The 53981-nt window shown below is 62.6% G+C and carries 58 protein-coding genes (2 of these 58 only partly in view); 25 read left to right on the top strand and 33 right to left on the bottom strand.

What is annotated here, in order from left to right:
- Nucleotides 1–176, top strand: partial view of an NnrU family protein gene (locus HMPREF9695_RS07560; RefSeq protein WP_006020241.1) — the 3' portion only. It extends 409 nt beyond the left edge of the window; 176 of the gene's 585 nt are visible here — the last part of the coding sequence; its start codon lies off the left edge, out of view; the stop codon is at nucleotides 174–176.
- A 1-nt stretch (nucleotide 177) separates the two neighbouring features.
- Complete coding sequence (gene panB / locus HMPREF9695_RS07565) at nucleotides 178–1026, top strand: 3-methyl-2-oxobutanoate hydroxymethyltransferase (RefSeq protein WP_006020242.1); 849 nt, start codon at nucleotides 178–180, stop codon at nucleotides 1024–1026.
- A 112-nt stretch (nucleotides 1027–1138) separates the two neighbouring features.
- Here panB and HMPREF9695_RS07570 read toward each other — a convergent pair whose 3' ends face one another.
- Nucleotides 1139–1831 (bottom strand): outer membrane protein, encoded by a 693-nt coding sequence (locus HMPREF9695_RS07570; protein ID WP_245258726.1) that lies wholly within the window; start codon nucleotides 1829–1831, stop codon nucleotides 1139–1141.
- Here HMPREF9695_RS07570 and HMPREF9695_RS26595 point away from each other — a divergent pair.
- Nucleotides 1830–2189 carry a hypothetical protein gene (locus tag HMPREF9695_RS26595; RefSeq protein ID WP_167540035.1) on the top strand — a complete coding sequence of 120 codons (360 nt, stop codon included), beginning with the start codon at nucleotides 1830–1832 and terminating at the stop codon, nucleotides 2187–2189. The two genes, HMPREF9695_RS07570 and HMPREF9695_RS26595, sit on opposite strands and share 2 nt — an antisense overlap.
- 58 nt (nucleotides 2190–2247) lie before the next feature.
- Here the strand turns inward: HMPREF9695_RS26595 and HMPREF9695_RS07580 are convergent, their stop codons facing one another.
- On the bottom strand, nucleotides 2248–3000 hold the full coding sequence (locus HMPREF9695_RS07580) for an outer membrane protein (protein WP_006020244.1): 753 nt from the start codon (nucleotides 2998–3000) through the stop codon (nucleotides 2248–2250).
- 249 nt (nucleotides 3001–3249) lie between these two features.
- Here HMPREF9695_RS07580 and HMPREF9695_RS07585 point away from each other — a divergent pair, with 249 nt between their 5' ends.
- Nucleotides 3250–3633: a helix-turn-helix transcriptional regulator gene (locus HMPREF9695_RS07585; RefSeq protein ID WP_006020245.1), complete on the top strand. Its 384-nt coding sequence runs from the start codon at nucleotides 3250–3252 to the stop codon at nucleotides 3631–3633.
- A 19-nt stretch (nucleotides 3634–3652) separates the two neighbouring features.
- Here the strand turns inward: HMPREF9695_RS07585 and HMPREF9695_RS07590 are convergent, their stop codons facing one another.
- The gene (locus HMPREF9695_RS07590) at nucleotides 3653–3859 is read right to left on the bottom strand and encodes a hypothetical protein (protein ID WP_006020246.1); all 207 of its coding nucleotides are present in this window, start codon (nucleotides 3857–3859) and stop codon (nucleotides 3653–3655) included.
- Nucleotides 3860–4081: 222 nt separating this feature from the next.
- On the opposite strand from HMPREF9695_RS07590, the gene HMPREF9695_RS07595 reads away from it, so the two are divergent.
- The 3 genes from HMPREF9695_RS07595 to der all read left to right on the top strand — a co-directional run bounded on the left by HMPREF9695_RS07595 (nucleotide 4082) and on the right by der (nucleotide 6724).
- The gene (locus HMPREF9695_RS07595; RefSeq protein WP_006020247.1) at nucleotides 4082–4735 is read left to right on the top strand and encodes a tetratricopeptide repeat protein; all 654 of its coding nucleotides are present in this window, start codon (nucleotides 4082–4084) and stop codon (nucleotides 4733–4735) included.
- An 11-nt stretch (nucleotides 4736–4746) separates the two neighbouring features.
- Nucleotides 4747–5265, top strand: coding sequence for a hypothetical protein (locus HMPREF9695_RS07600; RefSeq protein WP_006020248.1), 519 nt, complete (start codon nucleotides 4747–4749; stop codon nucleotides 5263–5265).
- A 61-nt stretch (nucleotides 5266–5326) separates the two neighbouring features.
- Complete coding sequence (gene der, locus HMPREF9695_RS07605) at nucleotides 5327–6724, top strand: ribosome biogenesis GTPase Der (protein WP_006020249.1); 1398 nt, start codon at nucleotides 5327–5329, stop codon at nucleotides 6722–6724.
- A 90-nt stretch (nucleotides 6725–6814) separates the two neighbouring features.
- Here der and HMPREF9695_RS26915 read toward each other — a convergent pair whose 3' ends face one another.
- On the bottom strand, nucleotides 6815–7081 hold the full coding sequence (locus HMPREF9695_RS26915; RefSeq protein WP_157223917.1) for a hypothetical protein: 267 nt from the start codon (nucleotides 7079–7081) through the stop codon (nucleotides 6815–6817).
- 261 nt (nucleotides 7082–7342) lie between these two features.
- On the opposite strand from HMPREF9695_RS26915, the gene HMPREF9695_RS07610 reads away from it, so the two are divergent.
- Nucleotides 7343–8464: a Spy/CpxP family protein refolding chaperone gene (locus HMPREF9695_RS07610; RefSeq protein WP_245258727.1), complete on the top strand. Its 1122-nt coding sequence runs from the start codon at nucleotides 7343–7345 to the stop codon at nucleotides 8462–8464.
- Nucleotides 8465–8489: 25 nt separating this feature from the next.
- Here the strand turns inward: HMPREF9695_RS07610 and HMPREF9695_RS07615 are convergent, their stop codons facing one another.
- The 3 genes from HMPREF9695_RS07615 to HMPREF9695_RS07625 form a co-directional block, all read right to left on the bottom strand.
- Nucleotides 8490–9314: a class I SAM-dependent methyltransferase gene (locus HMPREF9695_RS07615; RefSeq protein WP_006020251.1), complete on the bottom strand. Its 825-nt coding sequence runs from the start codon at nucleotides 9312–9314 to the stop codon at nucleotides 8490–8492.
- A gap of 44 nt (nucleotides 9315–9358) precedes the next feature.
- Nucleotides 9359–9736 carry a DUF2147 domain-containing protein gene (locus tag HMPREF9695_RS07620; RefSeq protein ID WP_006020252.1) on the bottom strand — a complete coding sequence of 126 codons (378 nt, stop codon included), beginning with the start codon at nucleotides 9734–9736 and terminating at the stop codon, nucleotides 9359–9361.
- Nucleotides 9737–9836: 100 nt separating this feature from the next.
- Nucleotides 9837–10580 (bottom strand): SDR family NAD(P)-dependent oxidoreductase, encoded by a 744-nt coding sequence (locus tag HMPREF9695_RS07625; protein WP_006020253.1) that lies wholly within the window; start codon nucleotides 10578–10580, stop codon nucleotides 9837–9839.
- A 266-nt stretch (nucleotides 10581–10846) separates the two neighbouring features.
- On the opposite strand from HMPREF9695_RS07625, the gene HMPREF9695_RS27140 reads away from it, so the two are divergent.
- A complete protein-coding gene (locus tag HMPREF9695_RS27140) occupies nucleotides 10847–11938 on the top strand; it encodes a GNAT family N-acetyltransferase (RefSeq protein WP_041711490.1) in 1092 nt (363 codons plus the stop codon).
- Nucleotides 11939–11966: 28 nt separating this feature from the next.
- Here HMPREF9695_RS27140 and purF read toward each other — a convergent pair whose 3' ends face one another.
- From purF to HMPREF9695_RS27085, 4 genes are all read right to left on the bottom strand, one after another.
- The gene (purF, locus tag HMPREF9695_RS07635) at nucleotides 11967–13484 is read right to left on the bottom strand and encodes an amidophosphoribosyltransferase (protein ID WP_006020255.1); all 1518 of its coding nucleotides are present in this window, start codon (nucleotides 13482–13484) and stop codon (nucleotides 11967–11969) included.
- Between the two features lie 43 nt (nucleotides 13485–13527).
- Nucleotides 13528–14175: a CvpA family protein gene (locus HMPREF9695_RS07640; protein WP_006020256.1), complete on the bottom strand. Its 648-nt coding sequence runs from the start codon at nucleotides 14173–14175 to the stop codon at nucleotides 13528–13530.
- Between the two features lie 266 nt (nucleotides 14176–14441).
- Nucleotides 14442–15860 (bottom strand): DNA repair protein RadA, encoded by a 1419-nt coding sequence (gene radA / locus HMPREF9695_RS07645; protein ID WP_006020257.1) that lies wholly within the window; start codon nucleotides 15858–15860, stop codon nucleotides 14442–14444.
- Between the two features lie 71 nt (nucleotides 15861–15931).
- Entirely contained in the window at nucleotides 15932–16054 is a 123-nt protein-coding gene (locus HMPREF9695_RS27085) for a hypothetical protein (RefSeq protein ID WP_283804973.1), read from the bottom strand.
- Between HMPREF9695_RS27085 and HMPREF9695_RS07650 the strand changes: the two genes are divergently transcribed.
- The gene (locus HMPREF9695_RS07650) at nucleotides 16053–17159 is read left to right on the top strand and encodes an NHL repeat-containing protein (RefSeq protein ID WP_006020258.1); all 1107 of its coding nucleotides are present in this window, start codon (nucleotides 16053–16055) and stop codon (nucleotides 17157–17159) included. The genes HMPREF9695_RS27085 and HMPREF9695_RS07650 overlap by 2 nt on opposite strands.
- Nucleotides 17160–17287: 128 nt before the next feature.
- Here the strand turns inward: HMPREF9695_RS07650 and cnbZ are convergent, their stop codons facing one another.
- The 5 genes from cnbZ to HMPREF9695_RS26135 all read right to left on the bottom strand — a co-directional run bounded on the left by cnbZ (nucleotide 17288) and on the right by HMPREF9695_RS26135 (nucleotide 22773).
- A complete protein-coding gene (cnbZ, locus tag HMPREF9695_RS07655) occupies nucleotides 17288–18070 on the bottom strand; it encodes a 2-amino-5-chloromuconate deaminase CnbZ (RefSeq protein WP_245258728.1) in 783 nt (260 codons plus the stop codon).
- Nucleotides 18071–18092: 22 nt separating this feature from the next.
- A complete protein-coding gene (alr, locus tag HMPREF9695_RS07660) occupies nucleotides 18093–19268 on the bottom strand; it encodes an alanine racemase (protein ID WP_041711492.1) in 1176 nt (391 codons plus the stop codon).
- Between the two features lie 81 nt (nucleotides 19269–19349).
- On the bottom strand, nucleotides 19350–20849 hold the full coding sequence (locus tag HMPREF9695_RS07665; protein ID WP_024920044.1) for a replicative DNA helicase: 1500 nt from the start codon (nucleotides 20847–20849) through the stop codon (nucleotides 19350–19352).
- 174 nt (nucleotides 20850–21023) lie between these two features.
- A complete protein-coding gene (locus HMPREF9695_RS07670) occupies nucleotides 21024–22283 on the bottom strand; it encodes a cyclopropane fatty acid synthase (protein WP_024920043.1) in 1260 nt (419 codons plus the stop codon).
- Between the two features lie 169 nt (nucleotides 22284–22452).
- Nucleotides 22453–22773: a hypothetical protein gene (locus HMPREF9695_RS26135; RefSeq protein WP_041711497.1), complete on the bottom strand. Its 321-nt coding sequence runs from the start codon at nucleotides 22771–22773 to the stop codon at nucleotides 22453–22455.
- 425 nt (nucleotides 22774–23198) lie between these two features.
- On the opposite strand from HMPREF9695_RS26135, the gene HMPREF9695_RS07685 reads away from it, so the two are divergent.
- From HMPREF9695_RS07685 to HMPREF9695_RS07695, 3 genes are all read left to right on the top strand, one after another.
- Nucleotides 23199–24059 carry a hypothetical protein gene (locus HMPREF9695_RS07685; RefSeq protein ID WP_006020263.1) on the top strand — a complete coding sequence of 287 codons (861 nt, stop codon included), beginning with the start codon at nucleotides 23199–23201 and terminating at the stop codon, nucleotides 24057–24059.
- A 98-nt stretch (nucleotides 24060–24157) separates the two neighbouring features.
- The gene (locus HMPREF9695_RS07690; protein WP_006020264.1) at nucleotides 24158–24742 is read left to right on the top strand and encodes a TetR/AcrR family transcriptional regulator; all 585 of its coding nucleotides are present in this window, start codon (nucleotides 24158–24160) and stop codon (nucleotides 24740–24742) included.
- Nucleotides 24742–25197 (top strand): PaaI family thioesterase, encoded by a 456-nt coding sequence (locus tag HMPREF9695_RS07695; protein ID WP_006020265.1) that lies wholly within the window; start codon nucleotides 24742–24744, stop codon nucleotides 25195–25197. The genes HMPREF9695_RS07690 and HMPREF9695_RS07695 overlap by 1 nt, the downstream gene beginning before the upstream one ends.
- Before the next feature lie 66 nt (nucleotides 25198–25263).
- Here the strand turns inward: HMPREF9695_RS07695 and rplI are convergent, their stop codons facing one another.
- The 6 genes from rplI to HMPREF9695_RS07725 all read right to left on the bottom strand — a co-directional run bounded on the left by rplI (nucleotide 25264) and on the right by HMPREF9695_RS07725 (nucleotide 28460).
- The gene (gene rplI / locus HMPREF9695_RS07700; RefSeq protein ID WP_006020266.1) at nucleotides 25264–25866 is read right to left on the bottom strand and encodes a 50S ribosomal protein L9; all 603 of its coding nucleotides are present in this window, start codon (nucleotides 25864–25866) and stop codon (nucleotides 25264–25266) included.
- A 57-nt stretch (nucleotides 25867–25923) separates the two neighbouring features.
- Nucleotides 25924–26889 (bottom strand): DUF2232 domain-containing protein, encoded by a 966-nt coding sequence (locus HMPREF9695_RS07705; protein WP_024920036.1) that lies wholly within the window; start codon nucleotides 26887–26889, stop codon nucleotides 25924–25926.
- A 138-nt stretch (nucleotides 26890–27027) separates the two neighbouring features.
- Nucleotides 27028–27267 (bottom strand): 30S ribosomal protein S18, encoded by a 240-nt coding sequence (gene rpsR, locus HMPREF9695_RS07710; protein ID WP_002711478.1) that lies wholly within the window; start codon nucleotides 27265–27267, stop codon nucleotides 27028–27030.
- Nucleotides 27268–27272: 5 nt separating this feature from the next.
- Nucleotides 27273–27749, bottom strand: coding sequence for a 30S ribosomal protein S6 (gene rpsF / locus HMPREF9695_RS07715; protein ID WP_006020268.1), 477 nt, complete (start codon nucleotides 27747–27749; stop codon nucleotides 27273–27275).
- Nucleotides 27750–28050: 301 nt separating this feature from the next.
- Nucleotides 28051–28266 (bottom strand): hypothetical protein, encoded by a 216-nt coding sequence (locus HMPREF9695_RS07720; RefSeq protein ID WP_006020269.1) that lies wholly within the window; start codon nucleotides 28264–28266, stop codon nucleotides 28051–28053.
- Nucleotides 28263–28460 (bottom strand): hypothetical protein, encoded by a 198-nt coding sequence (locus HMPREF9695_RS07725; protein WP_006020270.1) that lies wholly within the window; start codon nucleotides 28458–28460, stop codon nucleotides 28263–28265. Before HMPREF9695_RS07725 ends, HMPREF9695_RS07720 begins: the two co-directional genes overlap by 4 nt.
- Before the next feature lie 206 nt (nucleotides 28461–28666).
- Between HMPREF9695_RS07725 and fabD the strand changes: the two genes are divergently transcribed.
- On the top strand, nucleotides 28667–29620 hold the full coding sequence (fabD, locus tag HMPREF9695_RS07730; protein ID WP_006020271.1) for an ACP S-malonyltransferase: 954 nt from the start codon (nucleotides 28667–28669) through the stop codon (nucleotides 29618–29620).
- Nucleotides 29621–29873: 253 nt separating this feature from the next.
- Here fabD and HMPREF9695_RS07735 read toward each other — a convergent pair whose 3' ends face one another.
- Entirely contained in the window at nucleotides 29874–30725 is an 852-nt protein-coding gene (locus HMPREF9695_RS07735) for a hypothetical protein (RefSeq protein ID WP_006020272.1), read from the bottom strand.
- Between the two features lie 211 nt (nucleotides 30726–30936).
- Here HMPREF9695_RS07735 and HMPREF9695_RS07740 point away from each other — a divergent pair, with 211 nt between their 5' ends.
- Nucleotides 30937–31449 (top strand): YciE/YciF ferroxidase family protein, encoded by a 513-nt coding sequence (locus HMPREF9695_RS07740; protein ID WP_006020273.1) that lies wholly within the window; start codon nucleotides 30937–30939, stop codon nucleotides 31447–31449.
- Nucleotides 31450–31525: 76 nt separating this feature from the next.
- Here the strand turns inward: HMPREF9695_RS07740 and eutC are convergent, their stop codons facing one another.
- Nucleotides 31526–32317, bottom strand: a complete 792-nt coding sequence (gene eutC, locus HMPREF9695_RS07745; protein ID WP_006020274.1) for an ethanolamine ammonia-lyase subunit EutC — start codon at nucleotides 32315–32317, stop codon at nucleotides 31526–31528.
- On the bottom strand, nucleotides 32314–33708 hold the full coding sequence (locus tag HMPREF9695_RS07750) for an ethanolamine ammonia-lyase subunit EutB (RefSeq protein ID WP_006020275.1): 1395 nt from the start codon (nucleotides 33706–33708) through the stop codon (nucleotides 32314–32316). The genes eutC and HMPREF9695_RS07750 overlap by 4 nt, the downstream gene beginning before the upstream one ends.
- A 266-nt stretch (nucleotides 33709–33974) precedes the next feature.
- Between HMPREF9695_RS07750 and fabG the strand changes: the two genes are divergently transcribed.
- The 6 genes from fabG to gmk all read left to right on the top strand — a co-directional run bounded on the left by fabG (nucleotide 33975) and on the right by gmk (nucleotide 39797).
- A complete protein-coding gene (gene fabG, locus HMPREF9695_RS07755) occupies nucleotides 33975–34712 on the top strand; it encodes a 3-oxoacyl-[acyl-carrier-protein] reductase (RefSeq protein ID WP_006020276.1) in 738 nt (245 codons plus the stop codon).
- A 301-nt stretch (nucleotides 34713–35013) separates the two neighbouring features.
- On the top strand, nucleotides 35014–35253 hold the full coding sequence (locus HMPREF9695_RS07760; protein WP_006020277.1) for an acyl carrier protein: 240 nt from the start codon (nucleotides 35014–35016) through the stop codon (nucleotides 35251–35253).
- Nucleotides 35254–35364: 111 nt separating this feature from the next.
- Complete coding sequence (gene fabF / locus HMPREF9695_RS07765; protein ID WP_006020278.1) at nucleotides 35365–36630, top strand: beta-ketoacyl-ACP synthase II; 1266 nt, start codon at nucleotides 35365–35367, stop codon at nucleotides 36628–36630.
- A 141-nt stretch (nucleotides 36631–36771) separates the two neighbouring features.
- Nucleotides 36772–38136, top strand: a complete 1365-nt coding sequence (gene mltG, locus HMPREF9695_RS07770) for an endolytic transglycosylase MltG (protein ID WP_006020279.1) — start codon at nucleotides 36772–36774, stop codon at nucleotides 38134–38136.
- A 111-nt stretch (nucleotides 38137–38247) separates the two neighbouring features.
- The gene (locus tag HMPREF9695_RS07775) at nucleotides 38248–39135 is read left to right on the top strand and encodes a YicC/YloC family endoribonuclease (protein WP_006020280.1); all 888 of its coding nucleotides are present in this window, start codon (nucleotides 38248–38250) and stop codon (nucleotides 39133–39135) included.
- 5 nt (nucleotides 39136–39140) lie between these two features.
- Nucleotides 39141–39797, top strand: a complete 657-nt coding sequence (gene gmk / locus HMPREF9695_RS07780) for a guanylate kinase (RefSeq protein ID WP_006020281.1) — start codon at nucleotides 39141–39143, stop codon at nucleotides 39795–39797.
- A gap of 35 nt (nucleotides 39798–39832) precedes the next feature.
- Here gmk and HMPREF9695_RS07785 read toward each other — a convergent pair whose 3' ends face one another.
- Nucleotides 39833–40849 carry a hypothetical protein gene (locus HMPREF9695_RS07785; RefSeq protein WP_041711508.1) on the bottom strand — a complete coding sequence of 339 codons (1017 nt, stop codon included), beginning with the start codon at nucleotides 40847–40849 and terminating at the stop codon, nucleotides 39833–39835.
- 212 nt (nucleotides 40850–41061) lie between these two features.
- Between HMPREF9695_RS07785 and HMPREF9695_RS07790 the strand changes: the two genes are divergently transcribed.
- Entirely contained in the window at nucleotides 41062–41739 is a 678-nt protein-coding gene (locus HMPREF9695_RS07790; RefSeq protein WP_006020283.1) for a spermine/spermidine synthase domain-containing protein, read from the top strand.
- A gap of 8 nt (nucleotides 41740–41747) precedes the next feature.
- Here the strand turns inward: HMPREF9695_RS07790 and HMPREF9695_RS07795 are convergent, their stop codons facing one another.
- The 6 genes from HMPREF9695_RS07795 to lptG all read right to left on the bottom strand — a co-directional run bounded on the left by HMPREF9695_RS07795 (nucleotide 41748) and on the right by lptG (nucleotide 49379).
- A complete protein-coding gene (locus HMPREF9695_RS07795; RefSeq protein ID WP_006020284.1) occupies nucleotides 41748–42806 on the bottom strand; it encodes an alcohol dehydrogenase in 1059 nt (352 codons plus the stop codon).
- 13 nt (nucleotides 42807–42819) lie between these two features.
- A complete protein-coding gene (gene rsmA, locus HMPREF9695_RS07800; protein WP_006020285.1) occupies nucleotides 42820–43686 on the bottom strand; it encodes a 16S rRNA (adenine(1518)-N(6)/adenine(1519)-N(6))-dimethyltransferase RsmA in 867 nt (288 codons plus the stop codon).
- Complete coding sequence (gene pdxA, locus HMPREF9695_RS07805; RefSeq protein WP_006020286.1) at nucleotides 43683–44690, bottom strand: 4-hydroxythreonine-4-phosphate dehydrogenase PdxA; 1008 nt, start codon at nucleotides 44688–44690, stop codon at nucleotides 43683–43685. Before pdxA ends, rsmA begins: the two co-directional genes overlap by 4 nt.
- Before the next feature lie 19 nt (nucleotides 44691–44709).
- Complete coding sequence (locus tag HMPREF9695_RS07810; RefSeq protein ID WP_024920020.1) at nucleotides 44710–45636, bottom strand: peptidylprolyl isomerase; 927 nt, start codon at nucleotides 45634–45636, stop codon at nucleotides 44710–44712.
- Between the two features lie 180 nt (nucleotides 45637–45816).
- The gene (locus HMPREF9695_RS07815) at nucleotides 45817–48291 is read right to left on the bottom strand and encodes an LPS-assembly protein LptD (RefSeq protein WP_006020288.1); all 2475 of its coding nucleotides are present in this window, start codon (nucleotides 48289–48291) and stop codon (nucleotides 45817–45819) included.
- Complete coding sequence (gene lptG / locus HMPREF9695_RS07820) at nucleotides 48291–49379, bottom strand: LPS export ABC transporter permease LptG (protein WP_006020289.1); 1089 nt, start codon at nucleotides 49377–49379, stop codon at nucleotides 48291–48293. The genes HMPREF9695_RS07815 and lptG overlap by 1 nt, the downstream gene beginning before the upstream one ends.
- Before the next feature lie 602 nt (nucleotides 49380–49981).
- Here lptG and HMPREF9695_RS07825 point away from each other — a divergent pair.
- The 3 genes from HMPREF9695_RS07825 (at nucleotide 49982) to HMPREF9695_RS07835 (ending at nucleotide 52811) form a co-directional block, all read left to right on the top strand.
- A complete protein-coding gene (locus tag HMPREF9695_RS07825) occupies nucleotides 49982–51484 on the top strand; it encodes a leucyl aminopeptidase (RefSeq protein ID WP_006020290.1) in 1503 nt (500 codons plus the stop codon).
- Nucleotides 51485–51542: 58 nt separating this feature from the next.
- Nucleotides 51543–51995 (top strand): DNA polymerase III subunit chi, encoded by a 453-nt coding sequence (locus tag HMPREF9695_RS07830; protein WP_006020291.1) that lies wholly within the window; start codon nucleotides 51543–51545, stop codon nucleotides 51993–51995.
- 309 nt (nucleotides 51996–52304) lie between these two features.
- Nucleotides 52305–52811, top strand: a complete 507-nt coding sequence (locus tag HMPREF9695_RS07835; protein WP_041711513.1) for a hypothetical protein — start codon at nucleotides 52305–52307, stop codon at nucleotides 52809–52811.
- 4 nt (nucleotides 52812–52815) lie between these two features.
- Here the strand turns inward: HMPREF9695_RS07835 and HMPREF9695_RS07840 are convergent, their stop codons facing one another.
- Nucleotides 52816–53981, bottom strand: the 3' portion of a protein-coding gene (locus HMPREF9695_RS07840) for an ABC-F family ATP-binding cassette domain-containing protein (RefSeq protein WP_006020293.1). Its footprint extends 703 nt past the window's final position; 1166 of the gene's 1869 nt are visible here — the last part of the coding sequence; the start codon falls outside the window, past its right edge; its stop codon occupies nucleotides 52816–52818.

The following is a 53981-nucleotide window of genomic DNA, read 5'->3' on the forward strand; positions in this document are numbered from 1 at the left end:
GGGCAGTCTATGACCGCATTTCGCTCAAGCGCCGCGAAGATTCCGGCGCACCACCGATTCCTGTCGGCGGCGTGGCCAACGATCTGATCGCGGTCGCGGTTGGTGTCGTGGTCTATGCCGCGCTCGCCTTCGCATTCCATCCTCTCGTAATCGGCGTCCCAGTGATTGGAGCTTAACATGTCCGTGCAGACAGCGGTGAAGCGCAAGACCGCGCCCGATATTCTCAAGCGCAAGGGCGGCGATCCGATCGTGATGCTGACGTCGTATCACGCGCATACTGCGGCGCTTGTCGACCGCTATTGCGACGTCATTCTTGTCGGCGACTCGCTCGGCAACGTGATGCACGGATTCGAGACGACGGTGCCAGTCACGCTCGACATGATGATCCTTCAAGGCCGTGCGGTGATGCGCGGCTCGAAAGAGGCTCTCGTCGTGGTGGACATGCCTTTCGGATCGTATGAGGCCTCGAAGGAACAGGCGTTTCATTCCGCGGCGCGTGTTCTGAAGGAAACCCATTGCGGCGCCGTGAAGATGGAAGGCGGTGTGCGCATGGCCGAGACCATCGAGTTTCTCACCACGCGCGGCATCCCGGTGATGGGCCATATCGGCCTCACGCCGCAGTCGATCAACACGCTTGGCAGCTTCAAGTCGCAAGGCAAGGACGAGGCGATCAAGATTGCGGCAGGCGAAAACGGCAGCGGTCCGTTTCAGGATGACGCACGCGCGGTGGCGCAGGCCGGTGCATTCTCGATGGTCGTGGAAGCCGTGGCCGAGCCGCTCGCACGCCGCATCACCGAGATCGTTTCGATTCCGACCATCGGCATCGGCGCGAGCAATGCTTGCGACGGTCAGGTGCTGGTGCTTGAAGACATGCTCGGCCTGTCGCCGTGGGTGCCGAAGTTCGTCAAGCGTTACGGTAATCTTGGACCCGGCATTGAGGCCGCGATTCAGGATTACGCAAAGGACGTGCGTTCACGCGCGTTTCCGGGGCCGGAGCACGTCTACGGCATCAAGCCGAAGGCCTGACACACGCGAAATAGTTGTTCGACAAGAAGCCCGGCGGATTGCGCCGGGCTTGAGTTTTTGAACTGGAGAAAACAGCTCGGTGGCGCGGCCCTGAGGCCGCGCCACTCACCGTTCAGAACTTGTAGTTCACCGCTGCGCGAACGACATGGAATCTGTTCTCGTATGTGGTCACGAGATTGGAACCTGGAGTCGACGTCGGGTTGATAACCGTCTCGTTTCCGAGATCGTAGTAGAGATATTCAGCTCTCACCGTCCAGTTGTTGGCAACCGCGTATTCCACGCCGCCACCTGCAACCCATCCAGACAGGGTCCTGCTTGTTGTGAGAGGGTTGTTCACTGCGAAGCCGGTGTAGTCAGTGCGATAGTCCACGCCGCCAAAGGCGCCGCCGCCGGTGCCGTAGATCAGCCAGCGATCCCACACCCAGCCGAGTCGGCCACGGATGCTGGCTAGCCAGTTGACGTTCTGATCCGCAACATGGTTGAAGCCGAAGGGTCCGATCGGAGCGCCGCCCGTGGTGATTGGACGGGTATTGTTGTTGCGGATCCCGGTGCCCGAAATATCGCCTTCGATGCCAAGCAGCCAGTTGGGCGCGAACTGCCAGTTATATCCAACCTGACCACCGCCCACGACACCGGCCTGGTTGCCGTTGCCGAATGAGGCCGTATCAAATCCCGGGAAGAGGTCGTTTCTCTGAGTGATGGATGAGTCACTCCAGCCGCCGCCAGCATGAAGACCGGCATAGAAGCCGGTCCAGCTCCAGACAGGAGCAATGATTGGAGGCGGAGCCTTGTACCGCGGAGCCATGTCCGCGGCAGATGCGCTCCCTATTGTGAAGAAAGATGTACTGCTGATTGTGCAGGCCATGACGGCCGCCGTCGCAAGAAATTTCCGCATGATGCACTCCCCAAAAAAATGTCTGAGTTTGGCAGTCGAGCCGGAAATGCCCTTGAGAAAATACCATCACAAAAAGCAGCCGATGACTGTCACCTGCAAGTCACGTTCCGACAGCAATTTGAAGAGGTTAGGTCAGTGGTACTGGCGTAAGTGCCTTATTTTGAAATGCGTTTTCGCGCAGTTCGCGCGTCTTGATTCAGGGCTTGCGCGCGATAGCGCGTGCATCGCGAACGAAATGAAAAAGCCCGGCGCAGTGCACCGGGCCTGAGTTTCGAAACTGGAGAAGAGAATTGATGGCGCAACCGTGAGGCCGCGCCACCAAGGACTCAGAACTTGTAGTTCACGCCTGCGCGGACGACATTCACCTTTGTGCTGAAAGTGGTGTTGTACGCGAGAGGTGGGGCCACAACCGACACGTTCGACACCGCCTCCGAGCCGAAATCGTAATAGAGATATTCGAGCCGCGCGGTCCAGTTGTTGGCAAATGCATATTCAGCGCCGCCGCCGACAGTCCAACCCGATTTGGTCGTGTTGAAGTTGCCGGAATTGAAAAGTCCGAACCCGGTGAGGTTGGTGCGGTAGTTGATATCAGCCCAGGCCGCGCCGCCTGTTACATACACAAGCCAGCGATCCGCGGCATAGCCGAACCGGCCGCGTACGCTTGCCATCCAGTCAATGTTGCGATCAGCCTCGTGCGTAAACGCTGCGCCTATCGGCCCTCCGCCGAGCGTGATGGGTGCTGAGCTGGACTTGCGAATCCCCGTTCCGGAAATGTCGCCTTCGATGCCGAGCACCCAGTTCGGCGCGAATTGCCAGTTGTAGCCGATCTGGCCGCCGCCAACGACGCCACTGCCGTTGCCGCCCAGTCTGGCGGTGTCAAAGGGACCAAATCCCGAGACAGTCGCGGTCGCGTCGCCATCGCTCCAGCCGCCGCCGACATGACCGCCGATATAGAAGCCGGTCCAGCTCCACACCGGCGCCATGACCGGCGCCTTGGTGTAACGCGGTCCGAGATCGGCCGCCGATGCCGATGCCGACGTCACTGCAATCAACGCTGCGGCCGCAAAAAGCTTTCTCATAAATTTCTCCGTATGATCTGAATGAATTCATCTGCCCAGCCGTCCGGGGCTGCGTTCATTGTCAGCGAACAGTCCCGGTTCGACGGCGCAAATCATCGTGGCGCGAAGCTAGGAGCGCGGAGAACGCGAGTCTTGGACTGCGCGGCACATCCTTGGACCAAACGCTACCCGCACCCCGATTTGAACCGGCTGTGTCTATCCAGCGACACACCCTTGGGCGGGCATTCGCCCCAAGGGTGGATGGATTTCATGGATGGCTATTCTTTTGCGATGCGCAGTTCGCGGTTGAGCGCGATCAAGGCTTACATCGTTTCACAGATTGATAATCCCGCGCTGTGTCTGGCGGACATCGCTGCGCATCAGGGCATTTCGTCGAGCTATGTCAGGAAGCTGTTCGCAGCCGAAGGAACGAGGTTTACGGCCTTCGTTCTCGAAACCCGACTCGAATATGTTTCGCGGATGCTGCTCGATCCCGACAACCGCGCGCAGTCCATCAGCGCCATCGCGCTGAAATGCGGCTTCAACGATATTTCCTACTTCAACCGTGTCTTCCGCCGGCGCTACGGCTGCACGCCGTCCGATCTAAGGCGAGGGCGCAGCGAAGCTGATCCGGTGGAAAGCGCGACGGCGTAGCGCCGCCGCGTGGAGGCGCTCACTGCGACCGGCTGAGCTGCTCTTCGGTCACGATCCGCTCGATGTTTTCGGTCTTGCTCCGGATGCGGTATCGCACGCGGCCATCTGCCTCGATCGGCATGCAGCCAATGATCGTGTAGACGTTCGACCGGATTTTCTCGGCGCGGCCCTGGGGCCCCTGACTCTGATGATGGACGTCGTCGTTGATCGAAAAGCTGTGGGTCATGGTTTCTCCTGCTGCGGCGGGTTGTAGCAGCCGGTCGGGGTAAAGCAACGATACCGGCGGTCTGGGGCTTTGAGACAGGTTAACGCTTTGATCCGGCTCACTTTGCCTTGCGGTCGCCATACCGGTACTGTATCGCCGCCATCACATCGGGGGAGCCGCGCGGGCTGCGTGGCCGATGGCGGGATCGCATCTCTTTCATATCATGCCGGGCGGGACAATTAAGTGTCTGAAATATTTAATGAAATCGACGAGGACTTGCGCCGGGAGCAGATCAAGAAGCTCTGGGAGCGGTACTCGATCTTCGTCATTGCGGCAGCGATTCTGATTGTCGCCGGTGTTGGCGGCTGGCGCGGCTACCAGTATCTCGAGGCCAAGAAGGCCGCTGAGGCCGGGGCCGCTTTCGAAGCTGCGATTGCGCTGTCCGAGCAGGGCAAGAAGAGCGAGGCCGAGGCCGCCTTCGCCAAGATCGCGTCCGACGGCTCCAAGGGTTATCGCGTGCTGGCGCGGCTGCGTGCCGCCGCGGACGCCGCAGCCGCCAACCCGCAGGCCGCTGCCAAGCTTTACGACGCCATCGCCGCCGACCCGAGCGTCTCCGCCTCGGAACAGGATCTTGCGCGCATTCGCGCTGCCGGGCTGCTGATGGAAACCGAACCCTATGCGGCCATGCGCCAGCGCCTTGAACCCGCGACCGGCGAGGGCCGGACCTATCGGCACACCGCCCGCGAGTTGCTGGCCCTTTCCGCCTATCGCACCAAAGATGCCGTTGCTGCCCGCCAGTGGCTCGATATGATCGGCAACGATGCGCGCACGCCAGCCAGTATGCGCAGCCGCGCAGAGGCCCTGCAGGCCCTGCTGCCGCCCGCCGCGAAAAGCTGAACGAGACATCGATGCACCGCTCGCAACGCCTGATTGCCGCCACTGTCCTTGCTGCGATGTCGCTTGCCCTAGCCGGCTGTTCCAGCGGCAATTTCGACCCGACCGATCTGATGGATATGTTCGACACCAAGAAGAAGCTGCCCGGCGAGCGCCGGCCGGTTTTCCCTGAGGGTGTGCCGGGCGTCGAGCAGGGCGTGCCTCGGGATATGTACAAGGGCGCTGCCCGCCAGGATGCGCCGCCGGTTGCCGAGACACCGCCGCCTGCGCCGGAGCCGAAGGCCAAATCGAGCAAGTCCGCAGCCCGCGAGGCCGAGCCGTTCCCGACGCCGGTCGACGATGCCAGCGCGCCCGCACCGAAGATGAAGAAGCCCAAGCGGACCCGCATCACGGCGCCGGAGCCGGATGCTGAGCCCGCCGCGCCTGCGCCGCAACGGCAACAGCAGGCCGCACCGCCGCAGCAGGCCGCGCCCCAGCAGCAAGCCCCATCCTCTTTCCCCGCGCCGCTGCCAAGCGGGGGCTTTGCGCGCTGATTTAGGCTTTCAACGCGCCCCTTTATTGACACGAGGTCCGTAAAGGGCGAACGGATCACCCATGTCTTTTGCCATCGCCATTATCGGCCGCCCCAATGTCGGCAAGTCGACCCTGTTCAACCGGCTGGTTGGACAGAAGCTCGCGCTTGTCGACGACCAGCCGGGCGTGACGCGCGACCGCCGCGAGGGCGACGGACGCCTCGGCGATCTCGAATTCACCCTGATCGATACCGCCGGCCTCGATGAAGGCCCGAAGGGCTCGCTGACCGCGCGCATGCAGGAGCAGACCGAGGCGGCAATCGCCGCCGCCGACGCGCTGATGTTCGTGATCGACGCGCGCGCGGGACTGACCCCGACCGACCGCGCCTTCGCGGACTTCGCGCGCCGCGCCAACAAGCCGGTGGTGCTGGTTGCCAACAAGAGCGAGGGCAAGCACGGCGAGGCGGGCGCGATGGAATCCTACGCGCTCGGGCTCGGCGATCCGATTCCGATTTCCGCTGAACATGGCGAAGGTCTCAGCGACCTCTACGACGCGCTGCGCGTGCTGATGCCTGAGCCGGTCGAGAGAGACGATGAAGAGGACGATCCGGAGTCGTTCGAGAATGTCGATGGCGAAGATGAAAATCTGTCGACGCGCCCGATCCGTGTCGCAGTGCTTGGCCGCCCCAACGCCGGCAAATCCACGCTGATCAACCGACTGCTCGGCGAGGAACGGCTGCTGACCAGCCCCGAAGCCGGAACGACGCGCGATTCCATCGCTGTCGACGTGATGTGGAAGGGCCGCGAGTTTCGCGTGTTCGACACCGCAGGCCTGCGGCGGCGCTCGCGTATCGAGGACAAGCTGGAAAAGCTCTCCGTCTCGGACGCGCTGCGCGCGGTGCGTTTCGCGGAAGTCGTCGTGCTGATGATGGACGCGCAGAACAAGTTCGAGGAGCAGGATCTGCGGCTCGCCGATCTGATCGAGCGTGAAGGCCGCGCCATCGTGATCGCGGTCAACAAATGGGACCTGATGGAGCGCGCGCCGAGCCAGATCGCCAGGCTGCGGGAAGATGCCGATCACCTTCTGCCGCAGGTGAAGGGCATGCCGGTGGTCGCGGTGTCCGGCATGATGGGCGAGGGCATCGACCGGCTGATGAGCGCCATCGAGGACGCCTATGGTGTCTGGAACCGACGCATCTCGACCGCATCGCTCAATCGCTGGTTCGAGCAGGCGGTTCAGAACAATCCGCCGCCAGCGGTGTCGGGCAGGCGGCTCAAGCTCAATTACATTACGCAGGCCAAGGCGCGCCCGCCGAGCTTCGTGGTGTTCTGTTCGCGCGCGGACGCAATCCCGGAATCCTATCTGCGCTACTTGGTGAACAGCATGCGCGGCGCCTTCGATCTGCCCGGCACGCCGATCCGCATCACGCTGCGCGAGAAGGACAACCCGTTCGCACATAAAGCCAAGCGGAAGTCTTGACGCCCGGGCAACCGGAACAATTTGTCACTCAATGAATTGATTCAGGCTTTGCCCCGGTGGGACCCGCGCGTGCGGCTCCTGCGGTCCGTTTTAGCGGAGGGTGCCATGTCGATCGGCAGGCCTAAGTTCATTTCGCTCCTTGCGCTGGTTTTCGGCGCGCTGTTCTTTATCGCGGCTTATGACGCCGCCTCGGCAAGAGGCGGAGGGCACGGCGGCGGAGGCGGCGGCTTCCATGGCGGTGGAGGCGGTTTTCGAGGCGGCGGGTTCCATGGCGGAGGTTTTCGCGGTGGTGGCGCCGCGTTTCGCGGGGGCGGATTCCGGATGGGTGGAGGGCACGCTTTCTACGGCCGGCCGCATGTCTCCCGCTCATTCTCAAGGCCGAGTTACCGGGGCGGACGGTCCTACGCCATTCATAATCGGCAATTCAATCGCAGCGCGCGGTTCAACTCGTCTCGCGGCTCCGTTGCTCGCAACGCAATGGGGACCTCGAGCACAAGAGCCCTGAACGTTCGTAACACACGCAATGCAAACGCGGTGCGGAATGCATTCCACGCCCGTCCGGTCAACCGGGCCCTGCGCAATGCGAACGCTCTGCGCAACCCGGCGACCCGCGCGCTCGTGACAACGCGCCTCGCGACGGCAGGCTGGCATAACCACAACGGCTGGTGGCGTCATCGCCACGGCGGATTCGGATGGGTCGGACCGGTGTTCTGGCCGTTCGCCTTCTACGACATCTACGGTTACTCGCTGTGGGGCTACGACTACGACGCAGCATTCTGGGACTATGGATATCCCGACCTTTATGCGGGCATCTTCGCGCCTTACGGCTACGACGATCTGATCGGCTATTCCGGTTATCTGCCGGGCTATGCTGCCCGGAGCGGGAGAGGCCGGGAGTCGTTTGCGTCGGCCGATCCGAACGATCGCGTGAGTCTGACGCAAATGTGCGGCGAGGACAGCCGCGACATCGCCGGACTGCCCATCGACGCGATCCAGAAGGCGCTTCAGCCCGACGCAGCCCAGCGCGCGGCGCTCGACGATCTTGCCAACGCCTCGCTGAAGGCAGGGCAGGACATCAAGGCTGCGTGCCCGACGGACATTGCGCTGACGGCTCCGCGACGTCTCGCGGTCATGCAGCAGCGCATCGAGGCGATGATCGCCGCGGTGAAAACCGTGCAGCCGCCGCTTGAGAAGTTTTACGGACTTCTGAACGACGAGCAGAAAGCGAAGTTCAACGCCCTCGCGCAGCGGCAACGGCCTGCGCGAGCCTTACAGAGCGCGAATGCGGCGCAACCGAGCTGTGACGTGTCGCAGCCCGGTGTGACCGATTGGCCGGGATCGATGATCGACCAGGCGGTGAAGCCGAGCGACGATCAGCGTAAAGGGCTGGAAGCTCTTCAGAGCGCCGCGGCCAAGGCATCGGACATGTTGAAGTCGTCCTGCCAGTCAGAGAATGCGAACACGCCGCCGGCGCGGCTCGCGGCTGTCGGCAAGCGGCTCGACACCATGCTGCAAGCTGTGAAGACCGTCCGCGCACCGCTGGACAGCTTCTACGGATCGCTCAACGACGAGCAGAAGGCGAGCTTCGACGCCATCGGCCCGAAGCAGATGAGCGCTGTGAATGAGAACGCTATCGCCCGCAACGACGAGGATACGCCGCGCCGCGCACGCAGCCGCCGTCACCATCACTATGGCAATGTCGACTACATGATCCGGCGCATGATGTCGTTCGTCCGCTGAGCGACGACACGTTAGGTGATGCTTGTTAATTCTTGGCGGTAATGACATGCGCCCGGATCAGGCCGTCCACCGGCCCACTGCCAAACCGGCGGGCGAGGGCATCAGCGGCGACCTCCGTCGCCTTTTCAAGCAGCGATGCATCGCGCGCCGCGATCTCGTTTTGGAGGGGCGTTCCCTGACAATAGGCAACGGCAACGTCGCGGGGTGATGCGGCCTTGCTTCTGTGGTCGACGGTTTCAGCGGAAATGACCGAGAAACCCGCGGCGGTCAGTTCATCGCGTATTCGCGCAACATCATGGTAGCCGTGCGGAGTGCGGGCCATGAACATGGGCGGGTCTTGCGGAAACAGCGTCGCCAATGACGCAGTCACGATATCGGCGAATTCGTTGTTGCCGATCCGGTCCCATACATTGAAGAAGAAATGGCCGCCCGGCTTCAGGACGCGGCGGGCCTCGCTGAAGCCCTTGATCTTGTCAGGAAAGAACATCGCGCCGAACTGGCAGGCAACGACGTCAAATTCCTGATTACCGAACGGCAGGGCGAGCGCGTCGGCCTGCCGCCAGGTAACCTGACCTGTCATCCGATCAGCCTGAGGCTGCTTTGCTATGGCATGATCTAGCATCGGCTGATTGAGGTCGGTCGCGACGATCCGGGTCGTGGCGGGAAGCCGCGACACCATCGCTCGCGTCAGGACACCAGTTCCGGCAGCGGTCTCCAGCACACTCGCCGGATCGGTTCTTGCGATCCGCCCGGCGAGGTCGTCTGCGTAAGGCTGGAAAATGAGAGGAACAAACAATCTGTCGTAAATCTCGGGAATTGATCCCGAGAACAGTTTGTCGGTTGCGTCCATGCGATCCTCCATGATGTGGAAGATGGAGCGCTTCTCACTCGCGTTTAGTTCGCCCGCGTCCAGGTCGAGGACTTGCAGATCATCCCGCCCATGGCGCAGCCTGCCGTCGTCAGCGTGCCGCCCGAGAGCGACATCTTGCCGGAATAGGTCTTGCCGTCTTCCGGATTGAACGCCGAGCCCTTCCACGCATCGGTGCCGTCCGGCTTCATGTCGTAGAAGATCCGCTGGCCGACCTTGGCAGGCGTCTCGACGCCCGGCTTGAGCCAGACGAGCGATCCGCAATACGCGCCGCCGCCGCACGGGCCGATCTTGACCTTGGACGCGCCGGTATCGCGCAGCCATGTTCCGCTCGGATCGCTTGCAAATGCAGATGTCCCCATGAGCGCGAGAGCAGCGATTGCGGCTGCAATTTTCAATGCCATTCCGTTTCCCCTCAAATATGCGCCAGCCTCTTTGTGCGGGCTTGCGCAAATTGAACAGGGGGACGTGAGGAGTGTCAACCGCGCGGCCTTGTGGCGGACGTTACTCCACCGGCGTGCGGAAACTCTTCAGCGTCTTCGACGGATAGTCGAAGAATTTTCCGGTCTCAAGCCACGAGGGCGCGCACATCGGCACGATGAACTCCGCCGCTTGTTCAGGCGTGTCGAGAATCATCGGGTCCTCACCGGGCATTACAGTGGCGCGCATGCGGGTGCGGATCGGACCGGGGCTGAACAGATTGACGCGGATCGGCGTGGTCGCGGTCTCGTTCGCCCAGACGCGCACGAGGGCGTCGAGGGCGGCCTTCGACGCCGCGTAGGGGCCCATATAAGCAGTGGCCTTGTGGGCAATGCCGGAGGTGATGAACACCGCGCGGCCTGCATCGGATTTTTGCAGCAGCGGCTCCATGCAGCGGATCAACTGGAAATTCGCGGTGGTGTTGACCGCGAACATGTTGTCCCAGAATTTCGGATCGGTGTGACCGAGCGGCGAGGACGTTCCCGCGACACCCGCGTTGCCGATCAGAATGTCGAGCTTGCCGTGACGCTCATTGAGCGCCGCGCCGAGCCGGGCAATGCCATCGAGATCGGTCATGTCGAGCGGGACCAGCGTGGCGTTGCCGCCGTCGGCGCGAATGGCGTCGTCGAGTTCTTCGAGACCGCCTTGGGTGCGCGCAACCGCGATGACATGGGCACCGGCCCGCGCCAGTGCGCGCGCCGTGGCGTAGCCGATGCCGCGCGATGCGCCGGTGACAAGAGCGAAGCGGGAGGCGAGAGGTTTGGTCATAGGGAAAGCCCGATTTTTCCCGCGCCCCGCTTGCGGAGAGAGGGTGGCATGCCGCGTCGGCGGCGCGCCGGGTGAGAGGCCTGCTATTGCATAATGCCGCGCGTGAATAAACCCATGCCGGACTTGCCCCTCATCCGATCGTTATGGCGATCCGGCCTCTCCCCGCAGGGCGGGGAGATGTCAGGGAGGAAGGCCGTTCCGAACCGTGCTACAGGTCCGGCATGACCCCGAACTCCCCAGCCGCCGCCGGACACCGGTGGCGGGCCATGTCGATCGCCGATCTGCCCCTGGTCAACAAGCTGGCCGCCCGCATTCATCCGGACTATCCGGAGGATGATGCGGTCTTTGCCGAAAGGTTGCGGCTCTATCCTGAAGGTTGCCGGGTGCTGGAGGGCGAGCATGGTCTTGTCGCCTATATCGTCAGTCATCCTTGGCGGCATCTGGAACCGCCGCCGCTGAATGCATTGCTTGGGGCGCTGCCGTTCCAGCCCTCCACGTTCTACATCCACGATCTCGCGCTGGCGCCGGAAGCGCAGGGCACCGGTGCCGGAGCAAGGATTGTTGCGTCGCTCGCGGGCCATGCCGCTGCCAGCGGTCACTCCAGCATGTCGCTGATCGCGGTCAACGGCTCCGCAGGCTTCTGGCAACGGCAGGGATTTAAAGCGGTGCACGACCCGCTGCTGGCGTCCAGGCTGCGCAGCTATGGCGACGACGCCCGCTTCATGTCGCGGACACTTCAGGCGCCCGGCTGGCACCCGTGGTCGCAACAGATCGGCGCGCTGTACGAGCGTCATGCCGCAGCGTTCGACCGGGATCGCGGCAAGCGGCTGGTCGAGCGTGTATGGTTCGAGCGTTTCAGAAATGTCATGCCCGACGGTGCGGACGTGCTCGATCTGGGTTGCGGATCGGGTGAGCCGGTCGCGCGCTATTTGATCGAGTCCGGGCATCGCGTGACGGGTGTCGATTCATCGCCGACGCTGATCGGCCTGTGCCGCTCGCGCTTTCCAGGTGAGACGTGGATCGCGGGCGACATGCGCGAGGTTTCTCTGTCGAGACGCTTCGGCGGCGTTGTGGCCTGGAACAGCTTCTTCCATCTGACGCCGGAGGATCAGCGCGCGATGTTCAGGATTTTTAAGGATCACGCTGATCCCGGCGCAGCGCTGATGTTCACCAGCGGGCCGCGGGCAGGCGAGGCGATCGGCACGTATCAGGGCGAACCGCTCTATCACGCCAGTCTCGATCCGGCGGAATATGAGGCGCTGCTTGCCGCGCACGGCTTTTCAACCGTGCAGCATGTCATCGAGGATCAGGATTGCGGAGGGCTGACGGTGTGGCTCGCGCGGACGCAGACCCCCTGAGCCGACGCATCCGCCGTAAAGCCTATGATCAGCTCGCCTCCGCCAGCAGCGAGAGCTGATGCTGCGGCTGTTCGACCTGGGTCTGGTCGGTAAGGTGCGTAGGGTACGCGCCCGTGAAGCAGTGATCCGCGAACTTCGGATTGGCCGGATCGCGCGCCGGCTCGCCCATGGCGCGGTACATGCCGTCGATCGACAGGAACGCCAGCGAGTCCGCGCCGATGATCTGCCGCATTTCCTCGAGCGTATGTGTCGCCGCCAGAAGTCCGCCACGGTCCGGCAGATCGATGCCGTAGTAGTCCGGATTGACGATCGGCGGCGAGGCGAGGCGGAAATGAACTTCCTTCGCGCCGGCGTCGCGCATCATGCGCACGATCTTCTTGGAGGTGGTGCCGCGCACCAGCGAATCGTCGATCAGGATGATGCGCTTGCCTTCGATGGCGGCGCGGTTGGGCGCGTGCTTCATGCGCACGCCAAGTTCACGCACGCTCTGCGTCGGCTGAATGAAGGTGCGGCCCACATAGTGGTTGCGGATGATGCCAAGCTCAAACGGCACCCCCGAATGCTGGCTGTAGCCCACGGCCGCGGGGACGCCGGAGTCCGGCACCGGCACGATCACGTCGACGTCGACATGGCTTTCCCGCGCAAGCTGCGCGCCGAAGGCCTTGCGGACTTCGTAGACCGAGCGGCCGCCGACGATGGAGTCGGGCCGCGAGAAATAGATGTATTCGAAGATGCAGGGGCGGGGCGGCTGCGGCGGGAACGGCTTGTGGATCTCCGTGCCCTTCTCGTCGAACACGATGACTTCGCCGGGCTCGATGTCGCGGACATATTTCGCGCCGATGATGTCGAGCGCGCAGGTCTCGGAGGCAAGGATCGGACAGTTGTCGAGTTCGCCGAGCACCAGCGGGCGGATGCCGAGCGGATCGCGCGCGCCGATCAGCTTCTTGTTGGTCAGCGACACCAGCGCATAGGCGCCCTCGATGGCGCGAAGAGCTTCGATATAGCGCTCGATGAAACGGCCGCGCTTCGATTGCGCTACCAGATGCAGGATCACCTCGGTGTCGGTGGTCGATTGCATCATCGCGCCATGGCGGACGAGTTCGCGCCGCAGCGTCAGGCCGTTGGTGAGATTGCCGTTGTGGCCGACGGCAAAGCCGCCTGCATTGAGTTCGGCGAACAGCGGCTGCACGTTGCGAAGAATGGTGCCGCCGGTGGTGGAGTAACGGACATGGCCGACGGCCATATTGCCGGGAAGGCGTTCGATCACTTCGGCGCGGGAGAAGGTGTCGCCGACGAGGCCGAGGCGGCGTTCGGAATGAAAACGGTGGCCGTCGTAGGTGACGATGCCGGCGGCTTCCTGGCCGCGATGCTGAAGGGCGTGAAGGCCGAGGGCAGTGATGGCGGCAGCTTCGGGATGCCCGAAGATGCCGAACACGCCACACTCCTCGCGGAGTGTGTCTCCGTTCAGATCCTTGTCCAGATCGTCATCCAGGTCGTAGTCGGATTTGGAGGGAGGAGTGGAGTGATCGCCGGAAGGGGTTTTCATATGGTCCACCGCGCCCTTGTCTGAGGCAGGACTAGAACTGAATCTAGCGTCCTGCGGCTTTGCCTTCGATCAACTGCTTCATGCCGTCACGGGCTGTTTTCCCGTACCCGCCGTCGTTCCCCACCGTTGCCGTTGTGCGCGGTTCGGGAGCTGCATCAGTCTGCTGCTCCTCGTCGCCCTTTTTCTTGAACCTCTTCAAGATGGTGTTCTCGGGGTCATCCGGCAAGAGGCCCATCAGCCAATCGCCGGTTCCCTGCAACATCACCCGCGACTTGGCGTTACGGACCCAATCTGGCTGTTGTTTGTCCGGCACCAGCCAGGCGAAGAACAAAAATGCCACCACCATGATCAACAAGCCGCGAGCGAGGCCAAACAGGAAGCCCAGGGTGCGGTCGAGCGCGCCGATCCGCGAATCGAGGATCATATCCGAGATGCGGACCGTGATGATCGACACCACGATCAGTGTCAGGATGAACACGCCGGCTACGACGGCTACCGCCGCGACGGTTTCGTTGTTGAAGTACGTTTTCGCGGTCGGCAGCAGCTTCTGATAGGCGTAGAGCGTGGTCAGGGCTGCGGCGCCCCAGGCCGCGATCGACAGAATCTCGCGCATGAAACCGCGGATCATCGCCAGAAGGCCCGATAACAGCATCACGGCAAGAACGATAATGTCGAGAAGCGTTATCGGCATCGGCTGGTCAGATCCGCTTTCAGTTTCAAAACCCCGAATCGGGTTGTCTCAGGTCCGGATAGCTGACGGCCATATCGCACGTCCCGCAAGGGCCGGGAACCCGCAAAAACCCAGACATCAACGGCAAAACTGCATCGCTCTTATGGATCGCCTGTTGCGGTTAACGATCCGTAGCGGGCGCAATCGGCAGCCGTTGCAACGTCGCGGGCTATATAGCGGCCGGTCACGCCAGCGTCACGCCGCCTTTGGTTCTCAACAGGCTTGATTCAGCCTGAAGCTGCGGTTTTCCCTCGGGCTGTGGCTTTGCTGCCCCGCGCGGCAATGTCCGCGACCAGCGAGGTCAGCGATCCCACCGTATTGAGCGACAATCCGGCGTCGCCGCCGGTATCACCGCGCGCATTTTCAGGCAGCACGGCGCGGCCGAAGCCGAGCTTGGCGGCCTCCTTCAGACGGGCCGAGGTCTGGGCCACCGGCCGAACCGCACCCGACAGCGAGATTTCGCCGAAATAGACCGCATCGACCGGCAACGGCGCGTTGGCGAGCGACGACACCAGCGCCGCTGCTGCCGCCATGTCTGCCGCAGGCTCGTTGATCCGCAGGCCGCCGGCGACATTGAAGTAGACGTCGTAGCCGGAGAGCTTGACCCCGCAATGCGCCTCCAGCACCGCGAGCACCATCGACAGGCGGCTGGATTCCCAACCCACCACCGCGCGTCGCGGCGTTCCGAGCGTTGTCGGCACAACCAGCGCCTGCAGTTCGACCAGCACCGGGCGCGTGCCTTCAAGACCGGCGAACACGGCTGTGCCGGGGCTGCCGAGATCGCGCTCGGACAGGAACAGTTCGGATGGATTGGAGACTTCGCGCAGGCCAAGACCGGTCATCTCGAACACACCGATTTCGTCGGTGGGACCAAAGCGGTTCTTCACCGCGCGCAGGATGCGGAACTGCTGCGAGCCTTCGCCCTCGAAACTCATCACCGCATCGACCATGTGCTCGACCACACGCGGGCCGGCGATCTGGCCGTCCTTGGTGACGTGACCGACCAGAATAAGGGCCGCGCCGGATTTCTTTGCGAAGCGGATCAGTGCCTGTGCCGATGCGCGGACCTGCGTCACCGTTCCGGGCGCGGATTCGACGGTGTCGGTCCACATGGTCTGGATCGAATCGATCACCACGAGGCGAGGCGGGGTTCCTTCCGACAGCGTGGCGATGATGTCTTCGACGGAGGTCTGCGCGGCCAGCTGCACCGCGGCGTCGGCGAGACCGAGACGCGCGGCGCGAAGACGGACCTGCGCGACGGCCTCTTCACCCGAGATGTAGACCACGCGATGTCCCGCGCGCGCCATCAGGCTGGTGGCCTGGGTCAGCAGTGTCGATTTTCCGATGCCGGGATCGCCGCCGACCAGAAGCACCGAGCCGCGGACGAAGCCGCCGCCCGTGACGCGATCGAGTTCACCCATTCCGGACGACAGGCGGGGCGCTTCGGGACTCGAACCGGTGAGGGTTTCCAGCGCGAACGGCCGGCCCTTGCGCTTGGGGCGCAAGTTCGCGGGCATGGACGTCGCGCCGGTCGTGTCTTCTTCAGACAGCGTATTCCACTCACCGCAGGATTCACATTTGCCCTGCCATTTATTGTAGGCGGCTCCGCAATTCTGACAGACGAAGGAGAGCGCGTTTTTCGCCATGGAGGGGCCTGCCAGCGTCGGAGCAACGGGAATCTTACGTTCCTCTTTTGTTCACATAAAGCGTTAAAAAGTCAACCCATGTCCGCACCGCGCTGATAGCCGGTTACCGTTTCACCGGCATATGCTGCCGCCATCAGAACAATGACCGCGCGTGACCAATCCGGCACGACCCGGCACTGGGGAGTAAATTTCATGAAATGGATTGCCGCCATTGCCGGCCTCGTCCTTGCGAGCGCCGCTCATGCCGCCGACGTACCGAAATTTCAGGTCGATGCACAGTGGCCGAAGCCGCTGCCCAACAACTGGATCATGGGGCAGGCCGCCGGCGTCGCCGTCGATGCGCAGGATCATGTCTGGGTGGTGCAGCGGCCGCGCACGCTGACCGACGACGAGAAGGCGGCAAGCTTCAACCCGCCGCGCACAAAGTGCTGCATGCCCGCGCCGCCGGTGATGGAGTTCGACCAGCAGGGAAATCTGGTCAAGGCGTGGGGCGGCAAGGGCGAGGGGTACGACTGGCCGGCCAACGAGCATGGCATCTTCATCGATGCCAAAGGTTTTGTCTGGCTCGCGGGCAATGGCGAGACCGATGGTCAGATTTTGAAATTCACCCGGGAGGGCAAGTTCGTGATGCAGATCGGCAAGTCCGGTCCGCAGACCGACAGCAAGGACACCACGCGCCTCGGACGTCCGGCCAATATGACGGTCGATACCGCAGCGAACGAGGTCTATGTCGCGGACGGCTACTACAATCACCGCGTCATCGTGTTCGATAGCGAGACCGGCGCGTTCAAGCGGATGTGGGGCGCCTACGGCAAGCCGCCGACGGATGAGCGGATGGGCGGGTACAATCCCGATGCGCCGCCGTCTCAGCAATTCGCCAACCCGGTGCACTGCGTGCGCATCGCGAAGGACGGACTGGTCTATGTGTGTGACCGCCAGAACAATCGCATTCAGGTGTTCAGGAAGGACGGCAGCTTCGTAAAGGAGATGTTTATCGAGAAGCAGACGCTGGCGAACGGCTCGGTGTGGGATCTCGAAATCTGGAATGATCCCAGGCAGACCTTTCTGATCAATGCGGATGGTGCCAACAACGAGGTTCGTACGCTGGTGCGTGAAAGCGGGGAGATCGTCGGGCGCTTCGGCCGCAACGGCCGCATGGCCGGCGACTTCCACTGGATTCACAATCTGGCGCTGGATTCCAAGGGCAACATCTACACGACCGAAGTCGACAACGGAAAACGCGCGCAGAAATTCCTGCTGATCGGCAACATGGTGCTAAAGAAGCGGAGCGCGAAGTAGGGCGCGACATCGTCATCCTGAGTGTGAGCTCTTGCGAGCCTCGACGGATGACGGTTACACCGGTTCCCGCCGTCGCCCCTTCGAGGTTCGCCGCAAAAGCGGCTCACACCTCAGGGTGACGGCTTTTCTTACCGTGCGTCGATCACCAGTTCGGTGCGCACACAACGCACATCGACTTCGAACTCCATGCCGATCACGGGCGGCCATGCCGGATACCAGGCGAGGCCGATCTGGCTCACCCTGTATTCGGCGAATACCGTATCGAGCAGCGGGCGAACGTCGTGCACCGTGTAGATCTGCGCGGCTGTCACCGCATCCCACTTGCAGCCGAGCGCATCGACGCGCTCGCGCATCGCGTTCATGACGAAGCGTGCCTTGATTTCCAGTCCCTTCAATGACACGTCACGGCCGCCGACGATGCGGTCGGTTGTCACGCCATCGCGGATTTCGGGCTTGCCCGAAATCAGGAAGTCACCCGAGGCTCCGGCTTCGGGTACGGTGTAGGTAAAGGCGAAGAACATCGCCTCGCTCGGCACTTCCGTAATCGGCGCAAGATTGCTGCGCGCCAGCGGATTGATGTCGCCGGCCTTGCACCCCCACTGATGCAGGGTCTTCAGATATTCTGCGTTGAAAGCCTGAAACTGCTCGCCGGTCATGGCGGCAGGCGAGCGCAGTTCGCAGGCGGCCAGCGCAGTGATGGGGCGGCCTTCGCGTTCGAGATGCGCCTTGATGAAGGCGAAGCCGTCAGCCATCGGGATCGGACGCGCGAAGCGCACCCGGCGCAGCGCGTATCCCGGGATCGCCGCGATACCGCTTGAGAACGGCCCGCCGGGCGAAACGATGAACCTGTAGTTTCCGGGTTTGAATTCGGTGACGTCGGGCATGGGATTGTCCTTCTTTTTATTGGGCATGCCCCCTTTCGGGATCATGCCGTTACTCGCCACCTTTGTAGACGCGGGTGTAGCGCCGGCCGAGACTGGTCAGTACCTCGTAGCCGATGGTGCCGAAGTGGTGCGCGAGCTCATCGACCGTGATCTCATTGTTGAGAAGCGAGACCAGTGCGCCGCGGCGGGTCGCACCGGGCGGCACGGCGGTGATATCGATGGCCATCAGGTCCATCGAGATGCGTCCGGCAACCGGGCAACGCTTGCCCGCGACCATCACTTCGGCGCTGCGCATGTTATCGATGCTGCCTGCGGCACGGAAATATCCGTCGGCATAACCTGCCGTGACGATCGCCAGCCGCGTCGGCTGCCGCGCCGTCCATGTGCCGCCATATCCGACGTGTTCGCCTTTTTCGATGTTGCGGACCTGCGCCACGCGCACCTTGAGATCGACCACCGGCAGCATCGGCGTATCGGCTTCCGGCGTTGGATTGACGCCGTAGAGTGCCGCGCCCGGACGCACCAGATCGAAATGGAATTGGGGTCCCAGAAAAATCCCGGACGAATTGGCCAGCGAGGCGGGGACGCCGGAGAACTGCGAGGCAATTTCGCGAAATGCCGCGACCTGTCGTCCGTTGGCCGGATCGTGCAGCATCTCGGCGCTGGTGAGATGGCTCATCACCAGCGAGATGCCGTGATTGCCGTTCTTGATGCGTGGCAGCAGCGCCTGCGCTTCCATGACGCGGAAGCCGAGGCGGTTCATGCCGGTGTCGATGTGGATCGCTGCCTGACCTTCCCAGCCGCTGGTCTTGCGAAACGCGTCCCACTCGGCGAGTTCGGTGGCGTCGCCGATCACCGGCCGGCAATCGATCTTCGCAAACTGATCGCCTGAGCCCGGGAAAAATCCATCGAGCACGTAGATAGCAGAGGTGGGTGTGACTTCACGCGCCGCGCGCGCCTCGTCCAGCGTGGCGACAAAGAAGGTCCGGCATCCTGCGCGCGCCAGCGCACGGGTCACCTGTGTGATGCCGCAGCCATAGGCGTCGGCTTTCACGACGGCGGCGCAGTCCGCAGGCACCGCATGGCTTTCGAGTTTGCGCCAGTTGGCGACGATGGCGTCGAGGTCGATGGTCAGAACGCCGGTCGCGCCGGCAGGCATGCGCATGTCCGCAGTATTCGCAGCAGCGCCAGATGTCGCGGTCTTGAGATCGGAAGCAGGAGGCATTGGCTCGGGCAGAGGTTCGCAGTGTGATTCAACAGTTGAACCGCACCCTAGCACACTCTTTGCGAGCGAAAGTATGTCGGATCAGCCAAATCGTTCGGGCACCTGGCCGTCATGCGCAAGGTCGCCGAACCGCGTGACGTTGGCATCGAAGTGCAGATTGATGGTGCCGGTGGGGCCGTGACGCTGTTTGCCGATGATGACTTCGGCCTTGCCGTGGACCAGCGACATGTCGAGCATCCATTTTTCATGCTCGGGCGTACCGGGGCGCGGCTCCTTGCTCTGGAGATAGTATTCCTCGCGATACACGAACAGCACCACGTCGGCGTCCTGCTCGATCGATCCCGATTCACGCAGGTCCGCGAGCTGCGGGCGTTTGTCGTCGCGGTTTTCGACCTGACGTGACAACTGCGACAGCGCAATGATGGGGACGTTCAATTCCTTGGCCAGCGCCTTGAGGCCGGTGGTGATCTCGGTGATTTCCTGCACGCGGTTGTCGGAGCGTTTTCCCGATCCGGACAGGAGCTGGATGTAGTCGATGATCAGAAGATCGAGACCTTTTTGCCGCTTCAGCCGCCGCGCCCGCGCGGTGAGCTGCGAGATCGAGATGCCGCCGCTGTCATCGACATAGAATGGCAGGTTCTGCATTTCGATGGAGTGGTCGCGAATCTTTTCGAAATCCCGCTCGCTGATGCCGCCACGGCGGATCGAACTTGATGAAATACCGGTACGCTCGGACAAAATACGGGTAGCGAGCTGTTCCGCCGACATTTCCAGCGAGAAGAAGCCCACAATGCCACCATCGACCGATTTCATCTGACCGTCGGCCTGCACTTCGCCGCGCCAGTTGCGCGCGATGTTGAAGGCGATGTTGGTCGCGAGCGCCGTCTTGCCCATCGCGGGGCGTCCGGCGAGGATGATCAGGTCGGAGGGCTGAAGACCGCCCATCTTGGTGTCCATGTCGCGCAGGCCGGAGGCGAGGCCCGACAGGTTGCCGTCGCGGCTGTAGGCGGCGGCGGCCATGTCCACGGCGGTCGTCAGCGCCCGCGAGAATTTCTGGAAGCCGCCGTCGTAGCGTCCGGACTCGGCGAGTTCGTAGAGCTTCTTTTCCGCGTCCTCGATCTGCGCGCGCGGTGCAAAGTCAACCGGCGCATCGAACGCGACATTGACCATGTCCTCGCCGACGCGAATGAGATCCCGCCGGATCGACAGATCATAGACGGTGCGCCCGTAATCCTGCGCGTTGATGATGGTCGTCGCCTCGGCGGCGAGGCGGGCGAGGTATTGCGCGACCGTCATGCCACCGAGATCGGTGTCCGCTGGAACGAAGGTCTTCAGCGTGACCGGGGTCGCGATCTTGCCGGCGCGGATCAGGCTGCCTGCGGTCTCAAAAAACAGTTGATGAATCGGCTCGAAGAAGTGCTTCGGCTCAAGGAAGTCCGAGACACGGTAAAAGGCGTCGTTGTTGACCAGGATGGCGCCGAGAAGTCCCTGTTCGGCCTCGATATTGTGAGGCGCAACCCGGTAAGCCGGCGTGCCGGCTTCCGGCGCGAGCTTGATAATGTTCGAATCACTAATGGCCATAGCGGGAGAGCATGCTTCCAATTCGGCGAATACGGGGCGCGTATCAAGCACCGCGGCAGGGCCGGGTGAAAGCGCCATATGGTCTTATGCACGATTCACACAACTTGTTTCGAATGAAACTTAGATTGTCATCAGCGTGAGGCTTGACCGGCCTATGCGCCTGCGCCAGCCGGTTTATTCTCCCGCCAGCCGCAATACCGGTCGTTTCTTAGCCTCCACACCGCGCAGCCGCTCCTCCTCGCGGGCGATGTAATCGCGCGTGATCGGAACCGCGTCCTGCTTCCTGGTGAGCTGAATCTGGAACACCATGCTATTCTGCTTGCGGAACGACATTTCGGACGCACCCAGATAGAATTCCCACATCCGGACAAAGCGTTCGTCGTAAAGCTTCGCAGCTTCCTCGCGCCGGGCGAGGAAACGCTCGCGCCAGGCTTTCAGCGTTTCGGCGTAATGCAGCCGCAGGATTTCGATGTCGGCGACCAATAATCCTGCCCGCTCGATCGCCGGCAGGACTTCCGACAGCGCGGGAATGTACCCGCCGGGGAAAATATACTTTGCGACCCACGGGTTGGTAATGCCGGGCCCTTCCGGGCGGCCAATGGAATGCAGCACCATCACGCCGTCGTCGGTGAGCAGTTCCGCGCAACGCTTGAAATAGGTCTCGTAGTAGTCGACGCCGACATGCTCGAACATGCCGACCGACACGATGCGGTCGAACGGGCCGGGCGTCTCGCGATAATCCTGCAAGCGGAATTGCGCGCGGTCGGTCAGGTTGAGTTCACTGGCGCGCGCGTTGGACACGCCGAGTTGCTCTTCGGACAGGGTGACGCCGGTGACGTGCGCTCCTGTCATTTCCGCGAGATAAAGACCGAGTCCGCCCCAGCCGGAGCCGATGTCGAGCAGGCGGTGGCCGGGCTTGACCAGCAGCTTGGCGGCGAGGTGGCGCTTCTTGGCAAGCTGTGCGTCGTCGAGCGTTGAATCCGGCGTCTCGAAGTAGGCGCAACTATATTGCATGTCGGCGTCGAGGAAGAGCCGGTACAGCCGGCCGTCGAGATCGTAGTGGCTGGCGACGTTGCGTTTCGAGCGGGCGGGCGGATTGAACTGTTGCCAGTGCCGGATCAGGTAGCGAAGCCACCAACGGGACCTGGACCAGCGCGGCACCAGATCCGGCTGACCAAGTACGATTTCCAGCAGATCCGTTATCGACCCGGTTTCGACCACGAAGTCGCCGTCGGTGTAGATTTCGCCCAGCGCAAGTTCGGGGTCGAGCAACAGGTGACGTTCGGCTTCCTTCGTCAGAAACCTCACCGCGACCGGCTTCCCGGCGCCATCGCCGCAGGTGAAGGTTGCCCCGCTTGTCATCGTAAACGTCACTGAGCCACGCCGGATGAACTGGCCCAGGAAAAACCGCAGCAATCGATCCATCGAACGCATGTCCAACGATCCAAAGTGGTCTCACATCCCATAAATGTTGGCAATTTTTGTTCCGGTTTCAATCGCAATTTGCCGTAGGTGGCGGCCGCGGAAGGCTGCTTTGCGTTTTTGTCCGGTGAGCGGAGGGCGGCATGCCGAAAGGGAGCGGCTTTGGCGGGCTGTGACCGGCTCACGCAGTTGCGAAATATCCAGTACCGGCGACTTCTTCCTCGCTTGGCGCTGCACAGAATTCGTTCAGCCGGTGCCTCTCAAGACTGGATTCCTTCTTGACGATGGCTGCGAGCCACGCGTGGTTGGGATCTGCGTTTTTCTCCGGCGGCTGCGGTGATAGACTGTCTCCCGAGTCCTGGGTCGTGCCGGGATCGTGGCCGGAGTGGTGCTTGTGATCACTTGGCGCGGCATAGTTGGCTTGATGACTGCCGGACTCTTGTTCGGGGCCATCAGCGCATCTGCGCAACATCAGCACCCGCCGCAGGACGAGCAAATCCACGAGAAGTTTTATTCGACATGGATGAGGCCGGATAACCCTCATCTATCCTGCTGCAGTCAACACGACTGCTACCCGACCGAAGCTCGCAGCGAAGACGGCGTCTGGTTTGCCAGGCGCCGTGAAGACGGAAGGTGGCTCCGCGTTCCTCCTGAGAAAGTCGAGCAGAAGCGGGACAATCCCGATGGGCGCAGCCACCTCTGCGCGCCCAGACCGGAGCGCGCGTATAGCGCGGACGTCTTCTGTTTCACCCCCGGCAGCGGAATCTAGCCCGGCCGGAACGAGGTTCAGCAATATCAACAACGTTACCCTGATGCGAAATCTCGGTGCTTCCATTCGCGTTATAATCCGCTAAAGGTGACCCGAGGCTGAGGGCAGGGGTGAACCGCCATCCGTCCTTTGACTGGCTATTGATCTGGAGACCTTGGATGTTGAGCCGAGCGCTCATTTTGGCGGCGGTGGCTTTCGTATTGGGCTGTTTCGGGGCAATCCCGGCGGACGCGCAGAATCTCGAAGCCGGCAAGCCTCCCTCCCAGATTTTCTCCAGCACCTGCTCGCTCTGCCACAAGAGTTCGCGCGGATTGCTGAAAACCGTCTCGCCCGGATCGCTGCCCGGTTTCCTGCGCCAGCACTACACCACCAGCACCGACATGGCCGCGGCCATGAGCGCCTATGTTCTCTCCAACGGCGCCGCCAATGCAGCGCCTGGCGGCAACCTGACCAAGCAGGGTCAGGAGGCGAAAACCGGTCCGAAACCGGCCCAGGAGCCGGGTCCGGAACAGGCCGCCAAGGGCCGCAAGCCGACCCGCGAAGCCTCCCGGCCGGATGCCGACGGGTTGCAGAATGGTCAGCCCGATCCTCAAACGCTGACGGCAAAGCAGAAGGCCGCTGCGGAACGGCGGGCCGCGCGACAGGCGGCCCGAGAGGCTGCGAAAGCGGGCAAGGACGGCTTGCCGCCAAAGAACGAAGCTCGCCATGGGGAGCAGCCCGCAGAGGCGGCCAAACCGGACGTCAAACCCGAGGCAGACAAGGCCGAGCCGCCCAAGGACTCTGATAAGGCCGAGACCGCCAAGGTGGACGGAACGCGTGCCGATCCGGTACCTGCGGTCACGCCTGCGCCGAAGGAGGCTGAAAAGCCTGCCGAAGTGGCCGTGGCTCCTCCGAAACAGGATGCGCCGTCGGGTCCGCTGACTATCGACATCGGGCCTGCACCGACACCGAAACCCGTGGTTTCGGCTGGTCCGCCGCCGGTTCCGGCGGGAAACCCGGTGCCGCCAATCTCCCGCTAATCCGCTATCTGGCCGCGCAGCGGGTTGCCGCGCGATGACTGTCGTCTTGACTGGAGTCGTACTCTAGAGCGATACTCCAGTCGACAAGGATGGCAACGATGGCCGGTGCGCGCGACGATCTGCTGACCGCGGCTTTGGCGGTGTTCGATCAGGATGGTTTCGAGGGCGCGACCGTGGCCGCGATCCGTGAACGCGCCGGCGCATCCAACGGCAGCTTCTTCCACTTCTTCAATTCAAAGCGTGAACTGGCCGGCACGCTGTTTCTCGAACTGCTGCGGCGCTATCACATCGCCATGCTCGACGTGATCGATCCGCCGCCTGGCGCGGAGGAAGGCATCGCACGTCTGATCCGCACGCATCTGGACTGGGTCGTCAACAACCGCCGCGAAGCCAATTTTCTGTTCGAGATCTCGCGCAGCGAGTGGGCGCAGGACGTGCGCGACGCGCGCAAGGCGCGCAACGCGACGGTTGCGGAAGGCGTCGAGGCATGGCGCGCGCCACTCGTGGCAAGTGGTGACTTGTTGCCGATGAAGGCATCGCTGTTTCTGAGCCAGATTATCGGACCCGCTCAGTTCGTGTGCCGCGCGTGGCTGTCGGGCCGCGATCCCACCGATCCGCGCGATCATGCCGATGCGCTGATCGCATGCGCAATTCGCGCGCTGACTGCAAAGGGAGGCCGATAATGCTTCAGACAGATACGGAGTTCACACCGATCGCCGCGCACATCCGCAACAACGTCATGCGGCAGGGATTCATGACTCATGTCGGCGCGGAGGTGACCGATCTCACGCGCGGCACATGCGTCCTGTCGGTGGATCGCCGGCCGGAGCTGTTGCAGCAGACCGGATTCTTCCACGGCGGGGTCACCGCTTTCCTGATCGACAACGCGACCACGATTGCGGCTGCGACAGTGAAGGGGCAGGCGGCGCTGACCGCGGAGTACAAGCTTAACCTGCTCGCACCGGCGTCGGGGGATCGATTGATCTGCCGCGCGCGGGTTGTGAAGCCGGGACGGCAGGTGTCGGTCGTCGCGGCCGACGTGTTCTGCGTCATCAACGGCGCCGAGAAGCACACCGCCACCGCGCTGGCATCGATTGCGATGATCGACCAGGCAATCGCGCCGAAGGTTGTCAGCTAAACAGAAAACCCGGCCTCGATGAGGGCCGGGCTTTCTTTATTGCAGCGATTGGCTTGCGCCGACGTCTTACTTCTCTTCGGCAGGAGCAGCCGGCTCGGCAGTGTCGTCGTGCTGCGCTTCCGGATCGAAGAACTCGCCGGCAGCGGCGATAGCTTCTGCGGCCGCATCGCGGTCTTCCTGACGGCTGTTGACGTCTTCGCCGCGGTTGATGCGCTCTGCTTCCGCCTCGGAGCGGGCCACCGTCGTCGACACATGCACTTCGACTTCAGGATGCACGGCGATGGTGATCTTGTGCTGGCCGATGATCTTGATCGGGGCGTCGAGCAGCACCTGCTGACGGTTGAGCGAGACGCCGTCGGCTTCGAGCGCGGCCATGATGTCGCGCACCGACACCGAACCGTAGAGTTGGCCGGTTTCCGACGCCTGACGGATGATGACGACGTTGCGGCCGTCGATCTTCTCGGCAACCTTGGTGGCTTCGCCCTTGGCCTGAATGTTCTTGGCCTCGAGGTCGGCCTTCATGCCGTCGTACTTCTCGCGGTTTTCCTTGGTCGCGCGCAGCGCCTTGTTGCGCTTGAGCAGGAAGTTGCGGGCGAACCCGTCCTTCACTTTGACCACGTCGCCCATCTGGCCGAGCTTGGCCACGCGTTCCAGCAGAATGACTTCCATTTCATTTCTCCGTTCGGTGTCTGAGTTGAGTTGATGATGTCGGGTTCAGGTTGAGTGTCAGGTTGTCGGCATGGGCGGTGGCCCGTGCCGCGTCCAGTAGGCTTGTCGAATTCCAAAAATTGCATCGGCGAGACCGAGGCCGATCATTCCAAGGAGCGGCCAGCCGATGAGCAGCGTGCCCGCGTAGGCGGCTCCGATCACGAACGACCGGCCCGAGAAAGTCTGAGTCACTGTGTGGAGTACTGCAAAGCCGGTGGCGGCATAGGCCATCAGCAAAGCGGCGGTCGTGATCTGCGCCAGCATCGCCAGCAGTCCGCCGACAAAGCAGAGCAGGATGGCTGCCAGCAGCGCCGCCAGCACCATCCTCGGCATCGTGGTGGTGCGCAGATCAGGCCACGGCCGCTTCAACCGGCCGGATGTGGTGGTGATTTTCGCCGACAGCCACAGATTGAGCGTCAGCGTCATCATCGCGATGATGGTTGCGATGCTTGGGCCAAGCGAAACCAGTGCATCCACGGCGCGATCGGTCTCGCCCTGCGGGATGCTGGCGCGGTTGCGCATCACGCGCGTCACGAAGCCGCGCAAGGCTGCATTGATCGTTTCCGCGTCGCTGCCCAGTGTCAGGAATGCGCTCGCCGTGGTGACGGTCGCGAAGACCGCGGCCCAGACCAGGATGCGTCCGGTCGGATACCAGTCGAGCGCGGGCGCAAGATTCGCCAGTTGCGGATCGTTCGAGACCGGACGGGCCAGCAGCGCCAGATGTCCGAGCCACCACGCAGGCAGCGCGATCGTGAGTGCGAACGCCGCCATGTAAGGAATGCCGAAGATGGCGCCGAGGCCGAGTGCGGCAATGGCGCCGCCGATCAGTGCGGTGGCCGATCCCCAGCCGAGCGCCGCGACCATCAGCGGCAGCGGCGCGAGATAAAACAGGACAAGCGAAATCAGCGCGCCCGAAATGATGGACGCGAACATTGTCGCCGACGCGAGGCCGGCCGCCAGTGCGATGAGAAGTCCTGTCATCATCAGCTGTCCTGCTCCTTTCGAGCAGTTAGAGGTTTTTTGAACCCCAACCATCCACGTCCGGCATGACACCAGCGTGTTATGAGAAATAAACGTCGAGAAGCAAGCGAGCGCGCGAATGCCGCGCGCTCGCTTTATCGTTTAGCGGATCACGTAAGGCAGAAGACCGAGGAACCGCGAGCGCTTGATGGCGCGGGCGAGTTCACGCTGCTTCTTTGCCGACACAGCCGTGATGCGGCTCGGCACGATCTTGCCGCGCTCGGACACGTAACGCATCAGCAGCTTCGAATCCTTGTAGTCGATCTTCGGCGCGTTCGGGCCCGTGAACGGGCACGTCTTGCGGCGGCGGAAGAACGGACGGCGTGCACCTGCTTCAGCCATGGTTCTTACTCCTCTACCGACGCGGTTGCGTCATCGTCACGCGAGCGGCGCGGACCGCGGTCACCCCGGAAGCCACCGCCTTCGCGGTCGCCGCCACGGAATCCGCCGCCTTCACGATCGCCGCGGAAGCCGCCGCCACCGCGCTCGTCGCGGTCACGCTCGGCCTTGCGCATCATTGCGGAGGGACCTTCCTCCAGCTCATCGACGCGGACGGTGAGATAACGGATGATGTCTTCGTTGATGCGTTCCTGACGCTCGATCTCGGAGACCACTGCTGCGGGGCCGTCGATGTTGAGCAGCATGAAGTGAGCCTTGCGGTTCTTGTTCATGCGATAGGTGAGGGAGCGCACGCCCCAGTTCTCGGTCTTGGTGACCTTGCCGCCGAGACCTTCGATCACGCCGGTAATCTGCGTGGTGAATTCCTCAACCTGCTGGGCGCTCGCATCCTGACGCGCGAGAAAAACATGCTCGTAAAGAGGCATGGGAGTCCTTTCCAGTGTTAGCGCGGTTCCTGGCGGCAAGCCCTTCGAGACCTTCGGAAAGGACTCGATATGCTCAGAAGGCGGAAGCACGGGACGACGGACCGACTGGCCCTGCCGCATCAATCAAACTGGAATGTCAGACTGGTGAGACCGTCCGTTCAGCTCCCGGCCGGGATCCACGGATGGCGCGGTTATAAGGATTCTGGGGCTCGTTGCAAGGCAAAACAGGGCTTCGGGAGGCCCGAAAAGCCCCTCACAGGCCCGTTTGGCGACACTTTCAGCCGCCCAGGCCGCTGTCGCCCTATTTTGTGTCCGCCAGCCTTGGCGCTTCCGCCTGAGGGGAAATCGGGAAGGAGGGGGCGCCAACAATCGGAAAGACATTGCCGACGTCCATCCGCTGGCTGGAATAACCCAAAGCGCCTCCGATGATAACAACGCCTATGGCGGCGCCCCAGAGGAACTTGTGGTAGGCGCGTTTGCCGCCAACCGTGTCGTCCAAATTGTTATTCGCGATCATCGGCGCTCCGTGGTGGGACGGGATTTTGCCAGGCCGCTTGTGCCTGGCGGTGCAGTATCTATGGCGGTCACGACCATCGGGCTGCGGTCGAATGTGGTGATCAGCGCCGCCCCGAATACGGCGGCGAGAACCATCGCGAAGATCAAGACCGGGGCCAGAGCTAGTGTCTGTGGCTTGCGAGGATCATTTTCCATGGTGCGCCCTCCACTGGGCACCCCAGGAATGAAACGCGCATCTCTGGCGCTGGGTTCCCGTCCATCTCGGTCATTGGCCTGCGGGGCCGCTGGGCGAGCCGTCCGGTGGCCGACCGGATCTGGGTTTCATAGGGTTCACCGCACCACAGCTTGACACCTGAGGTCCCGGCGGTGTCTTACGGCCAGCTCACCTTTTGGGGACTTTCATGACAGCAGCATTCACCTTTCCCGGTCAGGGATCGCAGGCGGTCGGCATGGGCAAGGCGCTCGCCGACGCATTTCCGGCAGCAAAGGCTGTGTTCGACGAGGTCGATGCGGCGCTCGGCGAAAAGCTGACGGCGATTATCTGGGAGGGGCCGGCGGAAACGCTGCAACTCACCGAGAACGCGCAGCCAGCGTTGATGGCCGTGTCGCTGGCGACGCTGCGCGTGCTGGAGACCGAAGCCGGGATCGACATCGCGCGCGATGCGGCGTTCGTCGCCGGTCACTCGCTCGGCGAATACTCCGCGCTGGCCGCGGCTGGCACTTTCTCGATCAGCGACACCGCGAAACTGCTGCGGACGCGCGGGCTCGCCATGCAGAAGGCCGTGCCGGTTGGTGTCGGCGCAATGGCGGCGCTGCTCGGGCTCGATTACGACGCCGCGGTCGCGGTGGCCGAAGAGGCGGCGCAGGGACAGGTCTGTCAGGCCGCCAACGACAACGGCGGTGGACAGGTGGTCGTTTCCGGCGACAAGGCCGCCGTCGAGCGTGCGCTTGAGATCGCCAAGACCAAGGGCGCCAAGCGCGCAATGCTGTTGCCGGTGTCGGCGCCGTTCCATTGCCGCCTGATGCAGCCCGCAGCGGACGCGATGGCGCAGGCGCTTGCGGGCGTGACCATCAACAAGCCGAAGGTGCCCGTGGTGTCCAACGTGCTGGCGTCGGCGATCACCGACCCGGACGAAATCCGCAAGCGGCTGGTCGAGCAGGTGACCGGCACGGTGCGCTGGCGCGAGAGCGTGGCGTGGATGGCGTCGCAGGGCGTGACGCACTTCCTCGAAATCGGCGCGGGCAAGGTGCTGTCCGGTCTGGTCAAGCGTATTGCCGATGGCGCGGTCGGTGTGTCGGTCGGCGGACCGGGCGACATCGAGGGTGCAAAAGCCGCGATCGCAGCAGCGCGTTAAGCTTACCGCCGGACTTGGCCCGCGCGGGCCTCATGGCGGCGTTCCTTGTTGGCCCGATTGTTGCTACGTCAGTCGGGCCGCTCATTTACTCCAGTTTTTGAGCGGTGCCCCCTTTGGGCTGGGGCATGGCCGCCAGTGTCTCCTGACACTGGCGGCTTTTTTATGCGCCGAGATCAACTTCAGCGAAGCAGGATGATCAGCAAAATCAGCGGCAGTGGAATTCCAAGTAGCCAGAGCAGAATTGGCATGAGCTTTACTCCCTCGTGAATGGGGCGGTGCCCCAGTTGCGATCGCGAAATGCCCCGGCTTCAGCCGCAGCGATGCTTGCCGCGAAGGCACCAACCAGCAGAGACGCAGCCATCCAGAACGCCAACTGCGCCGCGGCCTTGCGTGCCTTGTCGAGATCGGACTTCGCCTGTGTCACGACGTCGTTGACGCGCTTCTCGGCGTCGGCCTGGCTGAGCGCTGTGCGGCGGGCGACCACCTGAGCCACATAGGTGCGATCGGCGGGCTTCAAGTCGCGTTCTGTGCCGAAGCTGGACGTCAGCAGCCGGGTCAACTCGTCGCGGATGTCATTGGCGTCGCCAGCCGGAACGGTTGCTGCTGCCGGGTCGGGGCGGAGAAGCTGGTCAACATAACCGCTCATCGGGCCTGAGGATTGCGCGGCTGCGGTGCCCGCGCCCTGCGAGAGGCCGCCCGCTGTGCTGCCGATGATGGTAGTCGCTGCTGAAGCCAGCAACAGGGCGCCCACGACGGATGCCAATGCCCACGCGAGAAAGCCCTGCGCGGTGTCGCGGAAGTAGGTCTCGTTGCTGTGAATGCCGTACCATGGCGTTCGCAGGCGACCGGCGATATGGCCGCCTATCGCGGACGAGATCATCGCCACGACGACAAGATAAAGCCCGGTTCCGATCTTGAACGTCGTGGCAGAGACACCCGAGTCGCTCCACGGCGATACTACGCTGAATCCCATCCCGGTCCCGAACCACAAAAGCACGAGGGTCAATGCCAAAGCGGCGAGGGCTCCCGCCGCAATCGCCGCCCACGACACGCCAGACGTAGGCAGTTCGGTAACCGATGTTCTCAGATCAATCGTCTTTTCCATGATAGGCGCTCCCGGCAATCCCTCTGATCGAGGTGCACATCAATCACAGAGAGCAGAGAGAGTTCCGGAAATACTTGAGGACACGAATGATCTCGAAGAGAGGTTTGAGTAAGCGCCTCATTCGTCCAACTTGTCGCAACTGCGCGCGCATGGTTCGCCGGGAACGATCCGATCATTGCTGCGTTCACGGCTGACAACAAAGGAGTGTGCCATGGGCATTTTCACGAAAGACATTAAGACGTTTGACGATCTCCTGCTTCACGGCCTGCAGGATATCTTCTACGCTGAACAACAGATCACGAAGGCGCTGCCGAAGATGATCGACAAGGCCACCAACGGCGATCTCAAAGCCGGGTTGAAAGGCCATCTCGAAGAAACCAACAACCAGATCGAGCGTTTGAAGAAAGTTTTTGCAAAGCTCGGTCAGGAGCCGAAAGGGACCACGTGCCCGGCGATCGACGGCATCATCAAGGAAGCCGACGAAACCGCAGGCGAGATTGAGGACAAGGCAGTACTGGATGCCGCCATTGTCGCGAACTGCCAGGCCGTGGAGCACTACGAGATCGCCCGTTACGGCACGCTCATCGCATGGGCGGAGTCGCTCGGGCATGAGGAGATCGTGCGCTTCCTCACGACAAATCTGAATGAGGAAAAGGCGGCGAACACCAAGCTCAATACCGTCGCGCTTCGCAAGGGCGTGAATACCAAGGCAACGGCTGCGTAAGCGGCTATGCAATCGTAAAGCCGCGCTCAGATTTGAGAGCGCGGCTTTTTGATTCAGTGTCTGTTCTGAAAATCCGTCATGCGATCGGACCGGGCAGGCGGGCGGTGTTGCCGCCCGTGACCAGCGCCAGATCGCTCTCGTCCTTCAGGTCAACGCCGGTCAGGCCGCGGTTCAATGCCTCGCGCACCAGCCACGCCAGCTTGAATGCGGCGGCGGCGTAGCTCATCCCCTCAGGACGCACATTGGAAATGCAGTTGCGTCCGGCATCGTTGCGGCCACGAAACGGCGCGTGGGTGATGTAGATGCCGAGGCTGTCGGGCGAACTCAGGCCCGGCCGTTCGCCGATCAGCATGATCGACAGCTTCGCCTGCAACAGTTCCGCGATCTCGTCGGCCAGCGCGACCCGCGCTTGCGTGGCGATTATCACTGGCGCCTGTTTCAGTTCGTTCTCGAGAAGCGGCTTCAGTGCTGCGAGCAGCGGCGCGGCATGGCGGTCGATCGCGAGCGACGACAACCCGTCACCGATCACGATGCAGACGTCGCTGCGTACGAGAGGCACCGTGCGCAGTTTTGCAATCTCGTCGGGATCGATCACGCGGCCCAGATCAGGCCGCCGCAGATAGGTGGTACGATCCGGCGCACGGCTATGGGTATGGGCGACCGTCCAGCCCTGATCGTGCAACGCCGCTTCAAGTTTTGGAACATCGAGAGCGGCATGGATCGCATCGCGCGCCATCGCATGCGCCCAGCCGAAGCGCAGCACCTCGTCGGTCGGCATGCCCGCACCGGCGCGCCCGAGCGCCAGCCGCGCCGGCGTCACGCTGCGCCACTCGGCCCATGGCGACTCGGTCACGTTCTTGTCCGTCATGCGACCAGCGATTTGAGATTGCCCATGCCGCCGAGCAGCGCATTGGGTGAGGGTGGGCGCAATCGGCCGGCGGCGTCGGTGATCTGCATGCGTTGCAGCCACGCTTCGAATTCAGGGGCGCGCTTCAGATTCATGGTTTCGCGCAGAAACAGGGCATCGTGGAACGACGTGCTCTGGTAGTTCAGCATCACGTCGTCCGCGCCGGGGACGCCCATGATGAAGCTGATGCCCGCGCTGCCGAGCAGCACGAGCAAGGTGTCCATGTCGTCCTGATCGGCTTCGGCGTGATTGGTGTAGCAAATATCGCAACCGAGCGGCAGGCCGAGCAATTTGCCGCAGAAATGATCCTCAAGCCCGGCGCGGATGATCTGTTTGCCGTCGTAAAGATATTCAGGACCGATGAATCCGACCACGGTATTGACCAGCAGCGGTTTGTAGCGCCGCGCCAGCGCGTAGGCGCGCGCCTCGCAGGTCTGCTGATCGACGCCGAAATTCGCATCGGCTGACAACGCACTGCCCTGGCCGGTCTCGAAATACATCACGTTGTTGCCGGCGGTGCCGCGTTTCAAAGACAACGCCGCCTCGTAAGCTTCGTCGAGAATTTCCGGCGTGACGCCGAACGAGAGGTTGGTCTTTTCGGTGCCGCCGATCGACTGGAATACGAGATCGACCGGCGCGCCGCTCTCCGCAAGCCGGATCGTGTTGGTGACATGGGTCAGCACGCAGCTCTGGGTCGGGATCTCGAAACGCTGGATCACCTCGTCCAGCATGTGCAGCAGGCCGCCAAGCACCGGCATGCTGTCGGACACCGGATTGACGCCGATCACGGCGTCACCTGAACCCATCAGCAATCCGTCGAGCGTAGACGCCGCGATCCCGCGCAAGTCGTCGGTCGGATGGTTGGGTTGCAGGCGCACCGACAGATGCCCTTCCAGCCCGATGGTGTCGCGGAAGCGCGTGACGACGCGGCACTTGCGCGCCACCGCAATCAAATCCTGGTTGCGCATGATCTTGGACACCGCCGCGGCCATTTCCGGCGTGAGCCCGCGCGCGAGCGCCGCAAGCGCCTCGGTCGTCGCCTGCTCGGATAAAAGCCAGTTGCGGAAATCGCCGACGGTCATGTGCGAGACCGGTGCGAACACTATCGCGTCATGGCTGTCGATGATCAGGCGCGTGATGTTGTCGTCTTCGTAAGGGATCAGGGCTTCGGTGAGAAATTGCTTGAGCGGCACCTCCGCCAGGACATGGCGCGCTGCCATCCGCTCCTGCGCGGTGGCCGCGCCGATACCCGCAAGATAATCGCCGGAGCGTGCAGGCGAGGCGAACGCCATCACCTGTTTCAGGTCGTCGAAGGCGAACAGTTGCTGGTCGATGGCGGTACGATAGCGCATCGATATCTCTCTCCGCTGCTTCGTCTCTAGGCAGTGGCAGGCAGGATACTCTCAAAGCCGGTTGAGGCGAAGGCGCCGCCGGCTTGGCCGCTGTGATCGTTAAAAGGCGAGGAAAAAGTGATCGACCCCGGCACCCCGGGGCCTAACCGGGGCCGTTTTGTGACAATAGATAAGGCCCGGGTCATTGACGAACGACGTTTTCTTGCGGCAAACGGGGCACGAATTTTGACCCGGGCTTTCCCCGGGACTGTTCCCAGGGGGGCGACATGTTCGATTTGACTGGCAGGACCGCGCTCGTCACCGGGGCGACCGGCGGCATTGGTGGCGCGATTGCAAAGGCGCTGCATGCGCAAGGCGCAACCGTTGCGATTTCGGGCACCCGGCGTGAGGCGCTCGACGCGCTGGCGGGTGAACTGAAGGACCGCGTGCATGTGCTGCCTTGCAATCTGTCCGATATGGCCGAAGTCGAAGCGCTGGTCCCGGCTGCGGAAAAGGCGATGGGTCAACTCGACATCCTGGTCGCCAATGCCGGCATCACCCGCGACAACCTGTTCGTGCAGTTGCGCGACGAAGATTTCGACGACGTGATCCGGGTCAACCTGACCGCCACGTTCCGTCTGGCGCGCGCGGCGACGAAGCTGATGATGCGCAAGCGGTTCGGACGAATCATCGCGATCACGTCGGTCGTCGGCGTCACCGGCAATGCGGGGCAGGGCAACTATGCCGCCTCGAAAGCTGGATTGATCGGAATGATGAAGTCCGTAGGCGCGGAGTATGCGCGCCGCAACGTGACAGCCAATTGCATCGCACCCGGGTTCATCGCAACCCCGATGACGGACGTGCTGAACGAAAAGCAGCGCGAAGCGGTGCTGGCCAAGGTGCCGGCCGGGCGTCTGGGGACGCCGGAGGACATCGCCGCCGCCGCCGTTTACCTTGCCTCCAACGAGGCGGCCTACGTGACGGGGCAGACCATCCATGTCAACGGCGGAATGGCCATGATTTAGGCGCTGTTCCGCAGGGGTTTTGTCAAGCGGAATGGGTGATGGACGGTGTCCGGGGCCGTGTGGTCAAGTCCGGGGAAGTATGGTAACCGAACGGCAATCGGTTGGGGAAAACGCCATTGCAGGATCGCCAAACCCCGTATATTGCCGTTCCGGCGCCAGCCGCCGTTTTCGGTGACTTCGTCCATGTGGCGAAGGGACAGGGATGCGTGGTACGGACGGCACGAATTTGCATTTTTTCGCACCGCGAGGGGCTCGTATCGTTTTGCGGTCGAGTTTAATGGAACAAGCACGAGGTTAAACGATGAGTGAGATTGGCGAGCGGGTTAAGAAGATCGTGGTCGAGCACCTTGGTGTCGAACCCGAAAAGGTTGTCGATGCTGCAAGCTTCATCGACGATCTCGGCGCCGACAGCCTCGATACGGTCGAACTCGTGATGGCGTTCGAAGAAGAATTCGGCTGCGAAATTCCGGATGACGCTGCTGAAACCATTCTCACCGTGGGCGACGCCACGAAATTTCTCGAGAAGAACGCCAAGAGCTGACGCCAGCGCGCAGCCACGATGACACGCGGCGGGTTGTGATCGAACGACCCGCCGTCTTGCTGTCATAGTGGCGCCGATTGGCCTCAGCCGGTTGAGCCGGAAAGGAAGACTATGCGGAGGGTTGTCGTCACGGGTCTGGGCATGGTTTCGCCGCTCGCCAATGGTGTCGAGCCGACCTGGAAACGCATCCTCAACGGCGAAAGCGGCGCCGCCCGCATCGAGAAATTCGAGGTTTCCGATCTGACCTGCCAGATCGCATGCATGGTTCCGCGTGGCAACGGCAGTAACGGCACATTCAATCCCGACGACTGGATGGAGCCGAAGGAACAGCGCAAGGTCGACGATTTCATCATTTTCGCCATGGCGGCTGCGAGCCAGGCGCTCGACGACGCCAACTGGCACCCCACGACCGAAGAAGAGCGCTGCGCCACCGGCACCATGATCGGCTCGGGTATCGGCGGCATCGAAGGCATCGGCGAAGCCGCCGTGATCCTGAAGGAGCGCGGCCCGCGAAAGCTGTCGCCGTTCTTCATTCCCGGCCGTCTCATCAACCTCGCGTCGGGCTATGTGTCGATCAAGCATGGCCTCAAGGGTCCGAACCATGCGGTGGTCACCGCCTGTTCCACCGGCGCGCACGCCATCGGCGATGCCAGCCGCCTGATCGCCTTCGGCGATGCGGACGTGATGGTGGCGGGTGGCGCGGAATCCGCCGTCAATCGCCTCGCCATGGGCGGCTTCTGCGCGCTCCGCGCGATGGCCACCAAATACAACGACAACCCGACCATCGCATCGCGGCCCTACGACAAGGACCGCGACGGCTTCGTGATGGGCGAGGGCGCCGGCGTCGTGGTGCTCGAGGAATACGAGCACGCGAAGAAGCGCGGCGCGAAGATCTATGCCGAAGTCGTCGGCTACGGCCTGAGCGGCGATGCTTATCACATTACCGCTCCGGCCGAAGACGGCGACGGGGCGTACCGCTGCATGAGCGCGGCGATGAAGCGCGCCGGAATCACGGCATCCGACATCGACTATATCAACGCCCACGGAACCTCGACGCCGCTCGGCGACGAGATCGAACTTGGCGCAGCGCAGCGGCTGCTCGGCAATGCGGCGTCGAAGGTGTCGATGTCATCGACCAAGTCTTCGACCGGCCATCTGCTGGGTGCAGCCGGCGCGATCGAGGCAATCTTCTGCATTCTGGCGATTCGGGATAATGTCGCGCCGCCGACGATCAATCTCGACAACCCCTCCGTCGAGACAGCGATCGACCTGGTCCCGAATAAGGCAAGGCCGCGCGAAATTAATGTGGCCCTGTCGAATTCGTTCGGGTTCGGCGGCACCAATGCATCGCTGGTCGTCCGGCGCCTGGCGAATTAGAGCGTTTCAAGAGTTAATAGACTGACGGAACGGGCAAAACTGTCTTCAAGGTTTTGCCTCATTCGGACATAATTTCTCTCACGGGCGCGCGTATAACGCTGAATCGACGCGCTACACGCCGGCAAGATTTTAGGTTGCTCAATGAGTCAGAGACCCCCCATCGCGCCACGTAGCCCGCGTGCGGCGCTCGAGCCCGAGCAGGTGCCGCAGCCGCCGAAGCATTCGCAGCGTGCCCGCAGTACTCTGGTTGTCGTCGGCAATGCCATCTTCACATTCCTGATCATCGCAATGCTGATCGCGGGGGGCGTTTTCTTCTACGGCAAGAAGACAATCGAGGCCAAGGGTCCTCTCACGGAAGACAAGGTCGTCAACATCCCGCCGCGCGCCGGCATGACCGACATCGGCGACATTCTTCAGCGCGCCGGCGTGATCACCGCCGACCGCTGGACCTTTATCGGCAGCGTGCTGGCGATGAATGCGCGCTCCGGTCTGAAGTCTGGCGAGTATTTGTTCCAGAAGAACGCCAGCCTGCGCGACGTCATCAACACCATCGTCGAAGGCAAGGTGGTGCAGCATGCGATTACGATTCCCGAAGGCCTGACCTCCGAGCAGATCGTTGCCCGGCTTCAGGACAACGATATTTTCTCCGGCTCGCTGAAAGAGCAGCCGCGCGAAGGCACGCTGCTCCCGGACACCTATTATTTTCCGCGCGGCACGCCGCGCGATCAGGTGATCCACCGCATGCAGCAGGCGCAGAAGAAAGTTCTCGCCGAGGTCTGGGCGCGTCGCAACCCCGACATTCCGGTCCGTTCGCCGGAACAGCTCGTGACGCTGGCGTCGATCGTCGAGAAGGAAACCGGACGCGCAGACGAGCGCAGCCGCGTCGCCGCCGTTTTCACCAACCGCCTGCGCCAGCGCATCAAGTTGCAGTCCGACCCCACCATCATTTACGGGCTCGTTGGCGGCAAAGGCACCCTTGGTCGCCCGATCAAGCGCAGCGAGATCACGCAGCCGTCGCCCTACAACACTTACGTCATTGAGGGCCTGCCGCCGGGACCGATCGCCAATCCCGGACGCGCCTCGCTGGAAGCCACCGCCAATCCGGCACGCACGCGCGACCTGTTCTTCGTCGCCGACGGCACCGGCGGTCATTCCTTTACCGAGACCTACGACCAGCATCAGAAGGGCGTTGCGAAGCTGCGCGCGATGGAGCGCCAGCAGCAGAACGACACCGTGGATGCCGACGACCAGCCGCCGGTTTCTGCTGTTCCGGTGCCCGCAACAGGCGCGCCTGCCGCCGCGGCTCCTGCCAAGCCACCCGCGAACGCTGCGCCGAAGGCCGCGCCCAAGGCGGCTGCGCCAAGGGCGTCCGCGCCCGCGAGCATCATGGCCGTAGAACCTCCGGCGGATGGAGCAGCCCCCGCTGCGGCGCGCAAGCGTACGGCAAAACGCACCCCGGCTGCGGCGCCCGCCGAGCCGGAGCCTGAAGAAGAGAAGACGCAGTAACGCGGCCTCTCTCTTGCGTGCCTTGCCGATTTCAGGGACAAGCTGACGCGGGCCGCTCTGGCGGTTCGCCAGTTGACTCGTTGGATCACCAGTAACGGAGACACTTTCGCGATGGCGCTGTCGAGCATGACCGGCTTTGCGCGAAGCCACGGCACCAGCGGACCCTATGCGTTCGAATGGGAATTGAAATCGGTTAACGCCAAGGGCTTTGACTTCCGGCTGCGGTTGCCGGCCGGGTGGGACGACATCGAGGCCGCGGCCCGCAAGCGCGCCACCGAGCTTCTCTCGCGCGGGACTGTTTATGCGAACCTTACGGTCAAGCGCACCGGTGCGGCATCCATCGTGCGTATCAACGAGGACGTTCTTGCGTCGATCCTGAAAGTCGCCAGCGAGATTTCCGCGCGCACCGATGCGGTGGCGCCGAGCGTCGATGGACTGCTCGGGATCAAGGGCGTCATCGAGGTTGCCGAGCCTGAGAGCGATGAGGCCGAAATGCAGGCCGCGCGTGCTGCCGTCTCCGCGTCGTTCGAGCAGGCGCTGCAAAGCCTGATCGACATGCGCAAGCGCGAAGGGGTTGCGCTTGGCCAGATCCTTGCGCAACGCATGGACGAGATGGAAAGCCTCACGAAACGTGCGGAAGCTGCACCCGGACGCAAGCCGGAAGCGATCCGGGCACGGCTTGCCGAACAGGTCGCGGCCTTGCTTGAGACGTCCGATCGTTTCGATGCCGACAGGCTCAATCAGGAAGCGATCTTGATCGCGGCGAAGGCGGACATCCGCGAAGAACTCGACCGCATCGTCTCGCACATCGCGCAGACCCGCGAACTGCTCGGCAAGGGCGGCGCGGTGGGACGCCGGCTCGATTTCCTGGCGCAGGAGTTCAATCGCGAGGTCAACACCACCTGCTCGAAGTCGAACGACATCGAACTGACCAACACGGGCCTTGAGATGAAGGGCGTGGTCGAGCAGTTTCGCGAGCAGGTTCAGAATCTGGAGTAGCGGCCATGGCGGCGGGGGGGACCTTGAGAGGCGTTGAGCGGCGCGGACTGATGTTCGTGCTGTCGTCGCCGTCGGGCGCGGGGAAATCCACGCTGGCGCGCATGCTGATCGACAAGATGCCGGATCTGCGCATGTCGGTGTCGGTGACCACGCGCGCCAGGCGTCCCGGCGAGGTCGACGGCGAGCATTACCATTTCATCGACAAGCCGAAGTTCGACGCCATGGTGAAAGCGAGCGAACTCCTCGAGCACGCAACGGTGTTCGACAATTCCTACGGCACACCGCGCAAGGCGGTCGAGGACGCGCTGTCTTCAGGGCAGGATGTGCTGTTCGATATCGACTGGCAGGGCACGCAGCAACTGCGTGAGAAAGCCCGCGCTGACGTGGTGAGCGTGTTTATCCTGCCGCCGTCCGCCGCCGATCTGGAAAAGCGGCTGCATACCCGCGCTCAGGATTCCGATGAGGTGATTGCGGGGCGCATGAGCCGCGCCAGTCACGAACTGAGCCACTGGGCGGAATACGACTATGTGGTCACCAACTCCGAACTGGACGAGGCGTATTCCCAGGTCCTGACCATCCTGAAGGCCGAACGGCTGAAGCGCGAGCGCCAGACCGGACTGTCAGCTTTCGTGCGCGACCTCCAGAAGCAGCTCGAAAAGTAAGCGGCGGGTTTCGCCCGCCGCTTTAAGCATTGATCCTATGCCACTGAGCGCTTTGAGACCCGCGCGAGCAACTCCTCGATTTCATCGGTGGTAACGTCCAGCATGCGCGGCTCGGGCAGGGTGTGCGCGTAGCGCGGCGCCAGTGTCGGGGCCGGGTTGTCCTGCAGAAGGGTGTGATCGGATTCGTTCAGATCCCAGATCTGACGGCGCTGACGATGGGAGCGCTCATCGACGTGCGGCCTTGGCCTGAAGTACTTGAACAGCAACGGGCCGACGATGGCGGCGAGCGCCAGCACGCAGACGAGGATGCTCAGCAATATCCTGAGCGACAGGCCTTCGGTGTCCGCGGGCGGCGTAGCCTGTTGCGGCTGCGCTGGTGTCGCGGTCGCCACCGCTGCCGGGTGCGGGGCCGGTGTCGGCGCAGCCGCCGTGACGAGACGTTCGGCAGTCAGAACTGGAGCAGGCTGCGCGGGCGCCGGTGTTGCAGCCGCGGGCTGATCGCTTGCGGAGGCAGAGGCGTTCGGTTCTGGCCAGCGCGTCGCGACATTCCAGCTTTGTTTGGCCGCAGCTTCGGGAGCCGGCTGGATTGCAGCCACCTGATTGTCAGCGCGGACATCAGCGGCGGCAGGCGAAGGCATTTGCGGCCACGTCGTTTCCGCAAGTGACGGATCGTTCGCGGTCAACTCGGCGCGCGCGTTCGCGACTGATTTCTGAATCGGCTTCTTCGCGGTTTCCTGTTTCGGAGCAGGTGTGATCCGTTTCGGAGGCGGCGTGTCCTCTTCGGCGGTGTCTGACGATGCCGGTGCCGGTGTTACCGCCTTCTTCGTTTTCCCGACTTCATCGGCGAGGTACCAGCACTTGCGCTTGGTGCCTTTCTCGATGCGGTAATACCAGTGCGCGCCTGCCGGTGTCGCGCCCTTCGGCGCGGAGAGACATTCGTTTTCGGCGGCGGTCTCTGCAGCGGGCGCCGCGGTTGCTGACACCGATGTGCCAAAGATTGAAACGCAGCCGGTGATGACGGCACAAGCAATTGCAGCGGTGCGGTTTGACATTCTGTCCCCCTTACGCAACACGAACCCATTCTCGCATTGGGTTTTCTGCGACAAGTTGGGTCGGAATAGGCCGCAAATCCGGACAGGCTGGGGCAACATTCGGGCGCGCGGGCAGGGAGCCATTTGCTCAATTCTGGCTGGCATTTGGGAACCTCCATGGCTAACGAGAGCGGGCCGCGCGCCGTCGCGCCGAACAGTCGAGGAGATAATCGTTGATCCCGTGGACCTTGCTGGATACCGCGCAAATCCCCGGCGGCGGCGAGCTCCGCCTGATGCGGCGTGGCACTGAATTTTCCATCAAGCTCGGCCAGAACGAGTTGATGAACAGCCGTCTCAGCGGGTCCGAACAGGCGCTCGCCACGCTGACCTGCGAGAGATTGCAGGGATGCAAGAAGCCGCGGCTGCTGATCGGCGGCCTCGGCATGGGCTTCACATTGCGCGCGGCATTGTCCGCCCTCGATGCGGATGCGCGCATTGTCGTCGCCGAACTGGTGCCGGAGGTGGTGACCTGGGCACGCGGACCGATGGCGGAGGTGTTCGGTGACAGCCTGGCCGATCCGCGTGTGTCCATTCGCGAGAAGGACGTCGGAGCGCTGATCCGCGCCGAGCGATCGGCGTTCGACGCCATTCTGCTCGACGTCGACAATGGTCCCGAAGGGGTGAGCCGCGAAGCCAACGACGCGCTCTATAACAGGAGCGGTCTTGCGGCTGCACATGCGGCGCTGCGGCCCGGCGGCGTGTTTGCTGTGTGGTCGTCCGGCCCAGATCCGCGTTTCACGCAGCGGCTGGCGAAAGCGGGCTTCGATGTGGATGAAATCAAAACGCGCGCCAACGGCAAGCGTGGTGGCGCGCGTCATGTGATCTGGCTCGCGACCCGGCTGGGCCGCTAAAGAAGAGTTCAGTTCGTCAGCATAATGCGGCCGACGACTTTGCCGGCGCGCAACTGATCGATCCACTTCTGCACGTCGCCCATCGGCTCTTCCTTCATCGGTGTCGGCTTGACCTTGCCGGCGCGTGCCAGCGCCATCAGTTCCTCGGCCTCGGCAAGCGTGCCGGTCATGAAGCCTTCGACGGTCATGCGCTTGTAGATCCATTGCACCATCGGAAGATTGAAGTTGCCGCCCATCAGGCCCGACACCACGATCTTGCCGCCACGCGCCACGACGGAGGTCGCAAACGCCATCGACTTCTCATTACCGGCGAAATCGACGATCCCGTCGAAGCCGCCGTCGGTTTCCTTGATGATGCGCTTGGCGATATCGGCTTCTGTCGGATCGTAAGCGGTGGAGGCGCCGTTCTTGACCGCCGCGTCGCGGGCCGATGCGCTGAGATCGGCGACTGTGATGGGCTGCTTGAACATCGCCTGCGCGAGCGAGACGCCCATCATGCCGACGCCGCCAAGACCGATCAGCAGCAGATTGCGCTGGCGAGGCCGATCGACCAGACGCTTCAGTGCGCCGTAAGCGGTGATGCCCGAGCACATCAATGTCGCCGCCGTATCGACCGGCACCTGGCCGTAGTCGATGAGATACTTCTGGTCGGGCACGAGAACGTGGCTGGCAAAGCCACCGTCGATCGACACGCCAAGAAAGCGGTTACGCGCGCAAAGGTTCTCGTCGCCGTTGAGGCAGTCGCGGCACTGGCCGCAGCCGATCCACGGGAACACGGCCATCTTTTTACCGATGAGCGACTTGTCTCCATCAGGGCCGACTTCATCGACGACGCCCGCGATCTCGTGGCCGAGCGTGAAGGGCAGGGTCATGCCGCGGGTGGTGTCGAGCTTCTTGCCATTGCCAAGATCAGCATAGCCGTCCTGAATGTGCAGGTCCGAATGGCACAGGCCGCAGCGCTCGATCCGCACCAGAACTTCCCGGCCCTGCGGCTTCGGGGTCTCCACGATGGTTTCGCAGAGCGGAGCATCGAACTTCACGAGAGACTGGCGGCGCATCTGAGCCATTGGGCTTTCTCCGTTACACTGTTTTTGATTTTGCGGCTGTTATATCCGCCAATTCGCGTGCCATGGCAACAAAGCCGGACACCGGGATGGTCTCGGCGCGCCGCGTTGGATCGACGCCTGCGGCGGCCGCCAGCAGTGCAGGATCGGCATTCAGCGATTTGAGGCTCTGCCGCAGCATTTTCCGGCGCTGGCCGAAGGCGGCCGCGGCTACGCGCTCCAGCATGCGGCGATCGCAGGGCAGAGGTGCGGCGCGCGGAATCAGCCGCACCACGGATGACGTCACCTTAGGCGGCGGCACGAAGGCGCTGGGCGAGATATCGAACAGGATCTTGGTTTCCGCCCGCCAGTTGGCGAGCACGCCGAGGCGGCCATAGGCCTCGTCATTTTCACAGGCGACAATGCGCTCGGCGACCTCGCGCTGAAACATCAGCACCATCATGTCGTACCACGGCGGCCATGGCTCGGCGCTGAGCCAGTCGACCAGCAACGCGGTCGCGATATTGTAAGGCAGATTGGCGACGATCTTTGCGCGCTCGCCATTGAGATGCGGCCGCGGATCGAATGTCGTCGCATCCGCATTTACGATGGTCAGGCGGCCGGGATAGCGCTGCGCAATCTCTTCCAGTGCAGGAATGGCGCGCTCGTCGCGTTCCACGGCGATGACGCGTTTGACATTCTGCGCGAGCAGGGCGCGCGTCAGGCCGCCGGGGCCTGGACCGATTTCGACAATGGTCGCGTCCTCCAGCGGCGCGGCCGCGCGCGCAATCCGCGATGTCAGATTGAGATCGAGCAGGAAATTCTGGCCGAGCGACTTGCGTGCGGATAGCTCGAAGCGGCGGATGACGTCGCTGAGCGGAGGTAGATCGTCGATGGCGCTCATGCCTTCGATGCCGAGGCCATGCGCGCCGCGAGGCGCAGCGCCGCAATCAGGCTCGAGGGATTCGCGCGCCCGGTGCCCGCGATGTCGAACGCCGTGCCGTGATCCGGCGAGGTGCGGATGAACGGCAGTCCCAGCGTGACATTCACGCCGTCATCGAAGGCAATGGTCTTGATCGGGATCAGTGCCTGGTCGTGATACATGCAGATCGCGCAGTCGTAGGTTTTCCGTGCAGCGGCATGAAACATGGTGTCGGCTGGCAGCGGGCCGCGTACGTCGATGCCGTCCCGCCGCAGCGTCTCAATCGCAGGCGCGATGATCGACTGGTCCTCGTGACCGAGCGAGCCATCTTCGCCGGCGTGGGGATTAAGGCCCGAGATCGCGAGGCGGGGCCGGGCAATGCCAAGCCGTGTCTGCAAATCCGCCGCGACGATTCGTGCGGTTCTGACGATGAGATCGCTGGTCAGCTGCGTGATGGCGTCGCGCAGCGGCAGATGGATCGTCACCGGAACGACAGCAAGCTCAGGCGACCACAACATCATCACCGGATGGGGCACCGAACCGCTCACCGCGGCGGAGAGCTGCGCCAGGAATTCGGTGTGGCCGGGATGTGAAAAGCCCGCACGATACAGCACGCTCTTGGCGATCGGATTGGTGACGACCGCACTGGCGCGTCCGGCAATGACGTCGGCGACGGCGTGCCGGATCGACGCAATGGCCGCCGGTGCGCTGCTGCCGTCGGGCTGTCCGGGCTTTGCCGTCGCCGCTACGCGGGTTGTCACCACGGGAAGCGCGTCTGCGAAAACGCCTGCGGCGTCTTCGGCGCTCGTGTCGGCGGTGGAGATATCGACGCCCAATATTCCGGCGCGGGCCGCGATGAATGCGCTGTCGCCGATCAAATAGAACGCGGGAAGATCGAGTTCACGCCGCTTCAGCCATGCAGCGATCGCGATGTCAGGACCGATGCCTGCGGGTTCGCCGATCGTCAGCGCGAGTGCTTTGGTCATGGCCGAGGCGTCGCGCTCATCAGTTGCGCATTTCGATCATGGCGCCCTTGCGGATCTCCTGGAGATACGACTTGGACTTGGCTTCGTATTTCTGGTTGTAGATTTTCTCGCGCGCTTCGCGCTTGGCGGGTGTGTCGGCCTTGGTCGGCTTGCGGCTGCACAGCGCCACCATTTCAATGCCCTGCTTGGTCACCTCCGGAGGCGTCAGTTTGCCGACAGGCATCTTGTCGAGCAGCTCTCGCAGGTTCGGCGGCAGGTCCGCTGAGGTCTTGGTAAGCTGATCGCGGATCGCCGCGTCTCGCATCGAGCGGAACAGTTCCTGCGCTTCATCGCAGGAGGAAATTCTGTTGCGAAGCAGTTCCGCTTCCTTGCGTCGCGCTTCGATGGTGCTCGACGGCGAGCCTCGCGGCACGATCAGGACGATCGGGCGAACGAGATACTCGAAGCTTTCACCATCCGATTTGCCGCTATCGAACCCGGCGAGATCTTTTTCGGGGACAAGCAGATTCGACTGGAACCGGCCGCGCACCAGATTGCCCCAGGTCATGTCCGCCTTGATGCGGCTCTTGAGAGTCTCGGGGCGGATGCCGTGACCTTCGAGCGTCTTGTTAAGCTGCTCGGGATTCAGGCGCATGCGCGAAGCCATGTTGCCGTAGGCACCGTCGATATCCGACGATGACATGTCGAGGCCGTACCGCTTGCCTTCCTTGATCTTGAGCTTGTCGTTGATCAGCTCGTCGAGGGCTTCCTGCCGGGAGATTGTCTTGCGCGTCGTCAACTGCGTGAGCTTGATGCGCTGATCGATGTCGAAATTGGTAATGGCCTCGCCATTCACCATCGCTGCGACGGATTGCGCCATGACGGCGGAGCCGAAGCCCGACGTGAGGAGAACGGCGGCTGCGAGCGAAACAGCCCTTGCTGTGCGAAGAATAAAAGTCGCGATCATATTCAAACCCGTCTTCAAACCTATTTCTGGCGAAGGCTGGAGGTTCCAGCGTAGCAAAACCTACCTCGCGTTTGCGGCGTCAATGCACGCGCTTGATGAATTTTCGGCGGTTCCTGTAGCCTTGCCGGACGCGCCTTGAATCTGCAATCGCGCGGGTTTCAAAATTCCGCTACCGGAATACTACTGCGAAGCGTTGAACGAACTCGTGCCGATGGTGCGCAGGCCGATCTGAAGCATGATGCGGTGGTCGGTGACGGGAGTTGTATAGCTCGTCGACGTGTAGGCGTAATCGGTGATGTAGTTGGCTGCGATGATGAAGCAGTCGTCCACGTAGCCTGCGCCCACGATGTACTGATTTACCGTCTGGTTCGCGATGTCGTAACGCAACCCGCCAGACAGCATCCAGTTGTTCGCTATCTTGATCGAGCCAGTGCCCACGATGCCTTCGCGGCGGTTGAGGAATCCGAGTTCAGGCTGCTTGTCGTAGTTGCCGTAGAGCAGGCTCACCTGGAAGCGGTCGAAATTTGCGCGGCCTTCAAGTTCGAAACGCCGCACGGCCCCCGTCGCCTCGTCGAGCCGGGTGCGGGCGATCAGGCTGTAGATCTTGTTCGGCTGGTACGCGATGCGGCCGACATAGTCGGACCGGGCGGTTTCCAGACCGCTACCGATGCCGGTGTTGGTCAGATCCTGCACGGCGAACGAGTTCAGCCCGAACAGCTGGTACGATTGTCCGAACAGGACATTGATGGAGCCGCCGCGGTCGAACTGCGTGGTCGCCTGAACGCCGACATTCGCACGGCCGCCGCCTTCGACGCGGTCATAGCCCGAGAACTTGTCGACACGGAACAGGTTGCTGTCGTCGAATGTAAAGCTCTGTGCGTCTTCGTTCGGAAGACGGCCGGCGCTCGGCTCATTCGGGCGGATGATCAACTGGCCGATCGGTTCGATCGTCGTGGTGCCCCACGGCTGCACATTGATGAACGGGTAGCGATACTCGAGTCCGACCGTCGGCATCAGGCGCGCGGTCTGCGTCGAGCCGACCGGCAGGTAGTTGGAGACGCCGGGCTGGTTGTCGATGTTGGCGCTGATCACGTCACCGCGCAGCGACGCGAAAGGCGTGAAGATCTGGCCGATGGAGTCGGTGAACGAGCGGCGCCATTCCACTTCGGCCGTCAGCCGGGTGTAGTCACCGGGGATGCCGCGCAGCAAGCAGTTCGAAGGTATCTTCCTCGTCGGGTCTGCCGATGTGGGCAGGCACCAGCCACTGAGGAGTGCGGTCGGGTTGATTGGATCGAACGCCGCGGTCTGGCGGCTCAGGCTGGTGAAGTTGGCCTTGTAGCTGAACTCGCCGCCCAGAATGTTGCGGTTGAGCACGTTCGAATAATCGATCACCGGGTGAACGATCGGAATCTGGCTCTGATTGTCGGCTGCGGAATAGCCGAGGAAGTGCATGATACGCGCGTCGAAATAGCTGCGGTTGCCGACGCCGGTGAGATAAATCTGGGACAGACCGGTATCGGGGGTCAGCAGGAATGCGTTGAGCGCGTTTTTGTACGGGCCGAGGCCGTAGTCGAAGAAGAACGACTTGTCGGAGACCGCGACCGCGTCCCAGCCCCAGACCCATTTGTCGTTGAGCGCGAACTGGCCCTTGGTATCGATGCCGCCGCGGAAGTCGCGGTAACCCGGCTCGGTTAGGAACTGACCCTTGTCGTCCTGACGGATGCCATAGGCGCGGATTTCGTAGGCGCCATTGATCAGGCGCTGACGGAATTCACCCTGCATCAGCAGGCCCTGCTTGGTGGTGTAACGCGGCGACACGGTCAGGTCGTAGTCGGGCGCCAGCGCGAAATAGTACGGCACCTCGATGCCCACGCCGTAACGCGAGCTCGATGAATAGCTTGGAATCAGGAAGCCGCTCTTGCGCTTGACCGTCGGGTCGGGCGTCGAGAAGAACGGCAGATAAGCGATCGGCTGACCGAAAAACTCGAGGCGCGCGTCCTCGAAGTACAGCATCTTCTCGGTCTGATTGTGGATTATGCGCGCGCCCTTGACCTGCCAAAGCGGCGGCTTCTTCGGATTGTCCTTACAGGCCGCGCAGGCGGTGTAGACGCCATTCTGGAAAATCGTGATGTCGCCGTCGGTGCGGTCGGCGCGCGTCGCCGCCATCCGGGTCTGATCGGCGGTCTCAAGACGCAGCGAATCGACAAAGCCGTCCCGATAGTCGTCCGACAGATCGAGCATGTTGGCGTAGGTGATCTTGCCGTCGACGTCCGTCAGCCTGACGTTGCCTTCGGCATGCAGGCGCTTGGTCTTCTGGTCGTAGATGACCTTGTCGGCTTCAAGCGTCGACCCGTTGTAATAAATCTGAACGCTTCCAACCGCTGCGACGCGCGAGTTGTTGTAGTCGTAATTGACCTCGGTCGCCTGCACCAGCATCTGCCCGTCGTTGTTCGCCGGGCGCGCCTGCTTGGGCGGTTTCGGGGGGAGCTGATTGTAGCGGTACGTCTGGGCGGCGGCCGGTGTTGCCACCATGCCCGCGAGCCCGGCCGTCAGGCCAAGTCCCAGAACCACGGACATGAGCAGGCTTTGACGGCGCAAGCGAATGCGCCGCCTGAACGTAGGCGTCCGTCCTTGGAGGGCGGCGACAACGGCCACTACCCGTCCTCCTGGTACAGCAAAGCCAAAAATCCCGAGAGGCCGCCCACGCAAACGGGCAACCACGCGGCAGCGAGCGGATGCATCAACTCGGCCTTGCTTAAATCTTCAGTTACTTTCGACAGGACATAGAGCAGAAACCCTGCTGCAACGCCACTTAAAACCATCTTTTGCACCCCGCCGAAGCGGAAGAACCGCAGGCTTACAGCGGCCGCGAGCATCACCATTGCAGCCAATAAAAACGGGCGCGCGATGAGCTTGTGGTACTGCAGGCGGTAACCGGCTGTGGCCTGTCCGGAGTTCTCGGATGACTTGATGTAGTCCGGGAGTTGCCAAAATGACACAGTTTCGGGGGTGGAGAAGCTGTTCCGGACCTGGGCCAGGGTGAGGGTGGTCGCGATCGAAAAGGTGTCCTGTTCGATCACCGGGTTGTCGAGGGTGTAGCGGCGCACCTGTTTGAACACCCAGCGGCCGGGCTCAAGAACGGCTTCCTGCGCCTCAAGTCTCTCCCTGAAAATGCCGGACGTGTCGTAGCGGAACACCGAGATGCCGGTCAGGACCGCACCTTGCCCCTGACTTCGGGCGGCGTTGATGACGCTCTGTCCCTCGCTGGTCGACTGGTTGAGCCAGAAGCCGGCGCCATCCTGAACCGTTGGCGCGCCGTCGGTGAAGATCTTCCGCTCCATACCCTTGGCGCGTTCGAGCATCTCCGCCGACAACGGATTGTAGACGACGGTCGCCAGCATCCCGAGTATCAGCGCGCTGAGCAGTGCAGGCGTGGTGAACTGCCAGGCTGAAATGCCGGAGGCTCGCGCGACCACAAGTTCGAGTCGGCGCGACAAGGCGAGGAAAGAGACCATCGCGCCGATCAGGATGCAGAACGGCATCAGTTTTTCGAGCGACAACGGCACGCGAAACAAAGCGGTCTGCGCAACGAACAGACCCGACACATGTGGCAGGCCGCCGGCGCGGCGCATCAACTCGATATAATCGACTGTAATGATCAGCACGAAGATCGCGGCGAAGGTCATGATCGATGCGATCACGAAACGTCCGGCGAAATAGCGTGCGAGGATTGTCGTCACCATGCGCGTAACCGCCTTACGCCCACGCATGCCGCCGGGCAGGCCGGACGGTCGCGAAAAGCCAGGCGGACGACGGTGTCGTCGTCCGGTAAACAGTGGTGTCGATTGACCCCATCGGGCAGCAGTATCCCCAACTCCAGCCAGTTTCCGCGAAATGCGCCCAAACCTTTCGCAAGGTTCCCCCAGGGCGGAATCGCGTTTTCCGGCACATTCTTATTTCATAGCATCCCTTTGATTGGTCAACAAAATGGCCGACCTGAGGCCGCGCCTCAAGTACGGTTAATAAAACCTCATCGTTGCTTTGGGGTAACTCTTGCGGCGAGGCGGCAGCCATGCTTGGCGCGCTTGGCAGCGCGCGCCGGAACGCGTCATAGTGCGCCGCAGAGAATCCTGCTGGATTCTGGTCCCTGGTGATCCGGTCTGACATTCGTATCGTAGCTTTAGCAGGCCCTTTTACGAATGTCAGAACCGAAGGATTACTGGAATCATAAGCTTACGAGTGTCCTTTCGTATCCGACGTTCGCTCGGGAGGCGCTGCGGTGTGAAGCGAACGTCGGATACGAGACACTAGCTGCGCAAGCCGCGATGATCTGGAGGATTTGCCTATGACCGACGCCGTAAAGGTCGGCTTCGTACCGTTTTCCGCTGCCCCCCGCGGCGTTCTGGTGGTGTTTTGCGACGACACATTGAAATTCGGCCCGTCCACGATCAAGGCGCTGGGAACTGCTGCGAATGCCGTCAAGCGCGCAGCAACAATGAATCAGTTCAAGGGAAAGAGCGGGGCTACGCTCGATATTCTGGCGCCGGAAGGTCTCAAGGTGGGGCGTCTGATCGTTGTCGGTGCGGGTAAACTGGCGTCGCTCAAGGACAGCGATTTCATCAAGCTCGGCGGCAAGGTCGCCGCCAAGATCAGCGCCGGCACCGAAGCTGTGACCGTTCTCGCGGAGCTTCCGTCGGGCGCGATGAAGGGATCGCAGGCGGCTCTGATCGCATCCGGCATCCGGCTGCGTGCCTATCGATTCGTCCGTTACAAGACCAAGAAGAAGGACGGCGACAACGCACCGCTGCGGACGCAGTTCTCGATTGCGGTCGCTGACGTGGCTGCTGCGCGCAAAGCCTTCACGCCCGAGAATCATGTCGTGGACGGCGTGCTGATCGCGCGCGAACTCGTCAATGAGCCGCCGAACGTGCTTTTCCCGGCGGAATTCGCGCGGCGCGCTACGCAGTTGCGCAAGCTCGGCGTCAAGGTCGATGTTCTCGACGTCAAGGCGATGACGAAGCTGGGCATGGGCGCGCTGCTCGGCGTTTCGCAGGGCTCCGAACATGACGGCCGCACCGTCATCATGCGCTGGAACGGCGGCAAGCCCGGCGAGCAGCCGATCGCCTTTGTCGGCAAGGGCGTGTGCTTCGATACCGGCGGCATTTCCATCAAGCCGGCCGGCAGCATGGAAGATATGAAGGGCGATATGGGCGGCGCGGCTTGCGTCGTTGGCCTGATGCACGCGCTGGCTGCACGCAAGGCGAAGGTTAATGTCGTCGGCGCGATCGGTCTTGTGGAAAACATGCCGGACGGCAATGCGCAGCGTCCCGGCGATATCGTGACATCGATGTCGGGACAGACCATCGAGATCATCAACACGGATGCCGAGGGCCGCCTCGTGCTGGCCGACGTTCTCTGGTACGTCGCGCAAAAGCACAAGCCGAAGTTCATGATCGATCTGGCGACTCTGACCGGAGCGATCATGGTCGCGCTCGGCGTAGAATACGCCGGCATGTTCTCGAACGACGACAAGCTTGCGGAACGCCTGACCGCGGCGGGACAGGAGACCGGCGAGCGGGTCTGGCGCATGCCGCTCGGCCCCGAATACGACAAACAGATCGATTCGCAGTTCGCCGATATGAAAAATACCGGCAGCCGCAACGGCGGTTCGATCACCGCGGCGCAGTTTCTCCAGCGCTTCGTCGATGACACGCCGTGGGCTCATCTCGACATTGCCGGTACGGCGATGGGTGTTCCCGCGTCCGACCTGAACCGCAGCTGGGGATCGGGCTATGGCGTGCGCCTGCTAAACCGGCTTGTCGCGGACAACTACGAGACGAAGCGATAACGCGTAACAGGGGCGGTGCACTGTGCATCGCCCCAACTGACAATCGGCACGCCGCGCGATGACGGAAGTCCTGTTCTATCATTTGCAAGACACGACACTTGAGAAAGTGTTGCCGCCGTTGCTTGAGAAATCCGTCGAGCGGGGATGGCGTGTCGCGGTTCAGACCGGATCGGAAGAGCGCGCCGAAGCGCTCGACGCCCATCTGTGGACATATCGTGAGGATTCGTTTTTACCGCATGGCACCTGGCGCGACAGCGATGCCATGAACCAGCCGATTGTTCTGACCATGGACGACGGCAATCCCAACAATGCCAATGTCCGATTTATTGTGGATACCGCGGGGCTGCCCAAGGATTGCGCAACATACGATCGTATCGTTTTTGTCTTCAACGGTGACGACGACGAGGCGCTCGGTGTTGCCCGCGCGGCCTGGACGGACGGTAAATCGCGCGGGCTCGATTTGACATACTGGCAGACCGACGAGCGCGGCAGATGGCAGAAACGCGCGTAAATGCGCGATTCAGATAGACGGATAAGACGATCCGCCGGCGGCTCGCCTCGCCGGGCTGCTGTTAATGTTAGAGTCTTTTTTCGTTGACCTGACGGGCGCTTAGCCACCATGGTGCCGCAAAGGGGTGGTGGAAGGCGACGTAAGCGCAGTTATGGGCAAGGGGTTCCATTCTTGCCGCCAAAAGACGCGCAAATGATTGTTTAGGCATTTGCTTTAGACATATCCCGGTTCCCGAACGCGTATCAAAGCGCTGAAGTTGATGTGAGATCGAATTTGAGCGTCCTGCGTAAAAACATCCATGTCCGGCAGATGGCAGCCCTCGTGATTGTGGCTCCGATGGTTGCCGGTTGCAGCGGGCTCGGCGGGCTATCGGACTTTTCGCTCAAGGACCAGGAATGGTTCGCGCGTCCGGGCAAGATCTTCAAAGCCGGTAACAGCGCGATTGAAACGCCGCCCCTGAGCCCGACAAAGGAAGTGTCCGCGAACGACCTGATTTCATCGGATGGTCAGTGTCCCGGCATGCCGGCGCAGGGTGCGCCCGCCGATGCCAATGCATCTTCCGAAGGCCAGGTTTCCGTGGCCCCGGTCGCGCTGGGTCATACCGAATGTGACGTCGCGCGCGCGATCCCTGTCGCGCCAGAGAGCGTCAACCTGTCGAACAATGCGCGCGGCGACCGCGTTGCGCTCATTACCTGGAAAACCGGACCGCGCCCCGGCGCCTATACCTTCACGTCGGGCCGGTTAACGTCGATCGAGCGTGTCGACGTGCCGCCGCCGGAAAAGCCCGCGCGTGCTGCAAAGAAGAAGCGCGCCTAGACCCTCAGTTCGCGGCTTCGTCGTAAGAACTTGCCTCAAGCCATTCGTCTTCGGCGCGCTGCAACGCGTCTGCTGCACTTGCGCGGGCCTTGGTGAGTTGCGCGGCCTGTTTCGGATCGCGCTTGAACAGGTCGGGCAGGGCGAGGGCGGCGTCGATCTTCTCAATGATGCCGGTGATCCGCGCAATCTCGCTTTCCGCGTTTGAAATCTTCTGCTTGAGCGGTACGCGCTTCTCGGATTTTGCACGCACCGGTTTACCGTTGCCGCGCTCATTGCCTGCGCGATCGCGGCTCGACGCACGCATGCCCCGCGATGTCAGCACCGACCGGCGATAGTCGTCGAGATCGCCGTCGTACGGCGTGACGGCGCGGTCCGCCACCACCCATAGCTGATCGGCGCACGCCTCGATCAGGTAGCGGTCGTGCGAGACCATGATGATCGCGCCGGGAAAATCATTGATCGCTTCGGCCAGCGCGGCGCGGCTGTCGATATCCAGATGGTTGGTCGGCTCGTCGAGGATGATCATGTTCGGGCCGTAGAATGTCGCAAGCCCGAGCAGCAGCCGCGCTTTCTCACCGCCGGACAGCGAGCTCACCTTGGTGTCGCCAGCCTTGCCGGAAAACCCGATGGCGCCCGTCCGCGCGCGCACTTTCGTCTCCGTATCGTTCGGCATCAGCCGCCGCAGATGATCGTAAGCCGAGCCCTCGAGATCGAGTTCGTCGGTCTGGTGCTGTGCGAAGTAACCGACCGAGAGCTTGTCGGCACGCACGACCTTGCCGGAAAACGGCGGCAGCTTGCCGGCGAGCAGTTTCACCAGCGTCGATTTGCCGTTGCCGTTGGAGCCGAGCAGGGCGATGCGATCGTCGTTGTCGATGCGCAGCGTAACGTTGTTGAGCACAGGCTTCGCCGGATCGTATCCCACCGAAACGCCGTCCACAGCAATAATCGGCGGCGAGAGAATCTTGTCAGGCGTCGGAAACGTGATCTCGCGAACGTCCTGCGTCACGAGAGCCGTGACTGGCTTCATCCGCTCCAGCATTTTCACACGCGATTGCGCCTGCTTGGCTTTCGAGGCCTTGGCCTTGAAGCGGTCGACAAACGCCTGCAATCGCTTGCGCTCGTCCATCTGCTTCTTGGCGTGCTTGGCGTCGAGCATCTCGCGGGTGGCGC

It is taken from the genome of Afipia broomeae ATCC 49717 (assembly GCF_000314675.2).
Lineage (GTDB): Bacteria > Pseudomonadota > Alphaproteobacteria > Rhizobiales > Xanthobacteraceae > Afipia > Afipia broomeae.

Coding starts and splice junctions, on each gene's coding strand:
- panB (WP_006020242.1), top strand. CDS start 178: ATGTCCGTGCAGACAGCGGTGAAGCGCAAGACCGCGCCCGATATTCTC.
- HMPREF9695_RS26595 (WP_167540035.1), top strand. CDS start 1,830: ATGTCCGCGGCAGATGCGCTCCCTATTGTGAAGAAAGATGTACTGCTG.
- HMPREF9695_RS07570 (WP_245258726.1), bottom strand. CDS start 1,831: ATGGCTCCGCGGTACAAGGCTCCGCCTCCAATCATTGCTCCTGTCTGG.
- HMPREF9695_RS07580 (WP_006020244.1), bottom strand. CDS start 3,000: ATGAGAAAGCTTTTTGCGGCCGCAGCGTTGATTGCAGTGACGTCGGCA.
- HMPREF9695_RS07585 (WP_006020245.1), top strand. CDS start 3,250: ATGGATGGCTATTCTTTTGCGATGCGCAGTTCGCGGTTGAGCGCGATC.
- HMPREF9695_RS07590 (WP_006020246.1), bottom strand. CDS start 3,859: ATGACCCACAGCTTTTCGATCAACGACGACGTCCATCATCAGAGTCAG.
- HMPREF9695_RS07600 (WP_006020248.1), top strand. CDS start 4,747: ATGCACCGCTCGCAACGCCTGATTGCCGCCACTGTCCTTGCTGCGATG.
- der (WP_006020249.1), top strand. CDS start 5,327: ATGTCTTTTGCCATCGCCATTATCGGCCGCCCCAATGTCGGCAAGTCG.
- HMPREF9695_RS26915 (WP_157223917.1), bottom strand. CDS start 7,081: ATGCGGCCGGCCGTAGAAAGCGTGCCCTCCACCCATCCGGAATCCGCC.
- HMPREF9695_RS07615 (WP_006020251.1), bottom strand. CDS start 9,314: ATGGACGCAACCGACAAACTGTTCTCGGGATCAATTCCCGAGATTTAC.
- HMPREF9695_RS07620 (WP_006020252.1), bottom strand. CDS start 9,736: ATGGCATTGAAAATTGCAGCCGCAATCGCTGCTCTCGCGCTCATGGGG.
- HMPREF9695_RS07625 (WP_006020253.1), bottom strand. CDS start 10,580: ATGACCAAACCTCTCGCCTCCCGCTTCGCTCTTGTCACCGGCGCATCG.
- HMPREF9695_RS27140 (WP_041711490.1), top strand. CDS start 10,847: ATGTCGATCGCCGATCTGCCCCTGGTCAACAAGCTGGCCGCCCGCATT.
- purF (WP_006020255.1), bottom strand. CDS start 13,484: ATGAAAACCCCTTCCGGCGATCACTCCACTCCTCCCTCCAAATCCGAC.
- HMPREF9695_RS07640 (WP_006020256.1), bottom strand. CDS start 14,175: ATGCCGATAACGCTTCTCGACATTATCGTTCTTGCCGTGATGCTGTTA.
- radA (WP_006020257.1), bottom strand. CDS start 15,860: ATGGCGAAAAACGCGCTCTCCTTCGTCTGTCAGAATTGCGGAGCCGCC.
- HMPREF9695_RS07650 (WP_006020258.1), top strand. CDS start 16,053: ATGAAATGGATTGCCGCCATTGCCGGCCTCGTCCTTGCGAGCGCCGCT.
- HMPREF9695_RS27085 (WP_283804973.1), bottom strand. CDS start 16,054: ATGAAATTTACTCCCCAGTGCCGGGTCGTGCCGGATTGGTCACGCGCG.
- cnbZ (WP_245258728.1), bottom strand. CDS start 18,070: ATGCCCAATAAAAAGAAGGACAATCCCATGCCCGACGTCACCGAATTC.
- alr (WP_041711492.1), bottom strand. CDS start 19,268: ATGCCTCCTGCTTCCGATCTCAAGACCGCGACATCTGGCGCTGCTGCG.
- HMPREF9695_RS07665 (WP_024920044.1), bottom strand. CDS start 20,849: ATGGCCATTAGTGATTCGAACATTATCAAGCTCGCGCCGGAAGCCGGC.
- HMPREF9695_RS07670 (WP_024920043.1), bottom strand. CDS start 22,283: ATGCGTTCGATGGATCGATTGCTGCGGTTTTTCCTGGGCCAGTTCATC.
- HMPREF9695_RS07685 (WP_006020263.1), top strand. CDS start 23,199: ATGTTGAGCCGAGCGCTCATTTTGGCGGCGGTGGCTTTCGTATTGGGC.
- HMPREF9695_RS07690 (WP_006020264.1), top strand. CDS start 24,158: ATGGCCGGTGCGCGCGACGATCTGCTGACCGCGGCTTTGGCGGTGTTC.
- HMPREF9695_RS07695 (WP_006020265.1), top strand. CDS start 24,742: ATGCTTCAGACAGATACGGAGTTCACACCGATCGCCGCGCACATCCGC.
- rplI (WP_006020266.1), bottom strand. CDS start 25,866: ATGGAAGTCATTCTGCTGGAACGCGTGGCCAAGCTCGGCCAGATGGGC.
- HMPREF9695_RS07705 (WP_024920036.1), bottom strand. CDS start 26,889: ATGATGACAGGACTTCTCATCGCACTGGCGGCCGGCCTCGCGTCGGCG.
- rpsR (WP_002711478.1), bottom strand. CDS start 27,267: ATGGCTGAAGCAGGTGCACGCCGTCCGTTCTTCCGCCGCCGCAAGACG.
- rpsF (WP_006020268.1), bottom strand. CDS start 27,749: ATGCCTCTTTACGAGCATGTTTTTCTCGCGCGTCAGGATGCGAGCGCC.
- HMPREF9695_RS07720 (WP_006020269.1), bottom strand. CDS start 28,266: ATGATCGCGAATAACAATTTGGACGACACGGTTGGCGGCAAACGCGCC.
- HMPREF9695_RS07725 (WP_006020270.1), bottom strand. CDS start 28,460: ATGGAAAATGATCCTCGCAAGCCACAGACACTAGCTCTGGCCCCGGTC.
- fabD (WP_006020271.1), top strand. CDS start 28,667: ATGACAGCAGCATTCACCTTTCCCGGTCAGGGATCGCAGGCGGTCGGC.
- HMPREF9695_RS07735 (WP_006020272.1), bottom strand. CDS start 30,725: ATGGAAAAGACGATTGATCTGAGAACATCGGTTACCGAACTGCCTACG.
- HMPREF9695_RS07740 (WP_006020273.1), top strand. CDS start 30,937: ATGGGCATTTTCACGAAAGACATTAAGACGTTTGACGATCTCCTGCTT.
- eutC (WP_006020274.1), bottom strand. CDS start 32,317: ATGACGGACAAGAACGTGACCGAGTCGCCATGGGCCGAGTGGCGCAGC.
- HMPREF9695_RS07750 (WP_006020275.1), bottom strand. CDS start 33,708: ATGCGCTATCGTACCGCCATCGACCAGCAACTGTTCGCCTTCGACGAC.
- fabG (WP_006020276.1), top strand. CDS start 33,975: ATGTTCGATTTGACTGGCAGGACCGCGCTCGTCACCGGGGCGACCGGC.
- HMPREF9695_RS07760 (WP_006020277.1), top strand. CDS start 35,014: ATGAGTGAGATTGGCGAGCGGGTTAAGAAGATCGTGGTCGAGCACCTT.
- fabF (WP_006020278.1), top strand. CDS start 35,365: ATGCGGAGGGTTGTCGTCACGGGTCTGGGCATGGTTTCGCCGCTCGCC.
- mltG (WP_006020279.1), top strand. CDS start 36,772: ATGAGTCAGAGACCCCCCATCGCGCCACGTAGCCCGCGTGCGGCGCTC.
- HMPREF9695_RS07775 (WP_006020280.1), top strand. CDS start 38,248: ATGGCGCTGTCGAGCATGACCGGCTTTGCGCGAAGCCACGGCACCAGC.
- gmk (WP_006020281.1), top strand. CDS start 39,141: ATGGCGGCGGGGGGGACCTTGAGAGGCGTTGAGCGGCGCGGACTGATG.
- HMPREF9695_RS07785 (WP_041711508.1), bottom strand. CDS start 40,849: ATGTCAAACCGCACCGCTGCAATTGCTTGTGCCGTCATCACCGGCTGC.
- HMPREF9695_RS07795 (WP_006020284.1), bottom strand. CDS start 42,806: ATGGCTCAGATGCGCCGCCAGTCTCTCGTGAAGTTCGATGCTCCGCTC.
- rsmA (WP_006020285.1), bottom strand. CDS start 43,686: ATGAGCGCCATCGACGATCTACCTCCGCTCAGCGACGTCATCCGCCGC.
- pdxA (WP_006020286.1), bottom strand. CDS start 44,690: ATGACCAAAGCACTCGCGCTGACGATCGGCGAACCCGCAGGCATCGGT.
- HMPREF9695_RS07810 (WP_024920020.1), bottom strand. CDS start 45,636: ATGATCGCGACTTTTATTCTTCGCACAGCAAGGGCTGTTTCGCTCGCA.
- lptG (WP_006020289.1), bottom strand. CDS start 49,379: ATGGTGACGACAATCCTCGCACGCTATTTCGCCGGACGTTTCGTGATC.
- HMPREF9695_RS07825 (WP_006020290.1), top strand. CDS start 49,982: ATGACCGACGCCGTAAAGGTCGGCTTCGTACCGTTTTCCGCTGCCCCC.
- HMPREF9695_RS07830 (WP_006020291.1), top strand. CDS start 51,543: ATGACGGAAGTCCTGTTCTATCATTTGCAAGACACGACACTTGAGAAA.
- HMPREF9695_RS07835 (WP_041711513.1), top strand. CDS start 52,305: ATGGCAGCCCTCGTGATTGTGGCTCCGATGGTTGCCGGTTGCAGCGGG.